This window comes from Liquorilactobacillus sicerae, from assembly GCF_029916425.1.
In the GTDB taxonomy this organism is placed as follows: Bacteria; Bacillota; Bacilli; order Lactobacillales; family Lactobacillaceae; genus Liquorilactobacillus; species Liquorilactobacillus sicerae.
In genome coordinates this window covers 1-57,671 of sequence record NZ_JAHAVQ010000014.1, presented here as the reverse complement: position 1 = coordinate 57,671, position 57,671 = coordinate 1, and the positions used below count along the sequence as shown (strand labels likewise).

The 57,671-nt window shown below is 38.3% G+C and carries 55 protein-coding genes (1 of these 55 running past the window's edge); 44 read left to right on the top strand and 11 right to left on the bottom strand.

The genetic code is table 11. The features are described from left to right. Positions 1 to 706, top strand: partial view of a 4-(cytidine 5'-diphospho)-2-C-methyl-D-erythritol kinase gene (ispE, locus tag KH893_RS09305; protein ID WP_281165879.1) — the 3' portion only. The gene continues 200 nt to the left of window position 1, outside the view; only the last 706 of its 906 coding nucleotides appear in the window; the start codon falls outside the window, past its left edge; the stop codon is at positions 704 to 706. Between the two features lie 122 nt (positions 707 to 828). On the opposite strand, the gene argH is transcribed toward ispE, so the two are convergent. Beyond that, a complete protein-coding gene (gene argH / locus KH893_RS09300; protein WP_281165878.1) occupies positions 829 to 2,223 on the bottom strand; it encodes an argininosuccinate lyase in 1,395 nt (464 codons plus the stop codon). Beyond that, entirely contained in the window at positions 2,220 to 3,524 is a 1,305-nt protein-coding gene (locus tag KH893_RS09295; RefSeq protein ID WP_281165877.1) for an argininosuccinate synthase, read from the bottom strand. Before KH893_RS09295 ends, argH begins: the two co-directional genes overlap by 4 nt. Positions 3,525 to 4,023: 499 nt before the next feature. Between KH893_RS09295 and KH893_RS09290 the strand changes: the two genes are divergently transcribed. The 5 genes from KH893_RS09290 to KH893_RS09270 all read left to right on the top strand — a co-directional run bounded on the left by KH893_RS09290 (position 4,024) and on the right by KH893_RS09270 (position 9,925). Then, a complete protein-coding gene (locus tag KH893_RS09290; protein ID WP_281165876.1) occupies positions 4,024 to 5,202 on the top strand; it encodes an aminotransferase class I/II-fold pyridoxal phosphate-dependent enzyme in 1,179 nt (392 codons plus the stop codon). Between the two features lie 13 nt (positions 5,203 to 5,215). Continuing rightward, the gene (locus KH893_RS09285) at positions 5,216 to 6,205 is read left to right on the top strand and encodes a D-2-hydroxyacid dehydrogenase (protein ID WP_281165875.1); all 990 of its coding nucleotides are present in this window, start codon (positions 5,216 to 5,218) and stop codon (positions 6,203 to 6,205) included. Positions 6,206 to 6,491: 286 nt separating this feature from the next. Then, positions 6,492 to 7,322, top strand: coding sequence for a pur operon repressor (purR, locus tag KH893_RS09280; protein ID WP_281165874.1), 831 nt, complete (start codon positions 6,492 to 6,494; stop codon positions 7,320 to 7,322). Positions 7,323 to 7,457: 135 nt separating this feature from the next. Continuing rightward, the gene (gene glmU / locus KH893_RS09275; protein WP_281165873.1) at positions 7,458 to 8,867 is read left to right on the top strand and encodes a bifunctional UDP-N-acetylglucosamine diphosphorylase/glucosamine-1-phosphate N-acetyltransferase GlmU; all 1,410 of its coding nucleotides are present in this window, start codon (positions 7,458 to 7,460) and stop codon (positions 8,865 to 8,867) included. An 83-nt stretch (positions 8,868 to 8,950) separates the two neighbouring features. After that, positions 8,951 to 9,925, top strand: coding sequence for a ribose-phosphate diphosphokinase (locus KH893_RS09270; RefSeq protein WP_281165872.1), 975 nt, complete (start codon positions 8,951 to 8,953; stop codon positions 9,923 to 9,925). Positions 9,926 to 10,014: 89 nt separating this feature from the next. Here the strand turns inward: KH893_RS09270 and KH893_RS09265 are convergent, their stop codons facing one another. After that, positions 10,015 to 10,812, bottom strand: coding sequence for an aldo/keto reductase (locus KH893_RS09265; protein WP_281165894.1), 798 nt, complete (start codon positions 10,810 to 10,812; stop codon positions 10,015 to 10,017). Positions 10,813 to 10,878: 66 nt separating this feature from the next. Beyond that, a complete protein-coding gene (locus tag KH893_RS09260; RefSeq protein ID WP_281165871.1) occupies positions 10,879 to 11,100 on the bottom strand; it encodes a hypothetical protein in 222 nt (73 codons plus the stop codon). Between the two features lie 124 nt (positions 11,101 to 11,224). Here KH893_RS09260 and KH893_RS09255 point away from each other — a divergent pair, with 124 nt between their 5' ends. Together KH893_RS09255 and nagB are read left to right on the top strand one after the other, a co-directional pair. After that, positions 11,225 to 11,905, top strand: a complete 681-nt coding sequence (locus KH893_RS09255) for a YczE/YyaS/YitT family protein (protein WP_281165870.1) — start codon at positions 11,225 to 11,227, stop codon at positions 11,903 to 11,905. Positions 11,906 to 12,063: 158 nt separating this feature from the next. After that, a complete protein-coding gene (nagB, locus tag KH893_RS09250) occupies positions 12,064 to 12,771 on the top strand; it encodes a glucosamine-6-phosphate deaminase (RefSeq protein ID WP_281165869.1) in 708 nt (235 codons plus the stop codon). Between the two features lie 118 nt (positions 12,772 to 12,889). Here the strand turns inward: nagB and KH893_RS09245 are convergent, their stop codons facing one another. After that, entirely contained in the window at positions 12,890 to 13,855 is a 966-nt protein-coding gene (locus KH893_RS09245; protein WP_281165868.1) for a biotin--[acetyl-CoA-carboxylase] ligase, read from the bottom strand. A gap of 166 nt (positions 13,856 to 14,021) precedes the next feature. Between KH893_RS09245 and KH893_RS09240 the strand changes: the two genes are divergently transcribed. The 4 genes from KH893_RS09240 to KH893_RS09225 are packed head-to-tail and all read left to right on the top strand — an operon-like array spanning position 14,022 to position 17,328. Then, positions 14,022 to 15,128, top strand: a complete 1,107-nt coding sequence (locus KH893_RS09240) for a YibE/F family protein (protein ID WP_281165867.1) — start codon at positions 14,022 to 14,024, stop codon at positions 15,126 to 15,128. Next, positions 15,125 to 15,889, top strand: a complete 765-nt coding sequence (locus KH893_RS09235) for a YibE/F family protein (RefSeq protein ID WP_281165866.1) — start codon at positions 15,125 to 15,127, stop codon at positions 15,887 to 15,889. Before KH893_RS09240 ends, KH893_RS09235 begins: the two co-directional genes overlap by 4 nt. Before the next feature lie 60 nt (positions 15,890 to 15,949). Then, positions 15,950 to 16,948 carry a hypothetical protein gene (locus KH893_RS09230; protein ID WP_281165865.1) on the top strand — a complete coding sequence of 333 codons (999 nt, stop codon included), beginning with the start codon at positions 15,950 to 15,952 and terminating at the stop codon, positions 16,946 to 16,948. A gap of 11 nt (positions 16,949 to 16,959) precedes the next feature. Then, on the top strand, positions 16,960 to 17,328 hold the full coding sequence (locus KH893_RS09225) for a DUF3899 domain-containing protein (RefSeq protein ID WP_281165864.1): 369 nt from the start codon (positions 16,960 to 16,962) through the stop codon (positions 17,326 to 17,328). A gap of 3 nt (positions 17,329 to 17,331) precedes the next feature. Here the strand turns inward: KH893_RS09225 and KH893_RS09220 are convergent, their stop codons facing one another. After that, positions 17,332 to 18,669 carry an HD domain-containing protein gene (locus tag KH893_RS09220; RefSeq protein WP_281165893.1) on the bottom strand — a complete coding sequence of 446 codons (1,338 nt, stop codon included), beginning with the start codon at positions 18,667 to 18,669 and terminating at the stop codon, positions 17,332 to 17,334. A gap of 122 nt (positions 18,670 to 18,791) precedes the next feature. Between KH893_RS09220 and KH893_RS09215 the strand changes: the two genes are divergently transcribed. The 8 genes from KH893_RS09215 to KH893_RS13205 all read left to right on the top strand — a co-directional run bounded on the left by KH893_RS09215 (position 18,792) and on the right by KH893_RS13205 (position 25,581). Next, positions 18,792 to 19,229 (top strand): YwiB family protein, encoded by a 438-nt coding sequence (locus KH893_RS09215; protein WP_281165892.1) that lies wholly within the window; start codon positions 18,792 to 18,794, stop codon positions 19,227 to 19,229. A gap of 44 nt (positions 19,230 to 19,273) precedes the next feature. Continuing rightward, positions 19,274 to 19,837: a DNA-directed RNA polymerase subunit delta gene (rpoE, locus tag KH893_RS09210; protein WP_281165863.1), complete on the top strand. Its 564-nt coding sequence runs from the start codon at positions 19,274 to 19,276 to the stop codon at positions 19,835 to 19,837. A 179-nt stretch (positions 19,838 to 20,016) separates the two neighbouring features. After that, positions 20,017 to 21,618 (top strand): CTP synthase, encoded by a 1,602-nt coding sequence (gene pyrG / locus KH893_RS09205; RefSeq protein WP_281165862.1) that lies wholly within the window; start codon positions 20,017 to 20,019, stop codon positions 21,616 to 21,618. Between the two features lie 104 nt (positions 21,619 to 21,722). After that, positions 21,723 to 21,926 (top strand): LBP_cg2779 family protein, encoded by a 204-nt coding sequence (locus KH893_RS09200; protein ID WP_281165861.1) that lies wholly within the window; start codon positions 21,723 to 21,725, stop codon positions 21,924 to 21,926. Positions 21,927 to 22,152: 226 nt separating this feature from the next. After that, on the top strand, positions 22,153 to 23,436 hold the full coding sequence (murA, locus tag KH893_RS09195; protein WP_281165860.1) for a UDP-N-acetylglucosamine 1-carboxyvinyltransferase: 1,284 nt from the start codon (positions 22,153 to 22,155) through the stop codon (positions 23,434 to 23,436). A gap of 15 nt (positions 23,437 to 23,451) precedes the next feature. Further along, a complete protein-coding gene (gene rho, locus KH893_RS09190) occupies positions 23,452 to 24,747 on the top strand; it encodes a transcription termination factor Rho (protein WP_281165859.1) in 1,296 nt (431 codons plus the stop codon). A gap of 104 nt (positions 24,748 to 24,851) precedes the next feature. Continuing rightward, positions 24,852 to 25,103 (top strand): type B 50S ribosomal protein L31, encoded by a 252-nt coding sequence (locus tag KH893_RS09185; protein ID WP_281165858.1) that lies wholly within the window; start codon positions 24,852 to 24,854, stop codon positions 25,101 to 25,103. 346 nt (positions 25,104 to 25,449) lie between these two features. Continuing rightward, on the top strand, positions 25,450 to 25,581 hold the full coding sequence (locus tag KH893_RS13205; protein ID WP_427860222.1) for a zinc ribbon domain-containing protein: 132 nt from the start codon (positions 25,450 to 25,452) through the stop codon (positions 25,579 to 25,581). A gap of 118 nt (positions 25,582 to 25,699) precedes the next feature. Here KH893_RS13205 and KH893_RS09180 read toward each other — a convergent pair whose 3' ends face one another. After that, positions 25,700 to 26,923, bottom strand: a complete 1,224-nt coding sequence (locus KH893_RS09180) for a multidrug efflux MFS transporter (protein WP_281165857.1) — start codon at positions 26,921 to 26,923, stop codon at positions 25,700 to 25,702. Positions 26,924 to 27,149: 226 nt separating this feature from the next. Between KH893_RS09180 and KH893_RS09175 the strand changes: the two genes are divergently transcribed. Beyond that, positions 27,150 to 28,457: an NCS2 family permease gene (locus tag KH893_RS09175; RefSeq protein WP_281165856.1), complete on the top strand. Its 1,308-nt coding sequence runs from the start codon at positions 27,150 to 27,152 to the stop codon at positions 28,455 to 28,457. Positions 28,458 to 29,064: 607 nt separating this feature from the next. Further along, on the top strand, positions 29,065 to 29,871 hold the full coding sequence (locus tag KH893_RS09170) for a TIGR02452 family protein (protein WP_281165855.1): 807 nt from the start codon (positions 29,065 to 29,067) through the stop codon (positions 29,869 to 29,871). A 73-nt stretch (positions 29,872 to 29,944) separates the two neighbouring features. Here KH893_RS09170 and KH893_RS09165 read toward each other — a convergent pair whose 3' ends face one another. Further along, a complete protein-coding gene (locus KH893_RS09165; RefSeq protein WP_010579912.1) occupies positions 29,945 to 30,085 on the bottom strand; it encodes a hypothetical protein in 141 nt (46 codons plus the stop codon). Between the two features lie 128 nt (positions 30,086 to 30,213). Here KH893_RS09165 and KH893_RS09160 point away from each other — a divergent pair, with 128 nt between their 5' ends. From KH893_RS09160 to KH893_RS09115, 10 genes are all read left to right on the top strand, one after another. Beyond that, the gene (locus KH893_RS09160) at positions 30,214 to 30,651 is read left to right on the top strand and encodes a GNAT family N-acetyltransferase (RefSeq protein ID WP_281165854.1); all 438 of its coding nucleotides are present in this window, start codon (positions 30,214 to 30,216) and stop codon (positions 30,649 to 30,651) included. Positions 30,652 to 31,034: 383 nt separating this feature from the next. Then, positions 31,035 to 31,589 (top strand): LemA family protein, encoded by a 555-nt coding sequence (locus KH893_RS09155; protein WP_281165853.1) that lies wholly within the window; start codon positions 31,035 to 31,037, stop codon positions 31,587 to 31,589. Between the two features lie 27 nt (positions 31,590 to 31,616). Then, a complete protein-coding gene (htpX, locus tag KH893_RS09150) occupies positions 31,617 to 32,504 on the top strand; it encodes a zinc metalloprotease HtpX (RefSeq protein WP_281165852.1) in 888 nt (295 codons plus the stop codon). Positions 32,505 to 32,531: 27 nt separating this feature from the next. Beyond that, a complete protein-coding gene (locus KH893_RS09145) occupies positions 32,532 to 33,311 on the top strand; it encodes a hypothetical protein (protein WP_281165851.1) in 780 nt (259 codons plus the stop codon). Positions 33,312 to 33,467: 156 nt separating this feature from the next. Then, the gene (locus KH893_RS09140) at positions 33,468 to 34,835 is read left to right on the top strand and encodes a UDP-N-acetylmuramoyl-tripeptide--D-alanyl-D-alanine ligase (RefSeq protein WP_281165850.1); all 1,368 of its coding nucleotides are present in this window, start codon (positions 33,468 to 33,470) and stop codon (positions 34,833 to 34,835) included. 30 nt (positions 34,836 to 34,865) lie between these two features. Continuing rightward, positions 34,866 to 36,350: a degradosome RNA helicase CshA gene (gene cshA, locus KH893_RS09135; protein ID WP_281165849.1), complete on the top strand. Its 1,485-nt coding sequence runs from the start codon at positions 34,866 to 34,868 to the stop codon at positions 36,348 to 36,350. Between the two features lie 158 nt (positions 36,351 to 36,508). After that, positions 36,509 to 36,877, top strand: a complete 369-nt coding sequence (acpS, locus tag KH893_RS09130; protein WP_281165848.1) for a holo-ACP synthase — start codon at positions 36,509 to 36,511, stop codon at positions 36,875 to 36,877. Positions 36,878 to 36,890: 13 nt separating this feature from the next. Then, a complete protein-coding gene (gene alr / locus KH893_RS09125; protein ID WP_281165847.1) occupies positions 36,891 to 38,006 on the top strand; it encodes an alanine racemase in 1,116 nt (371 codons plus the stop codon). A gap of 36 nt (positions 38,007 to 38,042) precedes the next feature. Continuing rightward, positions 38,043 to 38,294, top strand: a complete 252-nt coding sequence (locus KH893_RS09120) for a hypothetical protein (RefSeq protein ID WP_281165846.1) — start codon at positions 38,043 to 38,045, stop codon at positions 38,292 to 38,294. A 16-nt stretch (positions 38,295 to 38,310) separates the two neighbouring features. Continuing rightward, positions 38,311 to 38,679: a type II toxin-antitoxin system PemK/MazF family toxin gene (locus KH893_RS09115; RefSeq protein ID WP_010580388.1), complete on the top strand. Its 369-nt coding sequence runs from the start codon at positions 38,311 to 38,313 to the stop codon at positions 38,677 to 38,679. 51 nt (positions 38,680 to 38,730) lie between these two features. Here KH893_RS09115 and cbpA read toward each other — a convergent pair whose 3' ends face one another. The 3 genes from cbpA to KH893_RS09100 all read right to left on the bottom strand — a co-directional run bounded on the left by cbpA (position 38,731) and on the right by KH893_RS09100 (position 41,731). Further along, positions 38,731 to 39,366, bottom strand: a complete 636-nt coding sequence (gene cbpA / locus KH893_RS09110; protein ID WP_281165845.1) for a cyclic di-AMP binding protein CbpA — start codon at positions 39,364 to 39,366, stop codon at positions 38,731 to 38,733. A 194-nt stretch (positions 39,367 to 39,560) separates the two neighbouring features. Next, positions 39,561 to 40,526, bottom strand: a complete 966-nt coding sequence (locus KH893_RS09105) for an L-lactate dehydrogenase (RefSeq protein WP_281165844.1) — start codon at positions 40,524 to 40,526, stop codon at positions 39,561 to 39,563. Between the two features lie 206 nt (positions 40,527 to 40,732). Further along, the gene (locus KH893_RS09100) at positions 40,733 to 41,731 is read right to left on the bottom strand and encodes a D-2-hydroxyacid dehydrogenase (RefSeq protein WP_281165843.1); all 999 of its coding nucleotides are present in this window, start codon (positions 41,729 to 41,731) and stop codon (positions 40,733 to 40,735) included. Between the two features lie 318 nt (positions 41,732 to 42,049). On the opposite strand from KH893_RS09100, the gene pth reads away from it, so the two are divergent. From pth to lysS, 12 genes are all read left to right on the top strand, one after another. Beyond that, the gene (gene pth, locus KH893_RS09095) at positions 42,050 to 42,619 is read left to right on the top strand and encodes an aminoacyl-tRNA hydrolase (RefSeq protein WP_281165842.1); all 570 of its coding nucleotides are present in this window, start codon (positions 42,050 to 42,052) and stop codon (positions 42,617 to 42,619) included. A 10-nt stretch (positions 42,620 to 42,629) separates the two neighbouring features. Then, positions 42,630 to 46,175, top strand: a complete 3,546-nt coding sequence (mfd, locus tag KH893_RS09090) for a transcription-repair coupling factor (protein ID WP_281165841.1) — start codon at positions 42,630 to 42,632, stop codon at positions 46,173 to 46,175. Continuing rightward, the gene (locus KH893_RS09085) at positions 46,153 to 47,691 is read left to right on the top strand and encodes an oligosaccharide flippase family protein (protein WP_281165840.1); all 1,539 of its coding nucleotides are present in this window, start codon (positions 46,153 to 46,155) and stop codon (positions 47,689 to 47,691) included. Before mfd ends, KH893_RS09085 begins: the two co-directional genes overlap by 23 nt. A 17-nt stretch (positions 47,692 to 47,708) precedes the next feature. Beyond that, complete coding sequence (locus KH893_RS09080; RefSeq protein ID WP_281165839.1) at positions 47,709 to 47,960, top strand: RNA-binding S4 domain-containing protein; 252 nt, start codon at positions 47,709 to 47,711, stop codon at positions 47,958 to 47,960. A 79-nt stretch (positions 47,961 to 48,039) separates the two neighbouring features. Continuing rightward, positions 48,040 to 48,438: an FtsB family cell division protein gene (locus KH893_RS09075; RefSeq protein ID WP_281165838.1), complete on the top strand. Its 399-nt coding sequence runs from the start codon at positions 48,040 to 48,042 to the stop codon at positions 48,436 to 48,438. Positions 48,439 to 48,527: 89 nt separating this feature from the next. Then, positions 48,528 to 49,019: a S1 domain-containing RNA-binding protein gene (locus KH893_RS09070; protein WP_281165837.1), complete on the top strand. Its 492-nt coding sequence runs from the start codon at positions 48,528 to 48,530 to the stop codon at positions 49,017 to 49,019. A gap of 69 nt (positions 49,020 to 49,088) precedes the next feature. Continuing rightward, a complete protein-coding gene (tilS, locus tag KH893_RS09065; RefSeq protein ID WP_281165836.1) occupies positions 49,089 to 50,465 on the top strand; it encodes a tRNA lysidine(34) synthetase TilS in 1,377 nt (458 codons plus the stop codon). Continuing rightward, positions 50,462 to 51,007: a hypoxanthine phosphoribosyltransferase gene (gene hpt / locus KH893_RS09060; RefSeq protein WP_281165835.1), complete on the top strand. Its 546-nt coding sequence runs from the start codon at positions 50,462 to 50,464 to the stop codon at positions 51,005 to 51,007. The genes tilS and hpt overlap by 4 nt, the downstream gene beginning before the upstream one ends. Before the next feature lie 79 nt (positions 51,008 to 51,086). Beyond that, the gene (ftsH, locus tag KH893_RS09055) at positions 51,087 to 53,138 is read left to right on the top strand and encodes an ATP-dependent zinc metalloprotease FtsH (protein WP_281165834.1); all 2,052 of its coding nucleotides are present in this window, start codon (positions 51,087 to 51,089) and stop codon (positions 53,136 to 53,138) included. An 82-nt stretch (positions 53,139 to 53,220) separates the two neighbouring features. Continuing rightward, complete coding sequence (hslO, locus tag KH893_RS09050) at positions 53,221 to 54,099, top strand: Hsp33 family molecular chaperone HslO (RefSeq protein ID WP_281165833.1); 879 nt, start codon at positions 53,221 to 53,223, stop codon at positions 54,097 to 54,099. Positions 54,100 to 54,174: 75 nt separating this feature from the next. Further along, on the top strand, positions 54,175 to 55,194 hold the full coding sequence (gene dusB, locus KH893_RS09045; RefSeq protein ID WP_281165832.1) for a tRNA dihydrouridine synthase DusB: 1,020 nt from the start codon (positions 54,175 to 54,177) through the stop codon (positions 55,192 to 55,194). Between the two features lie 38 nt (positions 55,195 to 55,232). Then, a complete protein-coding gene (gene lysS, locus KH893_RS09040; RefSeq protein WP_281165831.1) occupies positions 55,233 to 56,723 on the top strand; it encodes a lysine--tRNA ligase in 1,491 nt (496 codons plus the stop codon). Positions 56,724 to 57,671: the final 948 nt, after the last annotated feature.

Here is a 57,671-nt window from a genome sequence, read left to right as displayed (position 1 = left end):
TTTAGCTTTTCAGGCTGCAGTCCGATTACAAAAGAAATTTCGAATTGACCAAGGAGTTCAAATCAGAATCAGAAAAAATATCCCCGTAGCAGCTGGAATGGGTGGCGGATCAACCGATGCAGCAGCTGTTTTGCGGATCTTGAATCAAATTTGGCAATTGAAACTAGATTTAAATCAATTAGCTAAAATTGGGTTGACAATTGATTCTGACGTGCCATTTTGTATTTATAGTCAAACAGCAGCGGTAACCGGGAAAGGTGAAATCCTTGAACCACTTCGGCAAATACCGCCGGTGTGGATCGTTTTGGCCAAACCAAAGGCCAGTGTTTCAACAGTCAATATTTTAAAAAAGATTCCTTATTGTAAACTTCAGCATGGGAATTTTGTTCAAGCTAAAGCAGCCCTTTTGAATCGAAACTTGCCGTGCTTAATTGGCTCAATGACCAATGTGCTAGAACAAGTGACAATCAATGAATTGCCACAAATTGCCAAATTGAAGCAAAAAATGCTGGATTTTGGTGCTGATGCAGCTCAAATGACGGGTAGCGGACCAACTGTTTTTGGGATTTGTTCCAAACTGTCACGAGCTCAGCACGTGGTCAATAGCCTAAAGGATTTTTGCGAACAAGTTTATTTGGTTCGGCCATGTCATTTGAATACGAACTATTTACTGACACCAAAATTTGAAAAATATTCACAGATTTAGAGTGTGAATTAATTTGCTTTTAATTTTCGTCTACCATGACAGGCGGATAACTTAAAGCTCAAATAAAAGCATCAAGCAAGACTAAATATCTTGCTTGATGCTTTTATTTGAGCTTAGAAATGTTAAGGCTTGATTTGTTTCAATTCAGTTTGCGCAATTTCTAGCTGATGCTTGATTTGCTCAAAGCCAGTTCCTCCAGCTGAATTTCGCCGTTTGACGGCAATTTCTGGTTTCAGCGCAGTGTAAACGTCTTCCTTGATCAGTGGACTGTGACTTTGGAGTTCAGCTAATGAGAAATCTTGCAAACTTTTTTGTTTTTGAATCCCTTCAAAGACTAATTCACCAACTAAACGATGCGCTTGCCGAAAAGGCAGACCTTTAGCGGCTAAATAATCAGCTAATTCAGTGGCATTTGAAAAATCATGCTCAGTTGCCTGTTGCATTTTTTTTGTGTTGAGCGTTAAGGTTGACAGCATTCCAGTAAAAACTTTCAGACTAGGAATAATTGTTTTAATAGTATCAAAAACACCTTCCTTGTCTTCTTGCAAGTCTTTATTATAAGCTAATGGCAAGCCTTTAAGCGTTGTTAGCAATCCTAATAAGTGACCAAAAACCCGTCCGCTTTTGCCGCGAATCAATTCAGCCATATCTGGATTCTTCTTTTGTGGCATGATTGAACTGCCAGTCGAATAAGCATCACTTAAGCTGAGGTAGTTAAACTCATAAGAACACCAAAGAATAATTTCTTCACAAAAGCGTGAAAGATGCATCATCAAAATAGAAGCATTACTTAAAAACTCAACGACAAAATCACGATCAGATACTGCATCAAGTGAGTTTTGATAAATTTGACTAAAACCCAATAAATCGGCTGAATATTTTCGATCAATTGGAAAGGTAGTACCAGCTAAAGCAGCTGCGCCCAAAGGTGAAAGGTCGAGATGCTTTTCACTAAAGGCAAAACGTTCTGCGTCTCGCTTGAACATTTGATAATAAGCTAGTAAGTAGTGAGCGTAGGAAATTGGCTGAGCATGCTGCAAGTGGGTATAGCCTGGCATAATAGTCGTAATATTAACACTGGCTTTTTTAACAATGGCCGCTTGTAATTCCCAGATGGCTTGTTGAATCATTGGCAGGCGATTTTTTAAATAAAGATGCAAATCAGTTGCAACTTGGTCATTTCGACTTCTGGCCGTGTGCAATTTACCAGCGACTGGCCCAATCTTTTGGGCCAACAACATTTCAATATTCATATGGATATCTTCAAGTTCAACATCAAAAGTTATTTTACCGGCTTGTAATTCACTCATCAAATCTTTTAGACCAGCCGCGATCTTTTGAGCATCAGTGGCTGAAATGATTTTAGTATGCGCCAGCATTTGCACATGTGCCAACGATCCTTGTAAGTCTTCATAAGCCATCTGCTGGTCAAAGCTGATTGAAGCACCAAATTTTTCTGCCAGTGCATCATTTTCAGCGGTAAATCTTCCGCCCCATGGTTTATCGGTAACACTCATAATTTAACCTCATTTTCTTTGTGATCAGTTTGCTTAATAACAACTTTTTCTTTCTCCTTAGTTACGGATTTTAAAAAAGCTTGGCTGTCAGCTTTTTGCTGGGCCTTATTTTTGGTTTGAACTTGAGTATAAACTTGACTGGGTAAGCCCCAAAGCTTAATGAAACCAGCAGCAGCAGCCTGATCGAACTCATCAGCAGATGTATAAGTTGCCAAATTTTTATCATAAAGTGAATAAGGAGACTTCCGGCCTTCGCAAATTGCGTTGCCTTTAAAGAGTTTTACCCGAACGGTGCCAGTGACATTTTTTTGTGATTCCGCCAAGAAAGCCTTTAAAGCATCCATTAACGGTGAGAACCATAAGCCGTTGTAAATCAGTTCTGTCATTTTTTGCGCGATGGCCGGTTTAAAATGAGCCATATCACGCTCACTGGTTAGATCTTCAAGATCTTTATGGGCCTTGATCAAAACAGTTGCGGCTGGGCATTCATAAATTTCCCGCGATTTGATACCAACCAGCCGGTTTTCAACGTGATCGATCCGACCAATACCATGTTTACCGGCAATTTTGTCGAGCTTCATGATCAAATTAGCCAATGAATAATGCTGACCATTAATTGCGACCGGAACGCCTTGTGTAAATTCAATTTCAAGGATTTCAGGAGTATCAGGAGTTTTTTCGAGCGGATTGGTCCGATCATACGCGTCTTCTGGAGCACTAACCCATGGATCTTCTAAAATACCACATTCATTGGCTCTGCCCCACAAGTTTTCGTCAATTGAATAAGGGCTGTCAATGTCAATTGGAACGGGAATATTATGTTCTTTAGCATACTGAATTTCTTCTTCCCGCGACCAATGCCATTCCCGAATCGGATCTTCAATCTTCATTTCTGGGGCTAAAGCATGAATGCCAACCTCAAAACGAACTTGATCGTTGCCTTTGCCGGTGCAACCATGGGCAATCGCAGTGGCACCATATTTTTTGGCTGTCTCAACTAATTTGGTGACAATCAATGGCCGGGATAAGGCAGAGACCAATGGATATTTATTTTCATAGTAGGTGTGTCCTTGCAACGCCACGAGGGCATATTCTTTAGCAAATTCCTCTTTAGCATCAATAGTGATTGAATCAATTGCCCCGACTTTGAATCCCTTAGCTTTGATTTTCTTGAGGTCTTTACCCTCGCCAACATCAATGCAACAAGCAATTACGTCATAACCTTTATCTTTTAACCAAGCAATTGACACTGATGTATCTAAGCCGCCTGAGTAAGCCAACACGATTTTTTCTTTTTTCATAGGCGAAACCCCCAACAAATTTAATGTTGATTAGACTATAACACCTTTATGCAAATAAAACAATAAATATTACAAAAATAAGCAATAAAAACTATTTTTTGGAATATTTATACAATAAATAATGGATATTCAATGTTGAATGATTAAACTAACAGCGACTTTTTACTCGACTTGACAAATTGATGTTTATCGGTTAAATTAAATTTATTCAATTCTAAGGAGCTTTTAATTATGTCAATTAAGGTCATGCCGGTCAAATTGAATAAATTTTATTACTTTTGGTTTTTTCAGGGGTGTTTGTAGTCTAAGTTTAGGGTGCAAACACGGTAGGAGTGTTGCACCTGTGAGGAAGTCAGAAGCTGTTTGTTTTGAAAACAACAAGGCCGCACAGATGTTAAAAAAATCTGCAGGCTTTGCTTGATACCTAATTGGAATTTGAACTAAGCCTGAAGATCATGCTTCAGGCTTTTTATTTTGACCCAAAAAGGAGAGGATATAAATGGGCAACCTACTAGTTAGTCATATGAAAAGAGAGCTGTCTTTGTTGCAACCGTCAGATATTCGCGAATTTGATGCATATGCTTCAAAAATTCCGGGGATTATTAAATTTACAATGGGTGAACCGGATTTTAATACTCCAAAACATATCAAACAAGCGGCTATCCAAAGCATTGAGCAAAATCAAACTCATTACGCTCCATCTAATGGTACTTTGGGGCTGCGCCAAGCAGCAGCTAAGTTTTTAGCGACCAAGTACCAGCAAAATTACGACCCGGCTAATGAAGTGATCATTACAAATGGAGCAACGGAGGCAATTTATACCGCACTGACGTCGATTCTAAATCCAGGCGATAAAGTTATTATTCCAACGCCAATTTTTCCGCTCTATATCGCAATAACAATTTTAAACCAAGCAGAACCGATCCTAGTCGATACCAGTCAAACTGGTTTTAAACTGACACCCGAAAGACTTCAAGCCGAGTTAGCCAAAAATGGAGCGGCGGTCAAGGCTGTCGTCTTGAATTATCCGTGCAATCCGACCGGGGTAACTTATAGTCAGACGGAGTTGGATCAACTAGCAGCAGTCTTAAAAGATAAATCAATTTTTGTCATTTGTGATGAAATCTACAGTGAACTGAATTATGATCAGCCCCATGCTTCAATGGTCAAACCACTTCGTGAACAAACAATTTTGTTAAATGGCGTTTCAAAATCACATGCCATGACGGGCTGGCGGATTGGTGTACTTTGTGCACCAAAAGAAATTACTGCTGAACTAGCGAAAGTTCATCAATTTACAATTACTACAACAGCTACAATGGTACAAGCAGCTGCTGAAGAGGCTTTTAAAAATGGCTTGAATGATAGTCTGCCGATGAAAGCTGAGTATCAAAAACGACGTAACTATTTGTATGATAAAATGACAGCCCTTGGTTTTGAATGTGTAAAACCTCAGGGAGCATTTTACTTATTTGCTAAAATTCCAACTGGCTTGATTCAAGATGATAAGAAGTTTATTTATGATCTGGCAGCAAAAGCACATGTTGCAGTTATCAGTGGAAGCAGTTTTGGACCAGGTGGTGCTGGTTATCTTCGGATCAGTTATGCAGCTAGTTTGGAAAATATCCAGGAAGCAATGAGAAGATTGGACAAATATGTTACAGAACAAAGAAATTAGGAGTGAAACAAGCATGAAAATTTTAATGTACAGTGTCAGAGATGATGAACAAGCAGCAATTAATGAGTGGCAGAAACGTCATCCAAAGGTGCAAGTGGATACCAATTCAGTTCCGTTGCATTTAAAAACAGCTAAGCTAGTTAATGGCTATGATGGCTTGGTTGTCCAACAGCGTGGTAAGATTGAAAAAGAAGTTTATCCACTATTGAAGGCCGCTGGTTTAAAACAAATTACTTCGCGAACAGCCGGGTTTGATGTAATTGACCTTCAAACAGCTAAAAAAAATGGTTTAGTTGTTACTAATGTTCCGGCTTATTCGCCACGGTCAGTTGCTGAATTAGCTTTGGCTCATACTATGCGATTGATTCGCAAGCTGGAATTGTTTGATCGGCGAGCTGCTCGGCAAGATTTTCGGTGGGCTGGTTTGCAAGCTAAGGAAATCCATTCTTTAACAATTGGCATCATTGGTGCTGGTCGAATCGGTGGAACAACTGCTCAGCTATTTCATGCATTAGGAGCTAAAGTAATTGCCTATGATCTAAAGCCACGTCCAGAATTGAAGAACATTTTGACCTATACTTCAAAAGAAGAATTGCTAAAACAAGCAGATGTTGTTTGTTTACATGTTGATTTAAATCCAACTAGTGTTAATTTGATGGATGAGACAGCCTTTTCCTTGATGAAATCAACCGCTTATTTGGTCAATGAATGTCGTGGGCCAGTGGTTGATACATCAGCTTTGATTACCGCCTTAAAAGAACAACGTTTAGCTGGAGCAGCTTTAGATACATTGACGGGTGAAGAAAATTTCTTTAATTTTAATTTGGAAAACCAGCCGCTTCCCAGTGAAGATTTGATTGAACTAAGAAAAATGGAGAATGTAATTTTGACGCCGCATGTTGGGTTCTTTACCAATATTGCAGTTCAAAACATGGTTGACATCAGTCTTGACGATGTTTTAACAATTTTAGCCGGTAAACAAAGTTCGCATCAAGTAAATTAAGAATATTGAAATTACTTGATTAAATGTTTAAAGGCTAAAATTAGACGTGTGTGAATGTCAAGTTAGACTTTTGAGAGAGTGGTTGAGGCCACTCTTTTTTTAATGCCAGGATTCCGAATGTTTAGTTATTAGCGGTAATATTAGTAGAAAATTAAATTTCAATAAAATTAAAAGAATAAAAAGCGAACGTTAGCCATCTTTGAACATGCAAAAAAGCAAAAAGGAGCGTATAATAACTTTTGAATTAGTTTTTTATCAGATTTAAGTTAAAAGTGGAGGAGTTAATTTGAAGACAAGAAGAAGCGATCGGCTGATTGATATGACCAGATATTTGTTGGAGCGTCCGCATACTTTGATATCGTTGACTTTTTTTGCAGAGCGTTATGAATCTGCTAAGTCGTCGATCAGCGAAGATTTGGCAATCATCAAACGAACATTTAAATATCGGGGAATCGGTATTTTAGAAACCATCCCAGGAGCTGCAGGAGGAGCGAGATTTACCCCTTCGATTGATGAACAGGAAGCACGTGATTTTATTTATCAAATGACTGAACGGCTTTCTGAACGTGATCGCTTATTACCCGGCGGATATGTTTACTTGTCTGATCTTTTAGGGCGGCCGGATGTTTTACGTCAGGTTGGCCGGGTGATTGCTCGTCAATATCTTGATAAACAAATTGATGCGGTGATGACTGTTGCCACTAAAGGTGTGCCAATTGCTCAAAGTGTCTCAACTTATTTAAATGTGCCGTTTGTTATTTTGCGCCGTGATTCAAAAATTACTGAGGGTTCAACTGTTTCAGTAAATTATGTTTCCGGCTCCAGTGAACGAATCGAAAAAATGGAACTATCCAAGCGAAGTTTGAAACGTGGCTCACACGTCTTAGTAGTTGATGATTTTATGAAGGGTGGCGGAACTGTTAACGGCATGAAAAGTATGATCGAAGAGTTTGAATCCGAATTGGTCGGCATCACGGTTTTTGCTGAAGCAGCTTTTGAGGGGCACCGGATGGTCGATGACTATACTTCTTTGTTGAAAGTCGATCAGGTGAATACGCTCGACAAAACGATTCATGTTAGTCCAGGTAACTATTTGGAAAAGGTTTTTGGAAAATAAGAATAGCACTGACCGTGTTTTTAACGGTGTGCTGTTTTTTTGTGCTTAGTTGACTTGCCATCCTTGCAGTCAATGACGGTCTAATGTATCATGATTGAGTAAGTTTAGTAATTAATTTTAGAGGAGATTTTAAAGATGACTGCATATGCAATTATTTTGGCAGCAGGTCAAGGAACGAGGATGAAATCAAAATTATATAAAGTCCTCCATCAAGTTTGCGGAAAATCAATGGTTGAACATGTTTTAAGCCAGGTCAAAGAGCTTGAACCTGATCAAATCGTGACGATCGTTGGTCACGGATCAGAAAAAGTCAAAGAAACTTTGGCCGGGCAGACTGAATTTGCTTTGCAAAAGGAACAATTAGGAACGGGTCATGCAGTTTTGCAGGCGGAAAAGATTTTGGGGCAAAAGCAGGGATTGACCATCGTCGTTTGTGGCGACACACCCTTATTTAAAGCAGCAACTTTCAAGCAATTAATGGCTTATCATCAAAAGAAGCGGGCAGTAGCAACAATTTTAACGGCAGCAGCTCCTGATCCGACGGGGTATGGCCGGATTATTCGCGATCAAACCGGTGACGTTGCTAAGATTGTTGAACAAAAGGATGCAACGACTCAGGAAGCAGCTGTTCATGAAATCAATACCGGGGTTTATTGTTTTGATAACCGGGCCTTATTTCAAGCGTTGCACCAGATCACCAATCAAAATGCTCAGCATGAATATTATCTGACTGATGTGATTGAAATTTTCAACCGGAGTAAGCAGACAGTTGCTGCTTATAAAATGGCAGATTTTAATGAATCAATGGGGGTTAATGATCGGGTTGCTTTAGCTCAAGCAACTGCCTTGATGCGTCAGCGAATCAATCGACGTTTGATGGAAAATGGTGTGACATTGATTGATCCGCAAACCACTTATATTGATGCTGATGTTCAAGTTGGAGCAGACACGGTGATCGAACCCGGTGTTGTTTTGCGTGGACAGACAGTCATTGGTCGTGACTGTTTAATTGGTGCACATTCCCAAATCAGCGACAGTCTTTTAGCGGATCATGTGACGGTAACAGCTTCATATTTAGAAAAAGCGCAAATGGATTACGGCAGTGATATCGGACCGTACAGTCATTTGCGGCCGCAGGCTAAAATTGGGCCAGCGGTTCACATTGGCAATTTCGTTGAAGTCAAAAAGGCTCAAATCGGTAAAGGAACCAAGGTTGGCCATTTAACTTATGTCGGTGATGCTACTTTAGGTCAGCACATTAATGTTGGCTGTGGCTGTGTTTTTGTCAACTATGATGGAGTCGGCAAACATCATACCAATGTTGGCGATTATTCTTTCATCGGCAGTGCCTCAAATATGATCGCACCGCTGGAGATTGCAGATCATGCCTATGTTGCAGCCGGGTCGACGGTGACTGATGACGTGGCAGCGCATGATATGGCGATTGCTCGCGGCCGGCAGGTTAATAAGAAGGGCTATTACGATCGTTATCCGGTTGCTCAGGCAGCCAAGAAAGCTGCTGAAAGTGAAAAGAGTAAAAAATAAGTAGCTCTAATTAATGATTGCGCTTGATTTTTAAAATTTTTTTGCATAAGATTATTAAAGAATAAAGATTTATGGAGGATAACATGTCTGGACAAATTGCTGATCCTAAGCTAAAAATATTTGCTTTAAATTCTAACAAGCCGTTGGCAGAAAGAATTGCTGCTGCAGTAGGGGTACCTTTAGGAAAAACATCAGTTGATCGTTTTAGCGATGGTGAAATTCGTATCAATATCGAAGAAAGCATCCGTGGCGATGATGTTTTTCTCATTCAATCAACTTCAGCTCCGGTCAATGATAATCTAATGGAATTATTAATCATGATTGATGCTTTACGACGTGCAAGTGCTGAGAAGATCAATGTGGTGATTCCATACTATGGTTATGCACGTCAGGATCGTAAAGTTCGGCCACGTGAGCCAATCACGGCTAAACTAGTTGCTGATATGATCGTTAAGGCTGGAGCTGATCGCGTAGTGGCACTAGATTTGCATGCAGCACAGATTCAAGGATTTTTTGATATTCCGGTCGATCATTTAATGGGTGCGCCATTATTAGCAGATTATTTCTTAAATCAAGGATTGGAAAAAGATGCAGTTGTTGTTTCTCCTGATCACGGCGGTGTTACGCGAGCTAGAAAACTAGCAGAATTTTTAAAGGCACCAATTGCAATCATTGATAAGCGTCGCCCTAAAGCCAATGTGGCTGAAATTATGAATATTATTGGTTCAGTTGATCATAAGCGTTGTATTTTGATTGATGATATGATCGATACGGCTGGTACAATTACTTTAGCCGCACAAGCCTTGAAAGATGCTGGTGCGACCGAGGTTTATGCCTGTGCAACTCATCCAGTCTTATCAGGGCCAGCTATTGAACGCATCGAAAATTCACCGATCAAAAAATTGATTGTAACTGATTCGATTCAGTTGCCTGAAGATAAGAAGATCGATAAGTTATTGCAGGTTTCTGTTGGTGATTTGATTGGCGATGCGATTAAGCGGATCTACGAAAATAAAGCAGTCAGCCCGCTCTTTAAAAATCGCTTCCATAAGGATTGATTTTGAACAATAACGACAATAAGCAATAAAATGACCCTCAGAAGCTTAGTTGTAAAACTGACTTTTGAGGGTCCTTAATTTAAAAATTTTTAGAATTCTTGATAAATCGCTGGATCTTGATTTTTGGTGCGACCATTGGCTTGATCTAAATTGGTAATTTGTGTAACTTCTTCAGGTGATAAATCAAAATCAAAAACAGCTAAATTTTCTTTTTGACGGCCAGTTGAACTGGATTTAGGGATTATTCCGATTCCTAGTTGAAGTTCCCAACGTAAAATAATTTGGGGGACCGTTTTGTGATGCTTTTGGGCAATTTTTTTAATCACGGGTTCTTGCAAAACAGCGTTGGCCCTGCCTAACGGACTCCAGGCCTGTGTAACAATCTGATGTTCTTGATCAAATTTTCTTTGTTCAGGCTGTGACCAGTAGGGATGGAGCTCTACTTGATTGACCACGGGCAAAACGCCAGTGGCTTTTTTTAATCTTAATAAATGTTCTGGCAAAAAATTAGAAACTCCAATTGATCTTACCAAACCAAAGCGCTGCGCGTCGATCAGCGCCTGCCATGCTTCCAAATACAAATCTTCTTTCGGATTCGGCCAGTGGATTAAATATAAATCAAAGTAATCTAACTGCATCCGAAAAAGCGACTCTTGAATCGTTGTAATAGCCTCTTGATAACGGTGATGCCGCCCCGGAAGCTTAGAAGTTACAAAAATTTCTTCACGGGGAACAAAACTGCGAGCAATTGCTTGACCAACGGTACCCTCATTTTCATAATTAACGGCGGCATCTAAAAGTCGATAACCATTTTGCAAGGCTTGTACAATGACATTTGCCCCGGAAGTTCCATTTAATTTATAGGTTCCAAAACCGACAGTTGGCATTTCATTACCATCAGCTAGTTTAAAAGCTTTATTTATTAACAAATTATCCTCCTACTTTCAGTGAAATTAAATTCGTTTGATCAGTTGAAATTTTTGACCAAATTGACTATGATTTTCGAGAGAAGCAGTATCAAAAACATAATACATTTTATTGTTGCTTTTATCTTTAACTAACAAAAGTTCATGATCGTTTTTTTGATGATAGATTTGCGCTACAACATAGGCATTGTGATAGTCATAGCTGCTAGCAATTGCTTGACCGGGATTGAATAAAATATCTTCACTCATTTTGATCTCCTCCTCATAAAATTTGAATCATATTCCAAGCTAATTGTATCATGATTCAGTTTCAGTCAAAATTATTTAGAATCAAAGGCAACAAATTTTTAGATAACAAAGATTGGAGATTTAGATGCAGAATTCACCTACTGGTTACATAATTCATAACAAATCAGGGTTGACCATTTTCTATTTTTTTATTTCGATTATTTTGAATAGCCTTGGTAATGCCTTAACTGTTACATTAAATTTAGGCAGTGCTTTGTGGACGGCCGCCGCCGTCAACTTGGCCCATGCAACACCGCTTTCTTTAACATGGTTGTTGCTGTTAGAAGGTTTTTTTGCGATTGGTTTAAATATCTTATTTTTGCAACAGTTTGACGGGCGGCGAATTTTAGGAAATTTGATTTTCATGTTCTGCTTTGCCTATTTAGTTGGCGTGCTTTCCAAACTGTTTTCACAGATCCCACTGGTGAATTTGAATTTAGGAGTACGGATCATACTGGATTGTTTCGGAATAGTCCTAATTGCGATTGCGATTTCTATTTATCAGCGGGTTAATGTCATCTTGCATCCTTGTGATGATTTGATGCAAGTTATCAGATTTAAATTCTGTCATGGTAATTCAACACAAGCACAATTGCTATCATTTTCGTTTCCGGCAGTAGCAATTTTGCTGGCTTTTGCAATAACAAAACAGTTATATGCAATCAATATCGGTACGGTTTTTTCATTGCTTTTTCAAGGATATTTAGTTGGCCAGGCTGATAAGCATATTTTTTCCAGTTTGAAACATCAAAATCTTAAACTATAGATTAAAAACAATTAAAAACACTTATAAATACTTTTAATTGTTTACAAACGCTTACTTCTAATTTATAATTAAATTGTTCAACCAACGAGCATCCTAAATTGCTTTTTGGTATAGTCCATCGTATAATGGGTATATACCAATATAGGAGGCTAGGTGCCTTGAAAATTATTACCGTTAAAGATAGTCAGCAAGGTGGCAAAGCAGCATTTAAAATTTTTGCAACAGCACTGAAAAATGGTGCTCAGGTTTTTGGACTGGCAACTGGAAGTACACCATTAACAACTTATCAAGAACTAGTTAGCAGCAATTTAGACTTTACTCGAGCGATTTCAATCAATTTGGATGAATATATTGGCTTAAAAGCTGATGATCCGCGTAGTTATCATGCGTACATGCAAAAAAATTTGTTTAACTTGAAAAAGTTTAAGCAATCATTTTTGCCGCAAGGTGATGCTACTGATGAGCAGGTTGAAGTTGAACGTTACAATCAAGTTTTGGCAGCTCATCCGATTGATTTACAATTACTAGGAATTGGTCAAAACGGGCATATCGGCTTTAATGAACCTGGTTCGAGTTTTGGAGAAAAAACTCGTAAGGTTGCGTTAACGGCTTCAACTATTGAGGCCAATTCAAGATTCTTTGAAAATGAGGCTGAAGTACCACGTTTTGCTTATTCAATGGGCATTGGTTCAATTTTGCAAGCTAAGCAAATCTTGCTAGAAGCATATGGCTCAAATAAAGCAGCAGCAGTTGCTAAAATGATTCAAGGGCCAGTCACTGTTGCTTGTCCGGCCAGTGCTCTGCAAAAGCATCCGAATGTCACCGTGATTATTGATCAAGCGGCAGCAGCTGAATTAAAAAACTGATTGGAAAATAAAAAATATGGGCTAAAAGCCAGTAACTTGTGTTCGAACATTCAATAGGAACAATACATTCTCCCTTCCTAAGTTCGTGGCATAAGTATACTGCCTCTTGGTCCATATTTTATTTTAAGCGGATTTTAGTAACTTCACCGGAAGAGATGTGTTGACCGTTGCTCAAGACTAAGCATCCCTGTTGATCAATATCGCTGACTAAACCGACCATTTTTTGCTGTCCTTGCTGGATTGTAACTTCTTTACCTAATAAATAACAGCGTTGCCGGTAAGCTGGCAAAAAATCCCCAGTTTGGTAAGTTTGATATATTTGGAAAAATTGATTCAAAACGGCAGCAATAAAATGATTACGAGTCACTTGAGCTGCTAAGGCAAACTTTCTGAGCGAACCAGCTCGAGATTTAATTTCTGGTGGCAACTGGTCAAGGCGTGTTAAGTAATTGATGCCGATCCCAATAATGACTTGGTCGATTGAACGGGTTTCAATATTAGTAATCGCCTCGGTCAAGATGCCAACAATTTTTTTTTGGTCAAGCAGCACATCGTTGACCCATTTAATTTGCGGTTGAGCTAGTAGTTTTTTTTCAATTGCTAAACTGACTGCTAAAGCTGTGGCTGTTGTCAATAAGCCGGGATTTAGTCGTTGACTTGGATTTGGCAGCAGTAAGGACAAGTAAATGTTGCCACTAGGGGAACTGTAATTGCGCCCATAACGGCCATAGCCAGCTGTTTGCTGATCACTTAAGATCACTAACGGATGCAAATGCTTTTGAAGACTTAGTTGCTTAGCTCGCGTATTAGTCGAGTCAATCGTTTGATGAATTTCAAAATCAAGTTGCTGACTGAGTTCAACAGTTAAGTCTTTTTTAATGACATATTGGTTTAATTTGCCATTGTCATGATAAATATAGCCTAAACGGTGCTGACTTTCGATTTGGTAGCCATTAGCTTGTAGCTTTTGGATGATTTTCCAGACAGCCGCTCGGCTAATTTTTAAACTTTGGGCAATCTTTTCGCCAGACAGCGGCTGATCAGTATTTGAAAGCATTTTGAGAATCTCATTACTGTATTCCATAATATCTTCCCCAATCGCTGATTGATCATCAGCTAACAAAATTAATTATCTTAAATTATACCAAAGATTTGTTTTTATTTGCTTAAGAAATGAAAAGTAAACTTTATTAATGCGGTTGAAGAGTGGTATTTTAAAAATAATTAGACAGAAAGACAGGTAGAAAGTTTTGGATAAGATAAAAAAGTTTTTATTTCCCATCTGCTTGTTTATTGGTGGTGGCTTATTAATTTTTTTCTTGGCTCGAAACGATGCTTTCTTATATCAGCAACCGATTGTTCGAATCATTAAAGTTGAAAATAGTCAGCCACAAAAAACAACTGATGAATATGGCAACCACGATCAGCAAGTTAATCAAAAATTAACGGGAAAAACTTTGAACGGAAAATATCGTGGTCAAATTTTTCATTTCAAAAACACTTTTACCAAATCTCACGGAGAGGATCAACAATTTACTGCAGGTCAAGACGTGTTCGTTAATTACTATCGTCAGCACAAGAAAAGTAAGCCAACAGTTACAATCATTAACTACAAACGTGATGTTTATTTGTTTCTACTAGTCTGGTTACTATTGGCAGCTTTATTTTTAGTAATGAAATTAACCGGAATCAAAGCAATTATCAGTGTGGCGATCAATTTTGTTTTATTCTTAATCTTAGTTCAACTTGATATTACTTGGAACATTACCAACTTTTTTTGGATTTTTGCCGCCGGGGCAGTTTTGTTTACGGCAATTTCACTTTTGATCGTGATTGGCTTTAATCAGCAAAGCTTAGTAACCTTTATTGCAGTTTCAAGTGCGACCGCTTTGGCTTTAGGCTTATCGTATTTAGTAACGCAGCTAACGCACGATTCAGGGATGCACTATGAAGCATTAGATTTTGCAACGCAACAGCCAAAACAACTTTTTTTAGCATCGACTTTGATTGGCCTTTTAGGAACAGTCATGGATGCATCAACTGATATTGTTTCGACTTTGTTTGAGTTGAAGCAAAGTCAGCCCAAAATTGCTTTTAAGCAGTTATTCTTATCTGGCAGACAAGTTGGTCGCTCGATCATGGGACCGTTGATCAATGTTTTGCTACTGATTTTCTTTACGGAAACATTTGCTTTGGCAACCTTATATTTTCGAACTGGCAATTCAATTGGCTATACCTTTGAATGGACGATGTCATTAGGGTTTGTCCAAGCAATTATTAGTGGGATCGGAATTACTTTAACGATTCCAATGGCTAGCTTGTTAGCAGCCTGGCGATTGGAGTGGATGAATAAATGACGACTTTAAAAGCACTGTTATTGATTTTAGCAATTTTAGTGATTTTAGTTGGTGGTAAAAATGGCTTTAAAGCAATTATCAGTTTTGGATTAAATTTTTGTTTGCTGTTTTTAAGTGTTATTTTGATTGCCGGGGGGTTTTCGCCCATTGTGGTTTCAGTTTTAAGCGGCTGTTGTATTTTAGCAATTACAATTTACCTGAGTGACTGCCAGGAAACGGTGGCGAATATAGCCTTTTTTGCGACTGTCATTGTTTTAGCACTGATGGTAGTGATGATTATTCCTTTTGATCATTTGGTCCAAATAGAAGGCTTCAGTAGCGAAGATTCTGAGGAAGTGGAGGCTTTTAACTTGGCGATCGGCATTAATTTTGAAAGCTTGTTGATTGCTACAACAATTTTAAGTACGTTAGGCGCTATTGCTGAAGCAGCGATTGCCATTACTAGTGGTATGCAAGAAATTATTGAGCAAACGCCAGCCATTTCTAGCCAGAATTTACGTAAAAGCGGTCGGACAATTGGCTTTCAGATCATGGGAATGACGTTTAATACCTTATTTTTTGGAATGTTCGGTGGTAATTTGGCTTTATTTATTTTATTAGATAAATTACATTCAACTTTTGGTTATTATTTGAATTCTAAAATCTTTGTTGGTGAGACTTTTATGGTCTTATATTCAGCCATTGCTGTCATTGGGGTAATCGGAGTTGCCATTGAACTAATGGTCAAGAAAGTTGACAATCGGCAAGTAAAACAAGATTAGTGCAAGCCAGCGACGTGTTATAATCAAGATAAGATAAATCAAAGAATGGGGGCGGCAGGATTGAAATTCGAACAAGGCAAATTATTGGTAATCGTGTTCTGTTCGTTTTCGCTATGGAGCTTAACTGCCTGTTCTGCAACCAGCCAGCAGAATTCAAGTCGAGAAACCGTCACAGCAACGAATCAAAATCAAAAGCAAAAACAATATCAGCTGGCACTAAAAGAGCTAGATCATGGGGCGGATCATCAGGCTTTTGAACGCTTAAAAAAAGTGGTTACGCAAAATACAGCCACAGCTAAAGAAAAGAAACTATATAATCAACTTGGACGTGTCTTAGAGGCTAAGAAAAACTTGGCAGCTGGTAATTTAACAACGGCGCAAACTAATTTAGCAGGATTAGAAAAAGTTGATCAGCCAGTCAGTTTGGTTAAACAGATCACTGCTTTAAAAAAAGAACTGCGCGCTTCAAAATTAGCTAAAATCTATTATCAAGAAATCATTGCTTATTATCAGGCTGGAAAATATACGGCAGCTGGTGGCAGTTACCAAGCTTTGTTAGACTTATCAAGCAAATATCAATTAGTTGCGGCCTATCAGGCTAAGGCAGCCAAATATGGAAAACTAGTTTCTCAGCGTCAGAGTCAATCGGCGGCTTCCAGTACTTCTGCTGAGAGTTCTTCAGCCGTCGCGAGTGCTAAAACGGCGACGAGCGGTTATACTAATGCTCGCAACTCAAAACTGCTTAGTTCTGAATATGCTCAAAAAACTGGCAGTTCAATTTCAAGTGCCACAAATAGCCAAGTTTCTTCGGTGGCCGAGTCTTTGTCGAACAATCAAGTGTTGGAAAAGTTTTTTAAAACATCTCAGATTCCGCAAGAAGCCGGCGATCAATATTACGTAAAAAAAGTCGACACTCAGACTTACCAAATCGAAATTCGACATACCAGTCCTTCTGATAGCAATGTTTCAAACCTCAAGGGAATGTATCAATTTGAGATAACAACTGGTAAAGTTGCTAAGTTAAATGAAGTTACCGGTAATTATGTCAATATCAATTGAGATGGAGAATTATGGAAAATTTAAATAAAAGGTATTTTTTTAAACTAACAAGTTTAGCACAACTTATGGGGCTTTTGATTGCGGTAATAAGTTATCCACTGAAGTGGAACCTATATCTTTCCAATTTATTATTTTTGTTAGGTTTAGCTTTGATTTGCACAGCAGTTGTTGATATTTTGTTAGGAGCACATTTAATGGCGGGATGGTTTCAGCGACGAAAAAAAGGCGAAACTGATCAGGAGTATCAGCAGCGTAAAATTGATATTAAAAAAGTCGGAGAATTAAAAAACAGGCCAGTTACGATTCACCGTTTCGGTACCAGTTGCTTGATCGTAGGGCTGACCTATATGTTTTTAGCAATTATTATCACACTTAATTGAAGCTTATTTAGTTGGATTACTGATCCAACCATTTTTTAAATAGCTGTGAAACTCTTGAAAAGTTGGTCCTTGACCGAGGATCATTTCTTTGGGAAAGAAGAAACGTTCATCGCCTAGAAATTTCCCGGTGATTGCTTTGACCAGTTTGCTGACGGTTGATAGTTCAACCAGAGATCCATCGTCACGCATTAATTTGATTTGAGCAGCCTGTTGCTTTTTGCCGGGTTCATAAGCATCGTATGGCAAATCATAACTATTATTAGTAGCTGTATAGTAAGTTGCATCAAAGCCGGCCTGATGAACTAAGTCTTTCAATTGAGGCAAAAATTTTCTAGTTTGCTTAGAGTAGCAAACGGATTTGAACGGTTTGCGATTTAAAAAGCGACGTGCCAAGTCACTTAAAATTGGATCTGAATCATCACACCAAATGTTGAAATAGGTATTTAAGATGTTATCATCTAATTTTAAGTAATCTTGCAAGGAGAACTTCCCAACAAAAAAGGGCAACAACATTTGTGGCAACTGATCTTTATTCCAGTGAGAATTTTGATAGAGCGATTTGGCCCGTAAAAGAAGGTGGTTCAAAATGACCTCCATCGAACGTGATACTGGATGAAAGTAGACTTGTTGATACATTTGAAATCGGCTAATGATATAATCTTCGACTGCATGCATCCCACTGACATGAAAAGTTATTCCATTCCGATAAGGTCGCATCATGCGCAGAATTCGTCGTAAATCGAAAGTCCCATAATTGGTGCCAGTATAATATGAATCACGCAACAAATAGTCCATGCGATCAGCGTCAATCTGACTGGAAATCATTTGAACAACTTGTGGATTAGGATAAGTCTTTTGAATGACGCTAGCGACTTTTTGTGGGAATACTGGTGATACTTTACGTAAAACTTGATTGACTTCAGTCTTGGGTGACAACAGGATTTGAGCCGTCAGAGCTTCATGATTGGTTTGAAAAATATGTTCGAAGGTATGCGAATAAGGTCCATGACCAATATCATGCAATAAAGCAGCACAGAGGGCAACTAAACGTTCGTGATCATCCCACAAACCATCTTTTGGTTGCTTGGAGGGATAGTTTCTGGCAAAGGTGTCGCAAATTTGGCGTGCAATTTCATAAACGCCAACAGAATGTGTAAAGCGAGAGTGTTCGGCACCATGAAAAGTACTGTTGGCAGTCCCTAATTGTCGAATTCGCCGTAAACGCTGAAATTCTTTAGTGTTGATCAAATCTAAAATAATTTGTGATTGGATATAGATATAACTGTGGATTGGGTCGCGTAAAACTTTTTCTCGCGGTAATAATTTATCACGTTCTTCGATCAAAATCACTTCCTGACTAGGATAATATTTAAAACTATTATAGCATTATAGTAACGATAATAAACAGTTTAGCTATCAGGTATTGAGATAAATGGTATAATTAGTTAATGGTACTTCAGGAGGTGAAGACTTTGGAAAATGGAACACCAATTTTGATCCATTTGCTGACACAACGCGAACAAGCTGGCGAAGTCAGTGAATATGAAAAAAATTTTTCTGGGCGAATTTTTCAAATGGGCAACTCATTGTATTTGAGGTATATTGAAGCAAGTGAGCCAGAAAAAACTACAGTAACGTTTAAAATCACCGAAGATAGCAGTATTCATTTGAGCAGAAAACGGGATGATTTAAAGTTGCAGCTTTTTTTCAAAGACAATCATCGGATAGCCGCAACTTATCAAACACCTTACGGATTATTGCCAATTGAAACAGTTACTCCTAACTTACAGGTGATTTTAAATGAGTTTCCATTGGCAGGCAAAATCAAAGTCGACTATTTGTTATATAATGGGTTAGAACTGCTTGGCAAATATAAAATTAGATTGCAATTTACTACTTGAAAAGGTATCATAAAGGTTAGACTGTTGAAAGGACGTGTACCAGGTTGGAGCTAGAAAAGTTTAAAGATGCCGATCGGAGCGAGTTGTCAATGATCGAAGTTGCACACGAGATTTTAAAACAGCATGGAGATGTGATGCCCTTTGCTGATTTAACCAATGAAGTGCAGGAATTCCTTGGTAAAAGTGATGAAGAAATCCGGGAACGTTTATCCCAATTTTATACTGATTTGAATATTGATGGCAGCTTTATCTCACTCGGAGATAATCTTTGGGGCTTGCGTTCTTGGTATCCGTATGATTCAATTGATGAAGCAGTTGTGCACATCGAGGATGATGATGACGAGGAACATGATAAACGTCGGAAAGTTAATGCCTTCATGGATGATAGTGACGATGACGATGATGATGTGATTGATTTTGATGATGATGATGATCAAGATCAAGATTTTACTGATTCTGATCATGATGAATCAGAATTAAAGGAATACAACAAAGATTTAAGCGACATTGACGAGACAGATGATGATGTTGATGATAATGAATTGCCTGATGGAATTGAAGGTCAACTTTCAGAATTATCTGATGATGATTTAGATGATCAGGCTTAAAAATAATTACTTGACGTTCAGTCTTTGATTTTGTAGAATGCTTATTGGGCACCTCATGATTTTTATTTTGTGGGGCTGGTTAGATCGGAACTACAAGCTCCCTATTCAAGGAATAGGGAGCTTGTTATTTTGTTATTGCCAAAGTTTGTCTCTAAAAAACTAGCCAAAGGAGTTTAGTGATGACCAAATATATATTTGTAACTGGTGGAGTAGTTTCATCTTTAGGAAAAGGAATCGTAGCAGCTTCACTCGGTCGTTTGTTAAAAAATCGGGGATTGAAGGTTATGATCCAAAAATTTGATCCCTATATCAATGTTGACCCAGGAACAATGAGTCCTTATCAGCATGGTGAGGTTTTTGTAACAGACGACGGGACGGAAACCGACTTGGACTTGGGACATTATGAGCGCTTTATCGACATCAATTTAAACAAATATTCAAACGTAACTACTGGGAAAATATATTCGGAGGTTATCAAAAAAGAACGACGTGGCGATTATTTGGGAGCGACAGTTCAAGTCATCCCGCATATTACTAATATGATCAAGGAAAAAATCACGCGGGCTGGCACAACTACGAATGCCGATGTAGTAATCACCGAAGTTGGTGGCACGGTCGGAGATATTGAATCTTTGCCGTTTTTAGAAGCTTTGCGCCAGATGAAGGCGGATGTTGGCAGTGAAAATGTCCTTTATATCCACACCACATTGATTCCATTTCTCCATGCAGCTGGTGAGATGAAAACCAAACCAACTCAGCATAGCGTCAAAGAATTGCGTGGCGTAGGCATTCAACCTAATATTTTAGTTGTGCGGACAGAAAAACATATTTCTGCCAGTGTGCGGAATAAGATTTCGAACTTCTGTGATGTTGAGCCAGATGCCGTGATTGAATCAGTCGACGTTGATTCGTTATACAAAATCCCGCTTAATTTGCAAAAGCAGGGGATGGATGAAATTGTTTGCCGCAAGTTGCACCTAAATACTCCACAGGCTGATATGACAAAATGGATCAAATTAGTTGATCGAGTCGAAAACTTAACTAAGCAGGTCAAAATTGCTCTGGTCGGTAAATATGTCAAATTGCCGGATGCCTATATTTCAGTCAATGAAGCTTTAAAACACGCGGGTTATGCAATTAATGCTGACGTTGAAGTCGAGCTGTTCGATTCTGAAAAGATCACTGCTGAAAATGTTACTGAAATGCTAGCTGGGTATGATGGCATTTTAGTTCCCGGCGGCTTTGGCAATCGTGGATTAGAAGGGATGATTCAGGCAATTCGATATGCACGTGAAAATGATGTGCCATATTTGGGAATCTGTTTGGGAATGCAGATGGCCTGCATTGAATTTGCGCGGGATGTTGTTGGCTTAGCGGATGCTTATACAACTGAAGTTAAACCGGATTGCCAAAACAAGATCATTGATTTAATGGCTGACCAAGAAGATGTTGAAGAGATGGGCGGTACTTTACGTTTGGGGCTTTATCCGTGCAAGCTAAAACCAGGAACAGTAACGGCGGCTGCTTATGATAATCAAGATGTAATTCAAGAGCGTCATCGTCATCGTTATGAATTTAATAATGAATACCGCAAGACCTTTATTGAGCATGGATTGACTTTTTCAGGAATCTCACCTGATAATCATCTGATCGAAGTGATTGAGTTGACTGATCGTAAGTTTTTCGTAGCTTCGCAATATCATCCCGAATTTTTATCTCGGCCGCAGCGTCCAGAAGGTTTGTTTAAAGCCTTTATCGCTGCCAGTGCTGATCAAAAATAATTTTTTGACAACATTTTTTATTTTGACTAAAGCCTCGAACACCAAGTAAAAAAATTATGGTATGCTTAATATTGTAAAACATATAAGCTGTGAGGTGATTTTTGATGAGTCAAGGGCGAGCAGAATCTTTAGCTGATAAGATTGTAATTTTCCAAGAAAAATTTCATTTGACAGATACCGAATTGTCTTTAAAGAGTCATTTGCCAGTAGAAAAGATTCATGGAATTAAGCAGCGGACTTACCAGCCACAAACTGATGAAGAACAGGTTTTGTCGAATTTTATTGCTAATTATCGTGCAGTTAAGTAATTGTATTTAGTTAGCAAAATGCTGATTTTAAAATATTGTTGGCCAATGCTAACAATATTTTTTTAATTTTTGATTAGTATTTTCAATATTTTGATTAGATTAATTGAAACCTGACATGCTATCTTGTATTATGGATAAAGGCCTTCTGTAAGTTAAATAATTTTTAACTTAGCATGAACGCCGCTACATTGAACTTGATTTAAATGTGAGTGGAGAATTATTAAAAATGAAAAAAATGGTAATTAAGGGCGGACAGAAATTGTCGGGTGAGGTGACCATTGGTGGAGCAAAAAACAGCACCGTGGCTTTGATCCCAGCGGCTATTCTGGCAGATACGCCGGTCAAATTTGATTCGGTACCTGATATTTTAGATGTACACAATTTAATGCTAATTTTGAAAAAAATGAATGTTATTTCTAATTATTCTCATGGAGAATTGGAAATCGATCCAACCCAAATTAAAAACGTCCCTTTACCAGGCGGGGCCATTCGGAGTTTACGAGCATCGTACTATTTTATGGGAGCTTTACTTGGAAAATTTGGTAAGGCTTTGGTTGGCTTTCCAGGCGGCGATAATATTGGACCGCGGCCAATAGATCAACATATTAAAGGCTTTCGAGCTTTGGGTGCAATCGTTGAGGAGCGAGATGATGCGGTTTCAATTTATACTTCCCCAGCTGGATTGCATGGTGCGCGAATTTTTTTTGATATCGTTTCGGTTGGCGCAACGATTAATGTTTTATTAGCGGCAGTTAAGGCTAAGGGAACGACGATTATTGAAAATGCGGCTAAAGAACCAGAAATAATTGATTTGGCAACTTTCTTGAATAATATGGGCGCACAAATTCGTGGAACTGGAACTGATGTAATTCGAATTAAAGGTGTCTCAAATTTAAAAGCTCAAAATACGCATACGATCATCCCAGATCGAATCGAAGCTGGTACATATTTGTCCTTTGCAGCAGCTAATGGTGAAGGTGTCTTAGTTAAGAATGTAATTACTGAACATCTTGAACCATTTATTGCTAAATTAATTGAGATGGGTGTGTATTTAGAAGTTAATGAAGACAGTATTTATGTTGAAGGTGGACATAATCTAGCACCGGTCACGATCAAAACAGCACCATTTCCTGGCTTTGCAACGGATCTACAACAACCAATCACCCCTTTATTGATGAAGGCTAACGGTTGCAGTAAAGTTATTGACACTTTATATCCAGAACGGATCAAACATATTCCCGAATTACAAAAAATGGGTGTTAAGATCAATAGTCAAAATGGGGTGATTTCCATCAATCATTCCACTAATTTAATTGGAGCGACGGTGGAAGCTAGTGAAATCCGGGCTGGGGTCTCTTTGCTGGGGGTGGCTTTAATGGCTAAGGGAACAACGGTTATCAATCATGCTGATAATATTTTGCGTGGTTATGAACGCATCGTTGACAAATTAGCTGGCTTATCAGCTAAAATTAAATTAGTTGATGAAGCAACTGTTTCGACTGACCAATAATTTTAGGAGAGAAATTTGACAGATAATTTAACTTTACTGGATTTACGCGAGAAAACCCTTAAAGAAATTTATAATTATGCTCGTGAATATAAAATTCCTTATTATAGTCAAATGAATAAAAAAGAATTAACACTGGCTGTAATTCGGGCTCAGGCTCAAGAACAGGGTTATTATTATATGGCCGGTGTTTTAGAGCTTTCTAATAATGAAGATGGCTTTGGATTTTTGCGGCCAATCAACTATGGGCCTTCACAGGAGGACATCTACATATCCTCTTCTCAAATTCGTCGGTTTGGTTTAAGGAATGGAGACTTGGTTGCTGGGAAGGTTCGTCCGCCCAAAGCTAAGGAACGTTATTATGGGTTAATGCATGTCGACAGTGTTAATGGCAAACACCCAGAAGAAGCTAAGCAACGGCCACACTTTCCAGCTTTAACGGCGATCTATCCTCAAAAGCAGGTCAGTTTAACAACGAATCAGCAACAAATTTCGACACGAATCATTGATTTATTTGCCCCAATTGGTTTTGGCCAACGCGGTTTGATCGTTGCACCGCCTAAAGCTGGCAAAACGAGTTTATTGAAAGCAATCGCCAATGGAATTGCCCAAAATTATCCTGCTGCCAAATTAATGGTTTTACTGATTGACGAACGTCCGGAAGAAGTGACTGATTTAGAGCGGACGGTTAAAGGTGAAGTAATTTATTCGACTTTTGATCAACGCCCAGAAAATCATGTTCGGGTGGCCGAACTGGTTTTAGAGCGGGCAATGCGCTTGACGGAAGATAAACAGGATGTCGTTATTTTGTTAGATTCGTTGACTCGTTTGGCAAGGGCTTATAACTTGGTCGTGCCTCCCAGTGGTCGGACTTTATCAGGTGGAATTGATCCGGCTGCTTTATTTAAGCCAAAAAGGTTTTTTGGAGCTGCTCGCAATATTGAAGAAGGCGGCAGTTTAACGATTTTGGCGACGGCTTTAGTTGAGACTGGCAGTCGGATGGACGATATGATTTATGAAGAATTTAAAGGAACTGGTAATCAGGAATTGCAGCTCTCAAGGGATCTGGCTGAAAGGCGGATCTTTCCAGCAGTTGATTTAAAAAAATCTGGAACTCGCAAGGAAGAACTACTGCTTGATAAAGCAACCTTGGACTTTTTATGGAAATTTCGACGAAGTATGAATGGAGATACCTTACGTAACAGTGAGCAGCTGATCAGATTGATGAAACAAACCACCGATAATCAAAGGCTAATGGCTAAGCTGACAACGATTTGGGGTCGTTCAAGTCATTTTACGAAAAAAAAAGAATAAGCTAAGTTGCGTTGTGTTTTGTTTTATGATATTATACAATTTGTTGTATTGGAAAGAATTAACTCTGGCTCAGCAAATGGACCAGGGCAAAGGAGAGTAACAAAATGAAAAAAGGAATTCATCCAGATTATCATCAAGTAGTTTTTCAGGATTCAGCTACTGGCTATAAGTTCGTATCTGGTTCGACCAAGACTTCCAAGGAAACGATTGAATGGGAAGATGGCAATACTTATCCGTTGATTCGTGTTGAAATTTCTTGTGATTCACATCCTTTCTATACTGGCCGTCAGAAGTTTACTCAAGCTGATGGACGGGTTGATCGTTTCAATAAAAAATATGGTTTTACCAGCAAATAAAAAAGCCTTCAGATGGGGGCTTTTTGAAAATGAGCAAGGAAGAACGTTCTTTCAAGGACGTGTTCCCTTGCTCATTTTTTTAGCTATCTGATTTTAAAAACTATAAAAAGGCAAACCTGATGGCAGCTAGATACTCCGAAAAGATTGCTAATCAAAAAAGCAATTATTTTCAAATATTATAAGAGTTTAGTAAAACAATCTGTTGTGATTAAAATTGAGAATTTGAAAGCCAAGAATCTGATGAAGAATCAGCATCTTGTGCAAATTAAAGTTGGAAAGAAATTTGTGACAGTTAGGATATAAGTGTGCTTGGTAAGGTAAATAGTTAGCCACTGTTTATCCCAAGATTAACCAAGTCTGCAGTAATTATAGATATGATAGTAAGTACACTTTAGATATTCGACAGGTACCTTGTTCTAGTTGTGGCATGAATCATGATGGAGATATTAGTGCTGCTAAGAATATCTTAAGTGCTTAATAGAAGACTAAATTGGACTCGGACAGCCCAGCCTTTAGTAAATTATCGCCTCTGCACTGGCCTTTAAGTGAATAAAGTTGTAAGTCAGTGGTGTTCTCAAAAAGCAGCGCATAGTTCACTACTCTTTTTTAGGCTTAACTGAGAAGTGAACCCAAAAGAATCCTAAAAAAGTAATTAATGCGGTTGACAAAAAGACACTGCTATAATCTCCAAAACCTGAAACCAATGAACCAACTAATGGACCGGAAACATTGCCTAATGCCTGAAATGACTGGTTATAACTAAAAATCCTGCCAGTTGCTGCTGTTGGAGAATTTTTAGCCAGCAAAGCTTGAACTGCCGGTAGCAAGGCAGCATTAGTGATTCCAATTAAAAAACGCAAGATTCCTAATTCCCAAACATTAGTTACCAAGGCCATTGGCAAATAGATTAAAGCGGCAGTTGCCATTCCAAACATTAGGATGCGTTCTGTGCCAACCCTATCACCAAGAGCACCTAGCCGAGGAGCAGCAATTAAAGTTGAAAAGCCAGGCAAAGAAGCAATAATTCCACTAATGATTGTAATTGGTCCGTGGTAATTCATTAGTTCGCGAATATATAAGCTGAGGATTGGGCTGATCGAAAAGTTTCCTAATTGGATCAGCATAGTTGTGAACAGCATTCCGACAACGATCCGCCGGTTGGGCAGAGTTGAGAAGATTTCGCGGGCACCTTTCATTTGGCTTTTCTTGACGGGAACAAAACTTTCATGAACGAAAAAAACACTTAATAAAAAGACGATCAATAAAATTACTCCAGTGATCACAAAAGTTATTCGATAGCCAAAATTTGCGGCAACAAAACCACCAAAAAGCGGTCCAAACAAGGTACCAGTCACATTCCCGGTAATCAGGATTCCTAAAGCTTTGCCACTGTGTTCTTTCGGGGTTTCAGTTGCAATCAAGGCATTCGAGTTGCTGACGTAACCAGAAAAGACTCCCTGTAAAAGCCGTAAAATAATCAGTTGGTAAATATTAGTAACTGCTCCCATCAAGCCAATGACGATCGCCATTCCCAAAGAAGCACGCAAGATCATTAATTTGCGACCTTTACGATCAGCTAATTTCCCCCAAAATGGTGAAATGATTGCCATTACCAAAAATGTTGCTGAATAAGTAATACCGCTATAAAAGTTAAGCTCATTTTTTGAGAAATCTCCCAAAGTATCAATGTATAAGGATAAAAAAGGCATGACTAAGCTGAAGGCGATCCCAGCCATAAAAGTTCCGCACCATAAAACAATTAAATTCTTTTCCCAAAGCGCACGCGGCCTAAACAGCAGGCCTTTGAATTTAGTGAGCATAAAAAAAACTCCTTTAGAAACCAGCAAAAAAGTAAATTCCGACTAAGAACAAATTAGAGTATGAATATATTATAGCGAAGGTCGCAATCACTTCCAAACGAGTTGCGCTTTAAAAAGAAAAAAGGACTAAGAAAATGCAGTTTACAATTTATAAGGATTATAGTATAGTAAAAGGCGTTCGTTAATATGATAAGCTATCAATAATGTTCGGAAAAGGAGATAAATTGTGAAAGAGAAAATTGAAGATTACTTTGGGCTGGAAAAACTGCATACAACATTTCGTCGCGAAGTTTTGGCTGGCTTTACAACTTTTATTTCAATGGCATATATTTTATTTGTCAATCCCAGTGTTTTAGGCGCCTCGGGGATGAATAAAGGTGCTATTTTTACGGCAACCGCATTAGCAAGTGCTTTGGGCTGTTTAATGATGGGAATTTTGGCCAAATATCCAATCGCCACTGCACCCGGTCTAGGGGTTAATGCTTTTTTTGCTTATTCGGTCTGCATTGGAATGAAGATTCCTTGGCAAACGGCTTTAGCGGGAGTTTTTATCGCTTCAATCATTTTTGTAATTATTACGATTTTTAAACTTCGTGAATTGATTATTGATGCGATTCCAGCTGACTTGAAATCAGCAATTTCTGCTGGAATCGGATTATTTATTGCATTTATCGGCATGGAAGATGGCGGCTTGATCGTTAAAAATAGTTCAACGATTGTCGGCTTAGGGAATTTTTCGGGAACTACCTGGCTAACGATTTTTGGGTTGATCGTGACGGCAATTTTGATGGTTAGGAAAACTCCCGGTGGAATTTTCATTGGCATGGTTGCTACCTCAATTTTAGGAATTGCTTTAGGAATGATCAAATTGCCAACGCAAGTCTTTTCAATGGCTCCAAGCCTTAAGCCAACTTTCTTAGTAGCAGTTAAACATATTGGGGATATTAATTCTTTGCAGTTAATTGTTGTTGTGCTGACTTTCTTATTAGTTACTTTCTTTGATACGGCTGGTACTTTAGTTGGTTTAGCCCAACAAGCTGGTTTTATGAAAGATAATAAAATGCCACGGATCGGTCAGGCTTTGATGTCGGATTCGACGGCGATGTTAGCTGGTTCTTTGCTGGGAACTTCACCAGTTAGTGCCTACATTGAATCCTCAGCGGGAATCGCCGTTGGTGGCCGTTCAGGCTTGACGGCTGTTGTTACCGGAATCTTATTTATTTTTGGATTATTCTTTTCACCATTACTTGCAGTGGTTACTAGCCAAGTAACTGCACCGGCTTTGATCATCGTTGGTGTTTTGATGGCTGAAAGTATGAAGAACGTTAATTGGGAAAAGATGGAGATTGCGATTCCTTCTTTCTTGATCGTCTTAGGGATGCCATTGACTTACAGTATTTCAGATGGTTTAGCTTTAGGTTTTATTGCTTATCCAATTACGATGGTTGCTGCTAAACGTGGTAAAGAAGTGCATCCAATCATGTATGGCTTATTCTTTGTCTTTATTATTTTCTTCTGGATTTTGAGTCGTTAATGAGAATCATAAACGCCAAAAGTAGCTTTCAATTTTGAAGGCTACTTTTTTTGACGTGTGCCCGTCAAGAGTGAATACTAAGTGATAAAATTCCACTGTGGACCGTAGTAGTCGGGATCACGAGCTAAAGAGCAGAGTGTCCACTGTGAGATGGAATTTGCAGGAAATCCAAAGCAAAGTGCTGAGCCAATGAATAAGAAGTGGTTATCAGGCTGCTTGCAGTGGCTAAGGTTGCATCACAAACTGAAGTTTAACAGTACTCGAAACTGTATGCAGTAAAGCCAATGGTTGGATGGCACGAAAGATATCGTTCTTACCCGGGGGAGGTCTGTATTATATGTTTCCGACAAGAGGAAGGAAAGCTTTGCAGGAACAAACTAGGCAGTGATGTTTAGCTGAATGATACAGAAGTCAGCCGAGGTCATAGTAGTGGCATAAATTTTCAAGCCCGTATTGAACCATCGTATACGGAACCGTACGTACGGTGGTGTGAGAGGTCAGTAAATGGACTAATCAGTTATTTCCTACTCGATTTAAGATTAAAAATAGATTAAAATAAAATTTGTGTTATGATGAGAGATGAGAAAGAATAAGGCAGGCAAACAAAGTGGTTAAACTGACTAAAGAAGAATATCGTCAAATTGCCCACCATACGATGAATTTATACCAAGTTGAAATGAATGGTCTTCAGCAAAAATCGCAATTGGTTGAAAGTAGTCTTTTAGAACAGCAACAGCCATTTCAAAGTAAAAAGCTAAAAATTATTGTTAACCGGGAGAATGTTTTGCAGCGAATTAGGTTGGCAACGGATGTGTCAACTAAGGTCGGAGTTTTAAATTTTGCTGATCCAGTCGAGCCCGGTGGTAACTTTCGTCAGGGGAGAGACGGATGGGAACAAGCAATTTGTCGCAATACATTTTTATATCCTGAATTAATGCAATTTCGACGTAAATATTATTATTATAATCAATGTCATTTCAATCAAGGCTTATATAGTCAGAAAATGATCGTTTCACAGCAAGTTAAAGTTTTACACGATGAAAGTGAAAAAAGCTACCTAAAGCCAGCAAGGTTTGTTGATTTTATCAGTATCTCTGCACCTAATTTGAAATTAGCGGCCAAAGAGAACCATCAGATCAGGGCAAAAAAATTACAGTTAGATTTGCAGCAAAGAGTTATTCAAATATTGCGGCAGTTTAAAATTTTGCAGGATGAGTATTTAATTTTAGGAGCTTTTGGTTGTGGACGGGCAGGCAATGATCCCCAGACAGTGGCCGAGGTGTTCAAAAGGGAACTTACTAAACCAGAATTTGTAGGTGCTTTTAAAGAGGTCTATTTTTCCATTATAGATGAACGTCAAAAAGAAATTTTTGCATTGATTTTCAACAAGCACCGAAAAATAGTTTTAGAATGAAGTGTAAAACAAATCATAGAAAAAGAGGTTGTCTTAGACAGCCTCTTTATTCCTCAAAATAGTTGATAAAAAATTAGTTTTCTAATTTTTTGGCATCAGCATCGATCCGTGCAAAACCAGAACCGTTACTCTTCTTTTGAGGATGCTTTGCGCGGTCTTCTAAGGCTTTGCGAGCTAATGCTTTACGTTCTTCTTTACTCAACTTGTTTGACATTGCGATCGCCTCTTCCCTTTGAAATCCACACGGTGCGGAATTAACTCCACACTTCTATTTTAAACCAAACCTTGATTATTTCAAATGTTCTTATTAATTGATTTTCTAAAAAAGGAAGGAGTTAACAAATGAAATTTACAATAAAAAATGGGACAGGGACTTCAGCAACTTGTTATCAAGCTGCTTTAATGATTCGTCAGCAAGTTTTTGTTAAAGAACAGCATGTTTCACCAGAACTAGAAATTGAAAATGAGGATCAAGCAAGATACTATGTCGGCTATCTTGATTCAACGCCAGTAACAACTGTCAGGGTGATCGAACAAGCTGACGGTGCTTGGCATTTACAACGGGTTGCAACCTTAAAAAAATTTCGCCAGCAAGGCTTAGCACGCCGAATGTTGAACTTTGTTGAAGAATCGGCCAAAAAGTCAGAGGTACCATATCTAACTTTGGGAGCACAGGATCAAGCACAAGGTTTTTACTTGAAACTAGGATACAACGTGGTTGGTGATGGCTTTTTAGATGCAGGAATCAAGCATCATCGAATGGAAAAAAAGTTATATTGAAATTACTTGTAATTTTTAATTATCGGATTATAATGAAATGTATGCGATGAGTCGAGAAGAACCAGGTAATGGATTAACATTATTTTGTTGCGGCAATTAATGGTTCAATTTCGAAGCGGGACACGTTTGCCAACGGAATTTTTGGTGTGCTTATGTCAGTCATTGTGGAGTGAATGGCATATATTGATAATAAAGATCGATACCGCAGGGCCGGAGTGAAACGTTTGTTTTGTTCCGGTTTTTATTTTGGCTTTTTAAATTCTTAGTTTATTGTTAATTTTATTGTTTAAAGACAGGAATACTTTCAACGAGTAAATCAGTTTGGTATGATAGAGCAAAGATAGTTGTATTTTGTGGTGTAATTAAGTAATGGAGGAACGCAAATGACTTGGATCATTCTTTTAATTATTATAATTGTTTTGGTGTTTGGCTATATTGCACTTTACAATGGTTTGCAGCGAGCTAAAGTTTATACTGATGAATCATGGAGTCAAATTGATGTTCAACTGAAACGGCGAAATGATTTAATTCCTAACTTAGTTGAAACGACTAAGGGCTACGCCAAACACGAACGAGAGACTTTTGCGCAAGTCGTTAAGTTGAGAAACCAGATGATTAGTCTTCCTGCTGATCAGCAGGAAAAGAAGATGGAACTTTCAAATCAATTAAGTGATTCATTAAAATCAATTTTTGCGCTAGCTGAAAATTATCCGGATTTAAAAGCTAATCAGGAATTCACCAAGTTAATGGAAGAACTTTCAAACACTGAGAATAAAATTGCTTATTCGCGGCAGTTATTTAATTCCAGCGCAGCAGCTTACAATCAAAAGTTGTTAACTTTCCCATCAAATTTAGTTGCTAAAATTCATGGCATGAAAAAAATTGCTTACCTTGAAGTTCCAACTGAGGAAAAAAATGCACCCAAGGTTTCTTTTTAAGGTTAATTACAAAGGAGAAAGTAGAGTATGCTGTTTCAGCAAATTGCGAGTAATAAACGAAAAACTTTATTAGTAATGATTGTTTTTTTGCTGTTAGTGGCTTTGATTGGTGCTTCTTTAGGTTATGTTTTTTGGGACAGTACAGGCGCAGGTTTAATTTTAGCTATGATTTTAGGGGCTTTTTATTCGATTTCGATGTTTGCTCAATCAACGGAAGTCGTTATGCGAATGAACAATGCAGTTGAAATTAAAGATGAACAGCAATATCCTGAATTGTGGCATATTATTGAAGATATGACCTTAGTTGCCAAGGTTCCTATGCCGCGGGTCTTTATTATTGAAGATCCAAGTCCCAATGCCTTTGCAACTGGCAGAGATCCGCAGCACGCTGCAGTGGCAGTTACGCGAGGCTTGCTAAATCGTTTGAACCGCGAAGAGCTTGAGGGTGTGATTGCTCATGAAGTATCCCACATTAGGAATTATGATATTCGGCTACAAACCATTGCCTTGGCTTTGGTTTCGGTTGTTTCAGCGTTAGTTAATATTGGGATGAATTCCTTTTGGTGGGGTGGCGGTCGGCGCCGTGATAATGATAATAATGGTGCTAATGTACTTGCTTTGATTTTATCAGTAGTTGTTTTGATTTTAGGCCCTTTAGCTGCGACTTTAGCACAGATGGCCTTGTCACGTAATCGTGAGTATCTAGCTGACGCTTCTGGAGTTGAGTTGACGCGTAATCCTCAAGGGTTGATTGATGCGTTAAAAAAGATTTCGGTTAGTGAGCCAATGAAAAAAGTTGATCCAAGCAGTGCATCGTTGTATATTGCCACACCTTTCAAGTCGAATTCATGGGCACATTTATTCGATACTCATCCACCAATTGAAGATCGAATTGCTCGCTTAGAAAAAATGTAAGATTTTAAGTGAAATCGAGGAAAACAGATGCGCAATAATATTGTCTATGTGCATATTGAAAGAGTTTCCCATTTAACTTTAACTTATGGGATCTCGATAATTGATTTTTTAGCTGGGATCAAAAAAAAACCAGAAAATGTTTTGTCACTTGGGATAGTCGATCCATCTCAAGAAATTGATATCTATTCAGGTTTTAATATGTATATTGGTCAAAATCAAGTGCAAAGTTTTTTGTTGAGTCAAGCACAAAAGGATTTACAGTGGATTGATTTTGATCATTCTTTTGATTTGGAGTCTTTGACACCGCAAGAAGTGGCCGAAATGTTATATTTGGGTCATGCTTTCACCCATCTGAAGTCACCATTTTATTATAAATTGCAGAATGATTTTGTTTATTTGACGTTGCCAAATGGCGCAAATAAGATCTATTATCGTTATTTACCGAGCTTTTACCATGTTTTATCGAAAAGCTTGACTCGGCATTTGACGGCAACTTATCGAGAAAGGCGGACATTTTTCTTAAGAAAAAGAATTGCTGATTTTCCAGAAAGTCTCGTGCGCCAGTTGTTGACGTTATTAATCGGTGGAGCAGTTTTTGACTTCGGTAATACCCGAATTCGTGGGCAGGAGTTAACAGTCCCACTTTTAACAGCACCAGAGTCCGTCTATCAACTAAAGTGGCATGAACCAACGATGCTGATTGAAAAATCTTCATTAGTTGGGAATTTAAAATATAATTTGACTTCACGAAAATGGCAGTTGATCGTTTTATCGCCGGAAGCTTTTGAAGATAATCTTAACTTTTAATCGGTTGGTCCTCCTCAGCAGCTAGTTTTGACTGAGGGGGATTCGTGCGTTTTCCGTCAAGATTATGATTGTGATACAATAGCATAGGTACTACTTAATAATCATTTTGAGATGAAAGATTTAAATCAGCTTGGAAGTTGAAAGGAAGTTTTACTGATGAAGATGCAATTAGCAGAAATTGCGAAAGCACTTAAGATTACTACCAAAGAAGACTGGAAAAATGTTACGGTGACGAGTGTGTCTTTTGATACCCGGACATTGCGGCCTGGAGCATTATTTGTTCCCTTGATAGGAGAAAATGATGGTCATCAATTCGTTGAAAAAGCAATTGCAAATGGCGCTGTAGCAACTCTTTGGCAATCTAATCATCAAAAAGCGGCTTTTTCATTTCCAATTTTAGAAGTTAATGATACGCTAGCTGCCTTGCAGAAGTTGGCTAAATATTATTTGAATAAAATTAATCCGCGAGTAATTGCAGTAACTGGCAGTAATGGTAAAACAACGACTAAAGATATGATTGCTGCCATTTTGGCTACCAGCTTCAATGTTAAAAAAACTCAGGAAAATTTCAACAACCAGATTGGTGTACCAATGACCGTTTTGAACATTGAACCTAACACAGAGGTATTGGTTGTTGAAATGGGCATGGATCATTTTGGTGAACTTGATCATTTAAGCCGTTTAGTTTCACCAGATTTGGCGGTCATCACGATGATTGGGGAAGCTCATATCGAATTTTTTGGCACACGTGATAAAATTGCTGATGCTAAGATGGAAATTACCCACGGTTTGAAAGAAGACGGCATCCTAGTTTATAACGGTGATGAACCGTTGTTGCGACAGCGGACCAGCAAACTGTTGCAGGAGACACGAACGTTTGGTGGTGCACAAGACAATGACTATCGCGCAACTAATGTCGTTAGTAACGAAAAACAAACCGGTTTCCGGGTTACTAAGTGGCCAGAACTTAATTTTACAGTTCCAATGATTGGCTCTTACAATGTTAAGAATGCTTTGGCAGCTTTAGCAGTTGGTGATTATTTTCAAATTCCGATTGAAAAGATGGCAACAGCTTTAAATAACATTTCAGTAACAGCAAATCGAACTCAGTGGATCGTTGGCAGTCAAGGAGAAATGATCTTAAGTGATGTTTACAACTCCAATCCAACAGCAGCTAAATTAGTTTTAAAAGCTTTCTCTCAAGCCCCTACGACGGGGAAGCGGGTAGTTGTTTTAGGTGACATGCTAGAATTGGGATCAGCTTCACCGCAGATGCACGCAAGCTTAGCTCAGGCGATCGATCCACAAAAAATTGCTGAAGTCTTCTTATGTGGGACACAAGTTAAGACTTTAGCAGCTGAATTAGTTGATAAATTTTCTGCTGCTCAGCTTCATCTTTACGATTTGAATCATCAGTCACAACTGATTGCTGACTTAAAGAATTCACTTAAAGCAAAAGATTTGGTCATGCTTAAAGGAAGTCACGGAATTCACCTTGAAAATGTTTTAGCAGCACTAAGATAGATTAAGATTTAATTATAGGAGGATATTTTTTTGAAATTTACAGAACTCGGCCTTTCAGAAGATTTATTAAAGGCAATTAAGCGCAGCGGCTTTGAAGAGGCAACGCCAATTCAAGCAGAAACTATTCCTTTAGTTTTGAAAGGTGACGATGTTATTGGTCAAGCTCAGACTGGAACCGGGAAGACAGCAGCCTTTGGTTTACCAGTCTTAGAACATATTGACGTTAAATTGAATGAAATTCAAGCGTTGATCATTTCGCCAACTCGTGAATTAGCGATTCAAACGCAAGAAGAACTTTATCGTTTGGGTAAAGATAAAAGAGCCAAGGTCCAGGTGGTTTATGGTGGAGCGGATATCAGTCGCCAAATCAGGGCATTAAAACGAGCACCGCAGATTCTGGTTGGGACTCCGGGGAGATTATTGGATCACATTCGCCGACGGACGGTCAAGCTTGAGCATGTTCAAACAGTCATTTTGGATGAAGCAGACGAGATGTTGGATATGGGCTTTGTTGAAGATATTGAAAGTATCATCAAAGAAGTGCCTTCACAGCGTCAAACATTGCTCTTTTCAGCAACGATGCCACCAGCTATCTTGAAGATCGGTGAGAAATTTATGACTGATCCTCAGATTGTAAAAATTAAAGCAAAAGAATTAACAACCGATCTGGTCGATCAATTTTTCGTTCGTGCACGCGAACTGGAAAAATTTGATACAATGACGCGAATTTTAGATGTCCAATCTCCTGATTTAACAATTGTCTTTGGACGAACTAAGCGTCGAGTTGATGAGCTTTCTAAAGGTTTGGAGGCTCGCGGATATAATGCTAAGGGAATTCATGGTGATTTGTCCCAGCAACGGCGCTTAAGTATTCTAAAGCAATTCAAGGCCGGTAAGTTGGATATTTTAGTTGCGACGGATGTGGCAGCTCGGGGATTGGATATTTCCGGAGTTACGCATGTTTATAATTATGATATTCCTCAAGATCCCGAAAGTTATGTTCACCGAATTGGTCGGACAGGGAGAGCCGGGCACCATGGTGTTTCAGTAACTTTTGTCACTCCAAATGAAATGGATTACTTAAGAGTAATTGAAAAATTGACAAAAAAACGGATGATGCCGCTTAAACCACCAACCGAACAGGAAGCCTTCATTGGCCAAATGTCATCAGCTATGAAGGAAGTAGCAGAATTAGCTGACAAGGTCGATACTGACAAATTTGCTGATCAAGCGGAAAAACTCCTAGGCAAGTATGACGCGATTGATTTAGTAGCTATCTTGTTGGATGAGTTGACGCATGATTCAGCAACTGAGGTGCCAGTTAAGATTACGCCAGAGCGTCCATTACCAAGAAGAAAGAAAAATGATTTTCATAAAAAGCATTTCAGTTCTAAAAAAAGATCATATAATGGTAATCATCGTAATTATGAATCGAAAAAAGACAAACGTCGAGAGAAGTTTTCAAGACGGTCGACTTCTAACCAGCATGGATACAAAATAAGAAACAAAGGTTAAAGTAACTGAATAAATAATGAAGGCTGCGATTTGCGTAATTGCAGTTAGGATGACTATTCGTACTGAAAAGCTGGATAGTCATTTTTTTATTTTTTACTAAGTTGAATTTGTGGTAAAATTGCAATGAGATTCAACTATAATTAAATTAGGTGAAAAAAATGATTTTTGGTATTGGAATTGATTTGACTGAGATTGACCGAATCGAAGGTGCCTGGAAAAAGCATCCAAGATTTATTGAACGGGTTTTAACACCTAACGAGAGAGCAGTTTTAGCTAACTATTCTGGTCGACGACAGCTGGAATTTTTAGCAGGCCGGTTTTCAGCTAAAGAATCTTTTTCTAAGGCTTATGGTACTGGGATTGGCAAGTTTGTTTCTTTTTTAAACATTGAGATTTTAACTGATCCGCGTAGTGGACGGCCAATTATTGCTAAGTATCCGCAAGCAGATCAAATTCAGGCATTTCTATCAATCTCACATACGGATTCTTTGGTAATGACTGAAGTAATTTTAGAAAAGCAAGTTTGAGAGAAGGAATTTTATGGTTGTAGCATGGCATCGCCCAACAAAAGCGGTGATCGATTTGACAGCAATTAAGAAGAATATTAAAATTGAAAGAAATTTACTGGGGGCTAAGCAACAATTGTTTGCTGTTGTTAAGGCGAATGCATATGGCCACGGCGCTATTCAAATTGCTTATGCAGCTCGTCAAGCAGGGGTCGCGGGTTTCTGTGTGGCTGTCATTGATGAAGGCTTACAATTGCGACAAGCAGGTATTACTGAACCAGTTCTGATTTTAGGGGTTAATTCACCTTTAGCTGTACCAGTCATGGCGGCCAATCGATTAGCAGTGGCGGTTGATAGTTTAGAATTTTTAGAGCAGGCAGCAAAATATTTACCAGTTGGTCAGCGATTGAGTGTCCATTTAGCTTTAGATACCGGAATGAGTCGGATTGGTTTTAAGAATCAAACTGATTTACAGGCGGCGGTTGCTTTTTTAAGGAATAATTCTGATAAGTTTGATTTTGCTGGTATTTTTTCTCATTTTGCAACTGCTGATGCTAGAAGTAATGATTATTATCAAGTTCAATTAGCCAATTTTAAGCGTTTGATATCAGTTGTTGATCCGTTGCCACGGTATGTTCATGTCGCTAACTCAGCGGCTTCATTGTGGCATCGAGAATGCGGTGGAAATTTAGTTCGTTTGGGAATATCAATGTATGGCTTGAATCCTTCCGGTAGAGAGTTACAACTTCCGCAAAAACTATTTCCGGCACTCAGCTTAGTTAGTGAATTAGTTTCGATTCATCAACTAATGGCTGGGGAGTCCGTCGGCTATGGCAAAACATACACGGCAACTAAGGATGAATGGGTTGGGACAGTTCCGCTGGGGTATGCTGATGGTTGGCCCAGAAGTTTACAAGGTGCGCAGGTTTTAATTGCTGGACAAAGGTGTGAGATTATTGGTCGAATCTGTATGGATCAATTTATGGTTCGATTGCCGCGACAATTGCCAGTAGGGACAAAGGTGACAATGATTGGCAAGGATCAGCAAAATGAGATTACTATTCAAGAAGTTGCTGAATATGCTAACACGATCCATTATGAGATTCTTTGTGGTTTGTCAGATAGAGTGGCACGGGTATATTTAAATTAATTTTGACTTTTCAAATTATCAGGGGTGGAATGACTAGTGGCTTATCAAAATGAATTTGGTAAAGATATCTTCAAGAATGAAAAGGATCGTCTAAATGCCTATTGTGCTTATTATGCGATCGATCAATATCAATTAGAAAAAGATCCATCGTTATTTGAATATGTTATTAAACATCAAAAAATCCTTGATGATTTGATTAAGGGCTACGAGGAAATGGGACCACTAAATAAAAAAATTTGCAGTGAATTTGTGAGTTGCGAATGTGAAGTCAAATTAACCAAAAAATAAATAAAGGGAGGATCGTATGGCAGGGAAGGAAGTAAAACGTGGTGATATTTTTTTCGCGGATTTATCACCAGTCGTTGGATCGGAACAAGGTGGAAAAAGGCCGGTTCTAATTATTCAAAATAATATTGGCAATCGTTATAGTCCAACTGTGATTATTGCTGCGATTACTGCTCAAATTCAGAAGCCTAAGATGCCGACACACGTTGGCTTAAGAGCAGCTAAAGTGGGGATTGAAAAGGACTCAGTGGTTTTATTGGAACAAATTCGCACAATTGATAAACAGCGATTGCAGGACAAGATTGCTCATTTAACAGATGAAGAGATGCTTCAAATCAATCAAGCTATTGATGTTAGTCTAGGCTTGACTGAAATACATAAGAATTAATTTTTAATATTATCATAAAAAAACAAGTTGATTATTTTAATCAGCTTGTTTTTAGGCTTGTAAATTTTCAATCTCAGTTACTTTAAACTCTTTGCGTTCCAGATTGGCAACGATTTTTTTTAACTTCTCAGAAGTGATTCCGGCTGGCAGAGTAAATAATGTTCGGTGGACCAGATTTCTTACTTGAACATCTAAGGTAATACAGCTAGCAATTGAAGTATATTTGGTAATGATCTTAGCCATGTTAACTAAGTCGCCGCGTTCACCAGTTGAAACAACCGTTAGAACATAACTGCCAACGTCAACATTCCAAGATTGCGAAAGCATACTTAACAGACTGGAATGGGTCAAAATTCCATAAAAGAAGTTATGCTCATCCAAGATGGTAATATAAGGTAAATCTTTAATAGTGAAAAAAACATTAAAAAAAGCTGAATCCAAGGTAACAAACTTAGTTGCATTTTTAAGTAAGTAAGTAACTGGTAACTGCATATCGCCACCACGTGATTTATGACGGTAAATATGCATTTTATAAATGTTTCCCCGAAAGATCTGACCGGTCCGATCTAAGATAGGGACGCAACGAAACCCTGAACTTTCAAGGACTTGTAAGGCTTCCGCTAAAGTAATGTCCTCTCTAACAGTTGTTAGAACTTTTTTAGGCTTGATCAATGATTTAAATAGCATGAACATCCTCCAAATTAAAATTTCCTAATATATCTTAGCATAGATTTAAGATAAAAAAAGAGTAAATTTAAGAATTATTAGAAAAACTTTCAATTTGAAAAAGCAATTAGAAATATCGGGAGAGAAGCTGAAGAATAAAAAACCTGGAGAATAAAAGCTATTCTCCAGGTTTTTTAGACTGTCAATCAAGTAGATTAATTTTTCTTTAAGTTATTCAGACCATCAGTTAAAACTTGCTTCAAGGTTTTAGCGGAAGCAGTCATTTTTTGACTTTCTTCTGCATTCAATGGAACTTCCAGAACTTTAGCAATTCCGGTACCATTAACGATTGCTGGTGTACCAATATAAACATCATTCAAACCATATTGTCCATCCATGAATGCGGAAACTGGCAAAACAGCATTTTCATCACGCAAAATTGCTTTTGATAGACGAGCAAGTGCGGTAGCAACACCGTAGAAAGTAGCACCTTTTTTATTAATAATTTCATAAGCCTTATTACGAACATCATCTTCAAGTTTAGCTAAGTCATCTTTAGCAAGCCCTTTTTCTTTTGCTAAATCAGTAACCGGTACGTTACCAACAGTTGCAGTTGAAAAAGCTGCAAATTCGGAATCACCGTGTTCACCCATGATATAAGCATGGATTGAACGTGGATCATTAACATCCAAAGCTTTGCTTAAAGCAACCTTCAGCCGAGATGTGTCAAGGGAAGTACCTGAACCTACGACACGATTCTTTGGAAAACCAGAGAACTTCCAAGTAGCGTAAGTTAAAATATCAACTGGGTTGGCAGCTACTAAGAAGATACCATCAAAGCCTGAGTCGACAACTGGTTTAACAATACTTGATAAGATCTTCAAGTTTTTATTAACTAAATCAAGCCGAGTTTCACCTGGCTTTTGCGGTGCACCAGCAGTGATAACTACTAAGTCGGCATCTTTGCAATCAGAGTATTCACCTGAATAGATTTTTTTAGGAAATGAAAGTGGCGTAGCATCTTCTAAGTCAAGTGCGTCTCCTTGAGTACGATCTTTGACGATATCAACGATCACGAATTCTTCGGCAACGCCTTGGAGAGCCATTGCATAAGCATAAGTAGAACCAACGGCACCGTCACCGACTAAAACAACTTTTTGATGATTTTGTGTTTTTGACACAGAACTTCATCCTTCCATAGTGAATTTTTTAACACTCCAATTATATCACTTTTAAAAAAGATAAGAAATCTATTTTACAAAATGTTTTCATGGAAACTGCTGGCTGCTTTTGCAAAAAAAAGCTGTTGAAATAACTTTCAACAACTTTTTAAAATTAAATTTTCAATAATTGTTCCAGTTAACTAGGCTTTTCACTTAGCAGCTGTTTAAAATTTCACTAATTTATCAGAATTTCCAGTTTCGATCAGTGATTTGTTAGCATCCATCGCAAACCAAACCATATTATGAACAGCTTTTTTAGTATAGAAAGCGATGTGTGGAGTAACGAGAACATTATCACGTTTCAACAAATTTTTTAATCGTTCATCTGGGATCTTATCAAAACTACCAAAATCAGTATTGAAAACGCCAACCTCATCTTCATAGACATCAAGAGCAGCACCTTTGACTTTGCCCGAATCAAGTGCCCGGATCAAAGCGTCAGTGTCAACTAAAGTTCCTCGAGCAGGATTCAAGACATAAACGCCATCTTTCATTTTGCTGAAAGCTTCATCGTTTAACATATGTTCATTTTCCTTGGTTGCCGGAGCATGAATCGAAAGTACATCTGATTTGGCGTATAGTTCTTCTGGTGTATCAACATAAATGCCTTCTTTTTCCAATTCTGGATTATGGAAGACATCGTAAGCAATAATTTTAGCACCAAAACCACGATAGATTTGAATAGCCGCACGACCGATCCGACCGGTAGCAAAGACACCGACAGTCATTTGGTTTAATTCTTCTGCTACATCTGGAGCCCAACGCAAATCTCCGTTGGCAATTTTACGATCAAATGTCTTCGTATTGCGTAGTAACCGCATTAACTCAGTTACCGTAAATTCAGCGATTGCTTGTGGAGAGTAAGCTGGCACATTAGTGATTTTCAAACCATTTTGTTTAACTGCAGCAGTATCGACGTTATCAACGCCCACATTCCGCAAAGAAATATTTTTAACTCCATAGCTAGCTAATTTGTTTAAAACATTGGCAGTGTAAGGCTTTTGTTGATAAACAACTACCCCATCGGCCCCTTTAGCTAATTCAACGGTGGTTTCATCAAGTAATTTACCAGTTGAAGCCACTGTAACCTCAGGATTAGCTTTACCCCACTCATCTAGGTAAGGCTTTTCGTCAGCACGAATACCATAAGCAACAATTTTCAAAATAACTACCTCCTAATTTTCTAAAAATAAAATGCCGTCTATATTGTAACATAATTTGAAAATTCGGTTACAAAAATTTTGTTACAAATGTAGCTATTTTATTATATTTTTTTAAAAACTAAAGCTGTTAAGAGATTAGCAATTGAATTATGATTCACAAAAAAATGAAATTTTATGAAAAAGGACTCTTTTAAAATTTGAAAAGGCAAATGGAAATGTTTTATGATTAGAATTTATTACTAGGTTATAGTAATATTTAGCTTTGAAGATGATAGAATTGACAGTAAATAATAAACGAATGGGAATGGTGTGTTAGTTATGAAACTTGTTGTCGGATTAGGGAACATTGGAAAAGAATATGAGAATACACGGCATAACACTGGTTTTATGGTCCTTGATCATTTAGCCCAACAGGCCGGTTTGACTTTTACTGGACCGCGACAAGAAGCAATGTTAGCTAAAGGCCATTACTGTCAACAGACTATTTTATTGGCTAAGCCAACGACCTATATGAACGAGTCTGGTCGAAGTGTTCGGGCACTGTTAAATTACTACGACTTAGAGCCAGATGATCTTCTAGTTGTCCATGATGATTTGGATTTGCCAACTGGGCAATTACGTTTGCGTCAAAAGGGCTCAGCTGGTGGACATAATGGAATTAAAAGTATTATTGCAGCTGTTTCGGGGCAAAACTTTAAAAGAATTCGGATCGGGATCGATCATCCAAACAAGCAAACCGTCGTTGATTGGGTCTTGTCACGATTTGATGTACAACAGCAAAGCCTAATTGCGCAAGGAATCGATCAAGCAATTGAAGCAATTAGATTTTGGCTGGAAACTGATGATTTTAATCAAGCTATGAATCGTTTCAATCGTAAGGAGAAATAAAATTTCAAAGATGAAAATTGAAGATATCTTTTTAAAATTGCCGGGGTTAAATAACTTTTTAACAATTATCAAGCAAAGCCAAAAAAGTAATTTTCTGTTGACAGGAATACAGCCAGCAATTAAAGCTTTTTTACTGGCAAACGTTTTTCGACAGTTAGAAGTTCCGCTACTGGTGATTGAGGATAACCTAAATCACGCACAAGGATTGGTTGAGCAATTGACGGCTCTTTTAGGAGAAGAAAAGGTTAATTTTTTTCCAGTCGAAGAAACGTTAGCCGCAGAAGCAGCAGTTGCCTCACCAGAATATAAAGTGGAAAGAATTAAAACTCTTGTGGGGATTCAAAAAAACGCTATTACTGTAACAACGATTAGTGGAGCAACGATGCCACTTTTGCCGCCAGAAATATGGCAAGAAAACATTTTACAGTTGAAGATCGGCGACGACCTCAGTGGGCTCGATTTGACTAGCCAACTCCTGAAGCTAGGCTACGTTCATGAGCAATTAGTTGCTAAGCCAGGCGATTTTGCGATCCGTGGGTCGATTATTGATGTTTTTCCTCTAAATGATCAAAATCCAGTCAGGATCGACTTATTTGATACACAAATTGATTCGCTGCGAAGGTTCTCAGTAACTGATCAACGAAGCATTGAGAATATCGAAAGCATCAAATTCTTTCCAGCGACTGAGTATCCACTGAATGAGACGTTGCAACAGACTGCTTTATCACAGCTTAATTTGTTATATCAGTTAGCAATCGAAAAAGTTACTGAAAAAAAGTTTGCACAACAGTTACAGTCAACTTTTAATGAGCTGCAACTGGCTTTAAAAAACTATCAGTTTCCTAAAACAACAGCGGGGTATCGCCGACAGTTATTAAGTAAAACTGTTTTATTAGCAAATTATTTGCCAACGGATGCGGTTTTAGTTTGTGGAGATTACGCCAAAATTAAGGAAAATGATCGTTTACGATTACAAGAACAGTCTGCTTGGCAAGTTAATCAACTGGCTCAAGGGAAAATGTTTAAAGCAGCCTCTGATTTGCCAGACTTGAAAATGGTTTTAAAACAATTACAGCAAAACAAGCTTTTCCTATCACTTTTCCGTAAGGGAATGGGGCGCCTGAAATTTGCTGCCATTGATGACTTGCAAGTTAGAATCGTTGAACGTTTTTTTGGACAGATACCATTGTTAAAATCGGAAGTGACCCGCTGGCAAAAACAAAAACAAACCGTTATCTTTGCGATTCCTTCTGCTAAAAGATTGCAGAAAGTTTATCAAACACTAACTGACTTTGGGATTAAAGTTGTAATCAATCAGCGGGATCAGATTATTAGTGGGCAGTTACAATTGATGCTATTAAATTTTACGCAAGGTTTTGAATTACCAGAAGTCAAACTGACAGTTGTAACTGAAAACGAACTTTTTCAGAAAGTCAAAACAAAACAATTCCGTCGCCTAACGATGGAAAATACTGAACGCTTAAAAAGTTATACTGACTTAAGGAAAGGTGACTTTGTTGTTCACGTCAACCATGGGATCGGACGCTTCTTAGGTATTAAAACATTGGTGGTTGCTGGTAAGCATCAAGATTATTTAACGATCGAGTATCAAGATCAAGGGAAATTATTTGTTCCGATTAATCAAATCGATCGGGTTCAAAAATATGTCTCGGCTGAGGGGAAAGCACCGCATATTAATAAGCTTGGCAGTGGCGAATGGACTAAAACCAAACGTAAAGTGGCGACTAAAGTTGAGGATATCGCTGATGATCTGATTGAATTGTACGCTCAACGTCAGCTGAACAAAGGTTTTGCGTTTTTGCCGGATGATGATTTGCAACGGCAATTTGAAGCTGCCTTTCCTTATACGGAAACTCCAGATCAATTGCGAAGCACCGCTGAAATCAAACATGATATGCAGCAAGTTCGGCCAATGGATCGACTTTTAATCGGTGATGTTGGTTATGGGAAAACAGAGGTTGCTTTGCGGGCAGCTTTTAAAGCAATTGAAAGTGGCAAGCAAGTCGCTTTTTTGGTGCCAACGACAGTTTTGGCTCAACAGCATTATGAAACGATGCTAACCCGCTTTAATGAATTTCCAGTTAAGGTGGGAATCCTATCACGTTTCCGGACACCTAAGCAGATTAAGGAAACGATCAATGGTTTGCAATCAGGCCAGCTTGATATTGTTGTCGGAACACACCGCTTATTATCAAACGATGTTAAATTCAGAGATCTTGGCTTGCTGATCATTGACGAGGAACAGCGCTTTGGCGTTAAACATAAGGAAAAAATTAAACAATTACGGGCGAATATTGATGTTTTGACACTTACAGCAACTCCGATTCCGCGAACTTTAAATATGTCAATGCTAAAAGTTCGTGATTTATCAGTGATTGAAACTGCGCCTTTAAATCGTTTTCCAATCCAAACTTATGTGACAGAACAAGATTTCGGCTTAGTAGCGGATGTAATTCATCGTGAAATAAATCGTGGAGGTCAGACTTTTTATTTGCATAATCGAGTGGCTGATATTGAAAGAACGGTCAGTGAATTAAAGACATTGATTCCAGATGCACGAATTGGTTATATTCATGGACAAATGAGTGAAAATCAGTTAGAGCGAATTTTATTTGATTTCCTTAATGGTGAATATGATGTTCTAGTTACGACCACAATCATCGAAACGGGGATTGATATGCCCAATGTCAACACTCTAATTGTTGAAGATGCAGATCGCATGGGATTAGCTCAGCTCTACCAGCTGCGTGGCCGGGTTGGTCGAAGTAATCGAGTAGCTTATGCGTATTTTATGTATCGACCTAACAAGGTTTTAACAGAGGTCAGTGAAAAAAGATTAGAGGCGATCAAAGACTTTACGGAATTAGGTTCGGGTTTTAAAATTGCAATGCGTGATTTAGCAATTCGTGGAGCCGGGAACTTATTGGGAAAACAGCAGCATGGCTTTATCAATTCCGTTGGTTATGATCTTTATGTTCAAATGTTGCAGACGGCAGTTGCCAAAAAACAAGGCAAGCAGCAAAGCATCAGCAGTGATGCAGAGATAGAACTTAAATTGGAGGCTTATCTGCCTAACGATTATATTAGCGATCCGCAGCAAAAAATTGAAATTTATAAACGAATCCGCAGTATAAAGAATCAAACACAATTTGATGAAGTTCAAGCAGATTTAATAGATCGTTTTGGCGATTATCCGCCAGCTGTTGCCAATCTATTAGCGGTTGGCCGGTTGAAGATGTTAGCCGATCAAAGTTTAGTCAAAACAATAACACAAAAGGAAATGCAATTTTCAATTGATTTTGAAGGCCGATTTGAAAGGCTCTTGAACGTCCGTCAGTTGCTCAAAGCTTTGGCGCAGACTAAACTGAAAGCAACGATTAAAAGCGATGCGGATCAATTAAAGATCGTTTTTTATCAGCAACCACAAACAACAATTGAAGATACCTTAACTCAGATGAGTAATTTGTTTACGGTTTTGAATCAAGAAGTCAAGGCAGCGAAGGAGAGATCCTATGGAGCAGCATCAGCCAAATAACTTGATTTTACGAGGAACCGTTCTTTTAACGCTATCTTCGCTAATCATCAAGATTTTAAGTGCGGTTTACCGCATACCTTTTCAAAATTTGGTTGGAAATACAGGCTTTTATATTTATCAGCAAGTCTATCCGCTTTATGGTTTGGGAATGACTTTTGCTTTGAGTGGTTTTCCCGTATTTATTTCCAAAAAGGTCGCCGAGCAACCGTCAATCGAAAAAAAGTATTTGATTGGCCGAGATTACTGTTACGTTCTAGTGATTTTGGGGATTGGTTTATTTTTGTTGATCGAGGGCAGTGCAGGATTTTTAGCCAGGCTAATGGGCGATCAACAGTTAATTCACTTGATTCAAAATGTCGGCTGGATGTATTTATTGATGCCCTTTTTAGCTTCTGGCCGTGGTTTTTATCAAGGATTGTTTGACATGAAGAAGACTTCTTATTCGCAATTGGTCGAGCAAACAGTGCGCGTGATCGTAATTATTTTGGCGGCATATTGGGCAAAGAAGACGAGCAGCTCGCTTTATCAGGCTGGCAGTTGGGCAATGCTGGGCGGAACTTTTGGTGGGCTAGCGGCATTACCATTTTTCTTGAAGACTTTTATCAAGGACTTTTCGCATTTACAGGTTAAATTAAGATGGAGTCGCTTGATTGATTTAGCCAAACCGCTTTTTACAGAAGGCTTACTGTTTTGCTTAAATGCTGCTTTGCTGATTTTGCTTCAATTGGTTGATTCATTCACTTTCAGAAATGCTTTACAGGCTAGTGGAATTAGCTTTCATGCAGCGGCAAATTTGAAGGGGATTTATGATCGTGGTCAACCACTAGTTCAGCTGGGCTTAGTAGTGACCAATTCACTAGCAACCAGTTTTTTGCCAGAACTGGTTAAAAGCCGACAGACAACTAATTTTAGGGACTTTCAACAAAAAGTGCGTAATTTATTTCAAGTGGCTTTGTTGTTTGCTTTAGCAGCAGCTGGTGGTATGAGTATTTTAATGCCGCAGATCAATTGGTTATTATTTAATGATTCTTTAGGCTCCTTAACTTTAGCAGTCAACAGTTTGATGATTCCTTTGGCCACTTTAGTGATCTTGGATAACGTCCTATTACAAAGCCAGGATCAAAAACTCCGGGTGGTTTTAATAATTGGTACAATGATTTTGATCAAACTGGTTTTAAATTATCCGCTAGTCTTTTATTTTGGTATTGTAGGCGGAGCAGCGGCTTCTGATTTAGCCTTATTGGCTGCGAGCTTATTTGGCGGTTATTTAGTTACTGAAATTGGTTTTAGCTATTTAAAAAATGGTAATTGGCGGAAGTACTTAGCAATTATTGTGCCAATGATTGTAGTCGTCAAAATTGTCAGCTGGTTAATGGAATTAATAATCGTTCCAAATCGATTCAATAATATTTATGTTTTGGTAGCAGCAATTTTGTGTGGAGTAGGAATTTTTGTTGGATTAGGTGTCAAATATAAGTTGTTAAATTTGAAAACTATTAAAAAAAATCTGGGATAAAAGAATGGAGAAGAAAAATGCGTCTCGATAAATATTTGAAAGTATCACGTTTGGTCAAACGCCGAACGGTTGCCAAGCAAATTGCTGACCAAGGCAGGATCTTGATCAATCAAAAAGTTGCTAAATCATCAAGCAATGTGGTTGTGGGAGATCAACTGACTTTAAAATTTGGCAATCGGCTGTTAATTGTAAAAGTAGTTTCATTAAATGAAAATGCTAAAAAAAATGAGGCAAGCGAACTGTATCAGATTATCAAAGAAAAATCATAGAATAATTAGACTGGGAATTAGACTATGCATCAATTACTTTGGTATAATTAATGCAAATAATTAATTAGGAGTGGACAATTTGAGTCAAAGTCAGAAAAAAATCAAAGTGCTTCAAACTCCTTACTTTGAACAACAATATTCTCAGTCGCAAATTCGTGCACGCCGCAGACAGCTTAAGCGGGTCCATCAGAAGCGATTATTGGGCATTAGCTTGATTTTCTTGGCTATTTTTTCAATTTTAACTGTTCGGATTGTTAAAACCCAACGCTCAACTGCTGACGTTGTGCGGCAGTCAAATGTTGCTCAGAAAAAATTAAAGCAGGTAACAACTCAGCGGAAGAATCTAAAACAGCAAGTCAAACAGCTAAATAATGATGATTATTTACAAAAACTCGTTAGGGAAAAATATTACTATAGTAAGAGCGGTGAAACAATTTATAATTTGCCAGCAGGAAGCCAAAATAATCTAGCAAAATAAAATTGTTCAATAATTTTTAATGCTTGTTGCATCCCTTGCTAGTCGTGTTATACTGAAGTGTATACAATTTAAGGAGGAACAGCTTTTTTATGTCAATTGAAGTAGGGGCTAAGGTCACTGGTAAAGTTTCAGGAATTACTAATTTTGGCGCTTTTGTGGATTTAGGTGAAAAAAAGAATGGGTTAGTTCATATTAGTGAAATTTCTGACAGTTATGTCAAAGATATTCATGATGTTTTAAGTGTTGGTGATAAAGTCACCGTTAAAGTCCTTTCGATTGCACCTGATGGCAAGATCGCTTTGTCGATCCGCAAAGCTGTTGACAAAACTCCACAATCTGCTAAGGGTGGCTACTCACAAAATAATCATTTTGAAAAACATCATGCTAATCATAGTGCGGTTGGTGTCAAGACACATAATTCCAGCGCTGCGAAAAGTCATAATTTCCAAAGATCTGAAAGCAAACCAAAAGATTTTGACAGTTTACTAGCCGGTTTCTTAAAAGAAAGTGAAGCACGTTTAACTTCACTGAAGCGAAATACAGAAGGAAAACGTGGTGGTCGTGGCGGCCGCCGCAGTTAAAAATTGAAAATTGTCCTTCATTGAAGAATTAAATTTAATGAGGACAGTTTTTTTTTAAGGTGATTAGTCATGGAATTTACTGATAGATTTTTAAAAAGTTTTAACTTAACCAGTCATTCCTCTAAGGTTTTAGCGGCAGTTTCGACGGGCGTTGACTCAACGGTTATGTTGGATTTACTGCTGCATTTGCCAAAAGCAAAACGTCCCCAAATTTATGTTGCTTACGTAGATCATCAGTTGCGAAAAGAAAGCAAGGAAGAAAGCAAATATCTTAAAGACTTTTGTGCTAAGCATGATTTGAAGTTGTTTAGTTTGACCTGGCCAATAGAAATTCATCCAACAACTGGAATTGAAGCAGCTGCAAGAAAATTTCGCTATGATTTTTTTAAGAAGATAATGCATGAAAATAACATCAATGAGCTTTTGACAGCGCATCATTTGGATGATCAAATTGAAACTTTTTTAATGAAATTGATTCGTGGCGGACGATTAGCGCAATTAGAAGGGATTAAACCGCGGACAGAGTTTTCAGAAGGGTTGTTCTTGTTGCGGCCTTTGTTGCCGTTCACCAAAAATGAATTGCGGCAATATGCAAAAAAAAAGCATTTAAAATATTTCGAAGACCAAACAAACTATCAAACCAATACATTACGAAATCGATTGCGACAAATCGTAATTCCTGAATTAATTCAAGAAAATTCAGGGTTTAAAGATCATGTTATTGATTTTATGCAGCAGCTTGGATTAGATGAAGAGTTGTTGAATTATGAAGTTCAAAAAAATTTTAATAACATTAGAATTACACATGCCCAATTTTCACTTGATTTTTGGCAATCCAAATCTGAGCTATGGAAGCAGAAATTATTAGAAAAAGTTTTTGAAACAAATGTCAAAAAATTCAAGCGAGAACAATTAGGTGAGGCCAAGAATTTATTGGAAAATAAATTTAAACCTCAAGGCCGACTTGATTTAGGAAATGGCTACGAGTTCTATAAAGACTATAATTTTTTTGGGATCTTAAAAAAGAATGCCCAAAAGCTGTCTTCTCCTCAAGAGTATGAAACAGAGCTTAAACTTGGCAAGTGGGTCAAATTGCCGGATAATAATCTGGTAGGTCTTTTTAAAACAGATCATTCAGTTCCTGATATGGACTGGGATACAGAAGCGTTATATTTTTCTAGTCAAATTAAGTTTCCGTTAAAAATTCGGCATCGCAAACCTGGGGATAAACTAGCAAGTAAAATTGGTCATCAAAAAGTCAAAAAAATTTTGATTGATCAAAAGGTTAATTTACTAGATCGAAAGCAGGCTTGGATAGTTTGTGACCAATCGGATCAGCCACTGTGGTTGATTGGTTATAAAAAATCCGATATACTTCAAGCTGATATAGTAAGAAAAAGCAACAGCGAATACGTGGTAATTTTTAGGAATGAGGATGCTTTATGAATCAGGATATTGAGAGAGTTCTTTACAGTCAGACACAAATTGCTGAGATCTGTCAGAAGCTAGGTGCTCAGCTTTCAAAGGATTACCATGGCAAGAGGCCCTTGGTTATTTGCGTCTTAAAGGGCGCTATTTTGTTTATGTCGGATCTTGTACGACAAATGGATACGCAGCTGGAAATAGATTTTATGGATGTTTCCAGCTATGGCAATGCGACCGAGTCTTCTGGATCAGTCAAGATTTTAAAAGATCTGGATATATCGGCTGCTGACAGGGAGGTCTTGATTGTTGAAGATATAATTGATACTGGAAGAACCTTAGCATGTTTAGTTGATTTATTGAATCATCGGCATGCTAAGTCAGTCAGAATCTGTACTTTATTGGATAAACCTGAACGTCGAGAAAAACAAATTTCGCCAGACTATGTTGGATTCAAAGTTCCCAATGAGTTTGTTGTCGGCTATGGGCTCGATTATCAAGGCTTATATCGCAACCTACCATATGTTGGAATTTTAAAACCTGAGATTTATATGCAAAATCAATAGTCAATATTAGTCAAATGTGCTATCATTTAAACAATGGTCGTTCTTACGGTTAAAGGACGTTAGGTCAAGGAGGGAACCAATGAACAATAAGAAGAATGGACTTTTTAAAAACAGTCTGTTTTATATTGTGATTTTCCTTGGGATCATGGGAATGCTTTATTACTTTTTCGGAGGCAAAGGGAATTCTCAGTCTCAGCAAATCCAATCAAGTCAGTTTATAACTGAATTAAAAGATAACAATGTCAAAAGTTTCACGATGCAGCCATCTGGTAGTACCTATAAAGTAACTGGTACCTATCGTCATCCCAAAAAAGTTTCAAGCTCCAGTGGCTTGGGTAGCTTTGGTGTGTCAAGCAATGAGACAAAGTCATTTACTACCAATGTGTTAACCAACGATGTCGCTGTTAAGCAAATTCAAAAATATGCTCAGCAAAATGACGTTAAAAATGGTGCTAAAGAAGAAGAGTCAAGCAGCTTATGGTTACAACTATTAATATATCTGTTACCAGTGGTCTTCTTCATTTTCTTCTTCTACATGATGATGGGTCAAGCGGGCCAAGGTGGCGGCAACGGGCGAGTCATGAATTTTGGCAAGTCCAAAGCAAAACCAGTCGATAAAAAATCGAATAAGGTTCGCTTTTCAGATGTCGCTGGTGCGGAGGAAGAAAAACAAGAATTAGTTGAAGTCGTTGAATTTTTACGCGATCCAAATAAATTCCTTTCACTTGGTGCTCGGATTCCTTCTGGGGTTTTACTTGAAGGGCCTCCTGGAACTGGTAAAACTTTATTAGCCAAAGCAGTTGCTGGCGAAGCTGGAGTTCCATTTTTCTCAATTTCTGGTTCGGATTTTGTTGAAATGTTTGTTGGTGTCGGTGCAAGTCGTGTGCGTGACTTATTTGAAAATGCCAAAAAGAATGCTCCGTCAATTATTTTCATTGATGAAATTGATGCCGTTGGACGCCGGCGGGGTGCTGGCATGGGCGGCGGTCACGATGAGCGTGAACAAACACTTAATCAGTTATTGGTTGAAATGGACGGCTTTGAAGGTGATGAAGGTGTCATTGTTATGGCTGCTACTAACCGTTCAGATGTTTTGGATCCGGCTTTATTGCGGCCAGGCCGTTTTGATCGCAAGATTTTGGTTGGTCGTCCAGATGTTAAGGGACGTGAAGCTATTTTAAAGGTTCATGCTCACAATAAGCCGTTAGCGAATGATGTAGATCTAAAGATGATAGCTAAACAGACTCCAGGTTTTGTTGGTGCTGATTTGGAAAACTTGCTGAATGAGGCGGCATTATTAGCTGCTCGGCGTGATAAAAAGCAAATTGATGCTTCTGATATTGATGAAGCGGAAGATCGAGTAATTGCCGGGCCTGCTAAGCGTGATCGGGTCATCAGCAAACATGAACGAGAGACAGTTGCTTTTCATGAAGCGGGACATACAGTTGTTGGTCTCGTCTTAAATGATGCTCGTGTCGTTCATAAAGTAACGATCGTTCCACGGGGCCGCGCTGGTGGTTATGCTATTATGCTTCCCAAAGAGGATCAGATGCTTTTAACGAAGAAAGATATTACCGAGCAGATTGCTGGTTTAATGGGTGGTCGTGCTGCTGAGGAAATAATTTTCCATGAACAGTCTTCAGGCGCATCAAATGATTTTCAACAAGCTACTCAATTAGCACGGGCAATGGTAACTGAATATGGAATGAGTGACAAGCTTGGTCCAGTGCAATATGAAGGTCAAAGTGCAATGTTTGCTGGTGATGCTTATTCGGGTCAACCAAATTATTCAGCTCAGACAGCCAATTTGATTGACGAAGAAGTTAAACAACTCTTAAATGATGGTATGGTGACTGCTAAGAAGATCATTCAAGAACATCGTGATCAACATCGAACAATTGCTGAAGCTTTGCTAGAGTACGAGACGCTGGATGAAAAGCAAATTTTAAGTTTGTTTGATACTGGCAAGATGCCTGAAAAACATGAAGAGTTTCCGAGTGAAAAAGCTGCAACTTTCGAAGAATCAAAAGAGGCATTGAAACGTAAGGAAGCGGCAAAACAAAAAGCTGATCAAAGCCGTGATGATGATGGTGATGAAAATGACACCACGACTTATTATCCAAAAGATTAGTAAAGTTTTTAAATAGATAGAAATAAGGCGGAATAAGACTTAAAGTTTTGTTCCGCTTTGTGTTTTGACTTGAGGAGAAAGTATGCGAGATTATTTAACCAAAACGATGGCTTTTAATGGCCAATTTAGAATTTATACTGCTAATACTACCCGCTTAGTGACAAAAGCTCAGCAAGTTCATAATACTGAACCAGTGGCTACAACTGTCCTAGGCAGAACGTTAACGGGCACTGCCCTTTTAAGTGCAGCTTTGCTTAAAAAAAAGGGCCTTTTGACCGTTAAAATTCAGGGAAATGGTCCATTAAGTCCAATAGTTGCTGATGGGAATGCTCAAGGACAAGTAAAAGGGTATCTTCATTATCCAGAATCTGACTTGCCGCAAAACGATTCGCAAGCAATTTCGATTAAGCAAGCAGTTGGTCAAAAGGGGACTTTAGCAGTTACCAAGGATCTTGGCTTAAAAACACCATTTACCGGACAGGTTCCGTTGATATCAGGAGAAATTGGTCAAGATTTAACTTACTATTTAGCTAAATCAGAGCAGATTCCTTCAGCAGTTGGCGTTTCAGTTTCACTAAAGCCAAATTCTGATATCAAATCAGCTGGTGGCTTTTTAATTCAAGTGTTACCAGGTGCGCAGTCCAAGCTGATTGAAAAAGTTGAAAAACGGATCAGCAGCTTGCCAGCCATCAGTGCCCTGCTGGCAGAAGATGGCAGTTTGGAAAATTTGATCCATCGAATTGTCAAGACGGATCAAGTTGAAATTTTAACGAAAGTGCCCCTTGATTATTGTTGTAATTGTTCTAAAGAAAAATTTGCTAAAGCCTTAGCTAGTTTGTCTGCTAAAGAGCTTGAGACAATTATTAATGAAGATCATCAGGCAGAGACGATCTGTCGTTTTTGCGGCAAAAAATATTTTTTTAACGAGTCAGAATTAGAAAAATTGCTAAAATTGAAATAAACGTGAAGTTAGTTTTTAATTCAAATTGATTTATGCTATGATGCAAAAGAATAATTAGATAAATGAGGTGTCGCAATGAAGTGGAAGATCGGTGACATTACGATCCCAAACCAAGTAGTCGTAGCTCCAATGGCTGGAGTTACCAATGTAGCTTTTCGAATGATCTGCAAAGAATTTGGCGCTGGTTTAGTCGTTTGCGAAATGATTTCTGATCGCGGAATTCAGTTTAGAAATAAAAAGACTTTAGGAATGCTCAAATTTGATTCACGCGAACATCCGGTTAGCGTACAAATTTTTGGCGGCAACAAAGAGACTTTGTTAGCAGCAGCAGAGTACATTGAGGAACATACTAATGTTGATATCATTGATATTAATATGGGTTGTCCGGTACCTAAAGTTACCAAAGCTGAGGCTGGGGCAAGATGGTTGTTAGATCCGGATAAAGTTTATGAGATGGTTCACGCGGTTGCTTCTGCCTGTCATGTACCAGTAACTGTTAAAATGCGAACTGGCTGGGATAGCGACCATTTATATGCAGTTGAAAATGCATTGGCCGCTGAAGAAGGTGGGGCTGCTGCATTAGCAATGCATGGCAGGACTCGTGCTCAGCGGTATACCGGTCATGCTGATTGGGGCGTATTGAAAGAAGTCGCAGATCACTTGACTAAGATTCCATTTATGGGCAATGGTGATGTCCGGACGCCACAGGAAGCTAAAAAAATGTTAACGGATGTTGGTGCAGATGCAGTGATGATTGGTCGGGCAGCTTTAGGCAATCCGTGGATCGTTAAGCAAACAGTTGAATATTTGGCCGGAAAACCAGTTGTTGCTGAACCAACTCCAACTGAAAAAATTCAAGTTGCCAAAGAACACTTACATCGTTTGGTAGCACTAAAAGGTGGCTATATTGGCCCACGAGAATTTCGAACCCAGGCAGCTTATTATTTGAAAGGTATTCCGCGTTCAGCAAAAGCTAAAGCAGCTTTAAATGCAGTCGATACGGAAGAAAAAATGATTGAAATTTTTGACTGCTTTCAGCAAGAAGCTGAAGAATTTATCGCAAAAAGAGTAGCCCGGCGTGCTAAAATAGGCTAAGAAGATTAATTTGCAGTAAAAGAACTGGAGGATTAAAGTTGACAAAAGTTGAAAATCTCAATGATCAATTAAAAGTTAGACGTGAGAAGATGGATGAGCTTCGTCAAGAAGGAATCGATCCATTTGGGCATCGGTTTGTTAGGGACTCAATGTCGCAAGAGCTACATGACAAATATGATGATTTGACCAAGGAAAAATTGGAAGAACTTAACCCACAAGTTACAATTGCTGGTAGAATGGTTGCTAAACGCGGAAAAGGTAAAGTCGGTTTTGCTGATATTCAAGATCGCGATGGCCGTATGCAAATCTATATCAGAAAAGATATAGTTGGTGAAGAAAAGTATCATATTTTTAAACGTTCTGATTTAGGTGATCATTTAGGATTGACTGGAACGGTTATTAAAACGGATACTGGTGAATTGACTCTCAGAGTTACAGACTTGACTTTTCTTTCAAAAGCTTTACGTCCTTTACCAGATAAATTTCATGGTTTGCAGAATGTTGAACAGATTTATCGTCAGCGTTATTTAGACTTGATTTCAAATCGTGATAGTTTTGAGCGCTTTTTGAAACGAACTAAAATTATTTCAGCAATTCGAAAGTATTTGGATGAACAACGTTTTATTGAAGTAGAGACACCGGTGTTGCATAATCAAGCTGGCGGTGCTGCTGCTCGACCATTTATTACACATCACAATGCTTTGGATATTGATTTATATTTGCGAATTGCATTGGAACTTCATTTAAAGCGCTTGATTGTAGGTGGTATGGAGCGAGTTTATGAAATCGGCCGTGTTTTTCGAAATGAAGGCATTGATACCAAACATAACCCAGAGTTTACCATGTTGGAGTCTTATGTAGCCTACTATGATTTTACTGATGTTATGGATGAGACGGAGGGAATTTTCAAGGCAGCAGCTAAAGTTGTTTCTGATAATGGTCAAATTGAATATCAAGGAAATTCGATCGATTTTAATAAGCCTTTTAAGCGAATTCATATGGTCGATGCAATCAAGGAGGAAACTGGGATCGATTTTTGGCAACCAATGACACTCGAAAAGGCTCGCAAATTAGCCGATGAGAATCACGTTCATTATGAATCTTATTGGAAAGTCGGTCATATCATTAATGAATTCTTTGAAACTTTTTGTGAGGCAAAAATTAAGGATCCAACCTTTGTTTATGGACATCCGATTGAAGTTTCGCCATTGGCTAAAAAGAACGCAAAGGACCCGCGCTTTACGGATCGTTTTGAATTGTTTATTTTGGGAAATGAATTTGCTAATGCGTTTAGTGAACTTAACGATCCAGTTGATCAGCGTCAGCGCTTTGAAGCTCAAGTCAAAGAACGCGAGGCCGGTAATGAAGAAGCTGAAGGGATCGACGAAGATTATGTTGAAGCTCTAGAATATGGTATGCCGCCAACTGGGGGCTTGGGTATTGGGATTGATCGACTGGTAATGTTAATGACAGATGCCCCATCGATTAGGGATGTTTTATTGTTCCCAACATTAAGGCCCGATAAATAAATTAAGTTTGCTATTTAATAAATATTAATAAGTATTGGATAAGACACAGTATTTTGCTTTCAATCCAGCGTTGACTCTAAATTGAAAGTAAAGTACTGTTTTTTTGAATCAGGAATTGCCGAATTGAGCGTAATAGTTTCTTAAAGCAAATCTCACTTAACGTCTAACCCTCCAAGCTTTTTTTCGAGTAGAGATTTGATTTGTTGACAACTTGGCGAGTTATGTCACTCGTCTTATCAATTAGGCTTTAACCATTGGTGAATTTTCATGTCGTAACTTTTAAATAATTTTATTTTACAACTACATTTTTAAGTTGTTATATAATTGTTTTTAAAGACGCTTAGTAAATATTTTTAGTATCTTTAATTTTAGAATGATTGATTCTACGGGCGACGACAGCAAGTTTGTAATTTAAATTGTAGTTGATTTCATAAATACTTCGGGGTAAGATCTTCAAATATTAATTTGCCATCGTTTCTAGTACGATTTTTGTAACAGCTTGATAGCAAAAATTACCTCATTTTGAGATTTTGTCAAGTAGAGTATCTGGGGATTGCTATTGTAAATTTGTAATTTTGTTATTGCATTTAAAGTATAGATTCAGCCTGCAAAGGGTTTTTATTGTTAAGACAGAGTTTAATTTCAGAAGTGATGAAGACAAAACTTGTGCTTGAGAAAATCATCTAAATTTTATATGACTCAAAAAAAAAGCTTGCTAATTTTAATCAGCATGATATAATATAAAAGTTGACTGTTACGTGAGTTGATAGTTAATTCGTAACAGATAAGTAGACCTTTGAAAACTGAACAAAGTTTCGATGAACAAATGTGCAGGGCCTTGAAAAAGGACAACATTTGCGAAGTCAATTCGCTAGTAATAAATTTGAGTCACAAACTTTAAAATGAGAGTTTGATCCTGGCTCAGGACGAACGCTGGCGGCGTGCCTA

Bases quoted from the DNA above. Each gene is read 5' to 3' on its own strand.
- htpX (WP_281165852.1), top strand. From the start codon at position 31,617: ATGCTGTTTCAGCAAATTGCGAGTAATAAACGAAAAACTTTATTAGTA.
- KH893_RS09290 (WP_281165876.1), top strand. From the start codon at position 4,024: ATGGGCAACCTACTAGTTAGTCATATGAAAAGAGAGCTGTCTTTGTTG.
- cbpA (WP_281165845.1), bottom strand. From the start codon at position 39,366: ATGCTATTTAAATCATTGATCAAGCCTAAAAAAGTTCTAACAACTGTT.
- KH893_RS09165 (WP_010579912.1), bottom strand. From the start codon at position 30,085: ATGTCAAACAAGTTGAGTAAAGAAGAACGTAAAGCATTAGCTCGCAAA.
- pth (WP_281165842.1), top strand. From the start codon at position 42,050: ATGAAACTTGTTGTCGGATTAGGGAACATTGGAAAAGAATATGAGAAT.
- murA (WP_281165860.1), top strand. From the start codon at position 22,153: ATGAAAAAAATGGTAATTAAGGGCGGACAGAAATTGTCGGGTGAGGTG.
- acpS (WP_281165848.1), top strand. From the start codon at position 36,509: ATGATTTTTGGTATTGGAATTGATTTGACTGAGATTGACCGAATCGAA.
- KH893_RS09180 (WP_281165857.1), bottom strand. From the start codon at position 26,923: ATGCTCACTAAATTCAAAGGCCTGCTGTTTAGGCCGCGTGCGCTTTGG.
- KH893_RS09295 (WP_281165877.1), bottom strand. From the start codon at position 3,524: ATGAAAAAAGAAAAAATCGTGTTGGCTTACTCAGGCGGCTTAGATACA.
- hpt (WP_281165835.1), top strand. From the start codon at position 50,462: ATGAATCAGGATATTGAGAGAGTTCTTTACAGTCAGACACAAATTGCT.
- KH893_RS09145 (WP_281165851.1), top strand. From the start codon at position 32,532: ATGCGCAATAATATTGTCTATGTGCATATTGAAAGAGTTTCCCATTTA.
- hslO (WP_281165833.1), top strand. From the start codon at position 53,221: ATGCGAGATTATTTAACCAAAACGATGGCTTTTAATGGCCAATTTAGA.
- KH893_RS09225 (WP_281165864.1), top strand. From the start codon at position 16,960: ATGGAAAATTTAAATAAAAGGTATTTTTTTAAACTAACAAGTTTAGCA.
- KH893_RS09235 (WP_281165866.1), top strand. From the start codon at position 15,125: ATGACGACTTTAAAAGCACTGTTATTGATTTTAGCAATTTTAGTGATT.
- KH893_RS09070 (WP_281165837.1), top strand. From the start codon at position 48,528: ATGTCAATTGAAGTAGGGGCTAAGGTCACTGGTAAAGTTTCAGGAATT.
- KH893_RS09080 (WP_281165839.1), top strand. From the start codon at position 47,709: ATGCGTCTCGATAAATATTTGAAAGTATCACGTTTGGTCAAACGCCGA.
- ftsH (WP_281165834.1), top strand. From the start codon at position 51,087: ATGAACAATAAGAAGAATGGACTTTTTAAAAACAGTCTGTTTTATATT.
- KH893_RS09270 (WP_281165872.1), top strand. From the start codon at position 8,951: ATGTCTGGACAAATTGCTGATCCTAAGCTAAAAATATTTGCTTTAAAT.
- KH893_RS09265 (WP_281165894.1), bottom strand. From the start codon at position 10,812: ATGCCAACTGTCGGTTTTGGAACCTATAAATTAAATGGAACTTCCGGG.
- argH (WP_281165878.1), bottom strand. From the start codon at position 2,223: ATGAGTGTTACCGATAAACCATGGGGCGGAAGATTTACCGCTGAAAAT.
- dusB (WP_281165832.1), top strand. From the start codon at position 54,175: ATGAAGTGGAAGATCGGTGACATTACGATCCCAAACCAAGTAGTCGTA.
- alr (WP_281165847.1), top strand. From the start codon at position 36,891: ATGGTTGTAGCATGGCATCGCCCAACAAAAGCGGTGATCGATTTGACA.
- glmU (WP_281165873.1), top strand. From the start codon at position 7,458: ATGACTGCATATGCAATTATTTTGGCAGCAGGTCAAGGAACGAGGATG.
- KH893_RS09285 (WP_281165875.1), top strand. From the start codon at position 5,216: ATGAAAATTTTAATGTACAGTGTCAGAGATGATGAACAAGCAGCAATT.
- KH893_RS09115 (WP_010580388.1), top strand. From the start codon at position 38,311: ATGGCAGGGAAGGAAGTAAAACGTGGTGATATTTTTTTCGCGGATTTA.
- KH893_RS09185 (WP_281165858.1), top strand. From the start codon at position 24,852: ATGAAAAAAGGAATTCATCCAGATTATCATCAAGTAGTTTTTCAGGAT.
- pyrG (WP_281165862.1), top strand. From the start codon at position 20,017: ATGACCAAATATATATTTGTAACTGGTGGAGTAGTTTCATCTTTAGGA.
- KH893_RS09155 (WP_281165853.1), top strand. From the start codon at position 31,035: ATGACTTGGATCATTCTTTTAATTATTATAATTGTTTTGGTGTTTGGC.
- KH893_RS09260 (WP_281165871.1), bottom strand. From the start codon at position 11,100: ATGAGTGAAGATATTTTATTCAATCCCGGTCAAGCAATTGCTAGCAGC.
- KH893_RS09200 (WP_281165861.1), top strand. From the start codon at position 21,723: ATGAGTCAAGGGCGAGCAGAATCTTTAGCTGATAAGATTGTAATTTTC.
- mfd (WP_281165841.1), top strand. From the start codon at position 42,630: ATGAAAATTGAAGATATCTTTTTAAAATTGCCGGGGTTAAATAACTTT.
- KH893_RS09085 (WP_281165840.1), top strand. From the start codon at position 46,153: ATGGAGCAGCATCAGCCAAATAACTTGATTTTACGAGGAACCGTTCTT.
- KH893_RS09140 (WP_281165850.1), top strand. From the start codon at position 33,468: ATGAAGATGCAATTAGCAGAAATTGCGAAAGCACTTAAGATTACTACC.
- tilS (WP_281165836.1), top strand. From the start codon at position 49,089: ATGGAATTTACTGATAGATTTTTAAAAAGTTTTAACTTAACCAGTCAT.
- KH893_RS09255 (WP_281165870.1), top strand. From the start codon at position 11,225: ATGCAGAATTCACCTACTGGTTACATAATTCATAACAAATCAGGGTTG.
- KH893_RS09160 (WP_281165854.1), top strand. From the start codon at position 30,214: ATGAAATTTACAATAAAAAATGGGACAGGGACTTCAGCAACTTGTTAT.
- KH893_RS09245 (WP_281165868.1), bottom strand. From the start codon at position 13,855: ATGGAATACAGTAATGAGATTCTCAAAATGCTTTCAAATACTGATCAG.